The sequence below is a fragment of the Nocardia sp. NPDC058480 genome, from assembly GCF_042720495.1.
Taxonomy (GTDB): domain Bacteria; phylum Actinomycetota; class Actinomycetes; order Mycobacteriales; family Mycobacteriaceae; genus Nocardia.
The window spans coordinates 57,672-114,754 of sequence record NZ_JBHXMN010000016.1; the positions used below are offsets into that span (position 1 = coordinate 57,672).

The window sequence follows — 57,083 nt, forward strand, 5'->3', positions numbered from 1 at the left end:
AGCAGATCGGCAGCGATGCCATCGTCGATCGTCCCGTCGAGTACCGCGCGGCGATCGACGCGCGCATGTTCGGGCTCGGCGTGCAGCGCTACGACCAGCTGATCAACCTGATCCTCACGCTGCGCAGGCCCCAGCTCGCCAAGAATCTCGACCCGCGCGGCCTCTCCCAGGCTCTCACCGACGGCCTGCGCCCCCTCGACGAGCAGTTGATCCTCGACGCCGCTCGCTCGTTCAGCGATATGGAGGAGGTCGGCCGGACCCTCGACGGCCTCGTCCAAGCCGATACCGCCACCCGCCAATTCGTCGACGTGTACCGCAAATACCTCGCGGTACAGGCGAAAACCGACGTCGACCAGCTCCGCACCCGCCTCGACGCGGTCACCAACACCGCCACCGCCCTGTTCGCCGCGACAGCGCTGCGCACCCGTCGCGACACCGACCGCGCCGAAGCCGAGACCAGAGCCGAAAACGCCGATCACGCCTACGAACAGGCCATCGCCGATCGCGAGAACCTCCAACGCTCGAGTGCCTACGAGGGCAAGCAGCAACTCGACGACTTGGCCGACGCCGTGCGCCGCCTCGAAACCTCGGCCGCGGCCCACCGCGACAAGGCCGCCGAGGCCGGGCATACCCTGCAACGCCGCGCCGAAGAGGCCTCCCGTGCCACCGAAGCGGTGCGTACCGCGGCAGCCGCCCTCGTCCGCGGCGAAGACGCGGTCCGCGCCGCCGCCGAGGAAGCGGGCATCGAATGGACCCCGCCGAGCGCCGAAGGCCGCGGTGACCAGTTCACCGCCGCGGTCCGCGGCCACGCCGAGGAGCGCGACGCCGACGTCCGCGCGGTACGAAATGCACTGGGCAAGTGGGAAACCGCCGCCGCGGACCGCACCCGGTCCGAACGTCTCGCCGAACGCGCGATCGAACTGCGTGACTCCGCTGCCGCGGAAGTAGCCCACGCCGAAGCGGCGGTTGCCTTGGCGCGCAGCGAATCCGCGGCCGCTCTGCGCACCTGGTGGAGCACCAACGCCGAGATTTTCGCCGCGGTCGCCGGATCTGAAGGCATGCCCGCAGATGACACCGGTGGCATCACGGCCACCAGCGGGCCGGTCGACCCCGACGCTACGGCGGATGCGCAGATCGACGTCGCGGCCGACCGAGGTCGTTGCGCGGGTTTGTTCGAGGCGCTCGACACCGCCATCGCCGGCGCGGCAGTGGCGGATATTCCGTCCGCCGCAGAGGTTTTGGCCGAGCGATGCGAGCCGCTGCAGGAACAGATTCGCACCCGCCGCCAGGAAGCCCGGTCCCGTGCGAGGGCTGCCGCCGCCCGCCGCGACGCACTGACTGCCGAACGCGAACAGATCGCCGCGCAGCGCGACGACGCTCCCCCGCCGCACCCCGCCAGAACCGGTGTCCGAGAAGCACTTCCAGGCGCTCCGCTCTGGCAGCTGGTGCGGTTCGCCGACTCGGTGTCCGCGCGAGATGCGGCCGGTATCGAAGCGGCGCTCCAATCCGGCGGCCTGCTCGACAGCTGGATTTGCGGCCCGACCCTGCCCGCCGACATCGACTCCGACCACTTTCTGCTCCCGTTGCCGGTGGACCAGCGTCCATCCGGGCGCACGCTCGCCGAAGTCCTTGTCGTCGAAGAGGACTCCACCGCGCTCACTGTTCCCGCCGAGACGGTCGCCGCGGTGCTGGCCTCCATCGCTCTACACGACGCCGCCCAGCCGCCCAGCCCGGATCAGCAGGCCCGCGCCACGGCGACCCTCGGCACGGACCACGCTGCGCGGTCACGCTCCGACGAAGCCGTCGAAATCTCGACCACAGCAGCGATGAGCGAACACTCAGCGTCGTGCACCGGCGCCACGCTCACCGCGCTGACCACTGCCGACACACCGCACGTCGTGGTCGGCCTCGCCGGGTCCTTCCGACAGGGCGTTCTCGTCGGCCACCATCACAAGTCCGAGGCCGAGTTCATCGGGACGACCGCGCGAGCCCGCAGGCGTGCGTCCCGGCTCGCCGAGATCGAGGCGGCGATCGAGGCAGCCGCTGCCGAGCACGACGCCGCCCGAGCCGAAGACGCTTCGGCTACCGCGGAATTGGCCGCGCTGTCCGCAGCTGCCAAGGCTCTGCCGCGCCCGTCGGCGGTGACCTCCGCTGTGCGTGCGGTAGCCGAGACCGCCGGTCTGATGCGTTCGCGGGTGGAGGCCGCGACCCAGGCCGAGCGCGAACTCGACCAGGCCGTCGCCGAAGTCGCGGCCCTGGACAAGAAGGTTCGCGCCGCCGCCGCGGCACACCGAACCCCGCGTGGGGCACGCGAACTCGACGCACTGGCAGCCACCATCCGCCATTTCGAGAACACCGGCACCGGCCTGCTTCGCCTGCGCGCCGAACACGAGCGGGAACGCGAACGCGAACGCGAGGGCGCCGACCGGCACGACGAAGCGCGCGCACTCGCCGAGGCTTTCGCCGAAGAGGCCGAGGCTGCCCGACTCGGCTTCACCGAACAGCATCGCAAACTCGAAACGCTGCGCGAAGCGTTGGGCGCCAGTGCCGCCGACATCGACCGTGACCTCGACCTGGCCCGTGGCGCCATCGAGGCGGCCAAGGCCGAACAGCGGGCCGCGCGCAAGGCCGCCAATGCCGCCATCGAAGCGGTCGGCGATGCCGAGGCCGCCTATCGCACCGCGAACGAGGCCCTCGCCACCGCACTCGCCGAGGTGCTCGCCGAGGTGCGTTCGCTGGCCCCCTACGCCCGACCCGACCTGCTGAGCTTGCTCGGCGCCGCGGTCGAACACCGTTGGCCCAGTAGCGATGCCGCGTGGTCCACGCCGGAACAGCTGCAATACCGCATCGTCGCCGCAGGCCCGGAAACCGACCCGGTGGTGCTGCCCGATGAGGTAGCCGCTCTGTTCGCCGACCTCGACACCGCCACCAGCCAGGTCCGCGCCACCGAGGCCGGTCGCAAGTCCACCCGGTCCGCGGTCACCAGTGCCCTGCAGGAGTTCGACGCCGCGCTCACCGCATCCGGTCGCGACTACCGCCTGAACTGGGACGCCGCCGACGGACTCACCGTCGTCGCCGTCCACGACGAAAACGGCCAGGCCGCTCTCGCCGACTTCGCCGCCCGCATCGACGCCGCCCGCCGCGACCAGGAACTGCTGCTCACCGATGCCGAACGCCGCATCCTCGAAGACGCGCTGCTGACCGGTCTGGCCCAGCAGATCCACGAACGCACCAGCGACGCTCGCGAACTCATCTCCCGCATGGGTTCGGAGATGAAGCAGCGGCGGATGTCGTCGGGCAACACCATCGGTGTGCACTGGATCCTCGCCGACGGCCTGTCGGAGTCCGCGCGCTCGATGTGCAAACTCCTCGACCGCGACACCACCGCCCTGAGCTCCGATGACCTCGGCTCGGTGCGCGCCCATTTCGCCGCCGAAATCCGCGCCGCCCGCACCGCGCACCCGGAACGTTCCTACCCCGAAATCCTCGCCGCCACCCTCGATTACCGCACCTGGCGCGTGTTCTCCTTCACGCTCATCTCCGGCGACGGCACCGAGGACAAGCTCACCGTCGCCCGCCACAGCGCCCTCTCCGGCGGCGAACAATCCGTTTCCCTGCACCTGCCGCTGTTCGCCGCCGCCCACGTGATGCTCGACTCCGCCGACCCCCAGGCCCCCCGGCTACTGGCCCTCGACGAGGCCTTCGCCGGCGTCGACGACAACGGCCGCAGCGAATTGCTCGGCCTCAGCGTGCAATTCGACCTCGACCTGTTCATGACCGGCTACGACCTGTGGATCACCTATGCCCACGTGCCCGGCTGCGCGCACTACGACCTGGCCCACTCCACCGCCGAGAACACCGTCAGCGCAACCCTTCTCGTCTGGGACAGCGGCGAACTCCTCGCCGAACACGACGGCGGCGACCTCACCACAGCGCTGGGTTCCCCCAACCGCCGGCGCGTGCCGAACACCATCGAAGGTGGATTGACTTTGGCGGGGATGCCCGGCGAACCGGCATCGGTGGGCTGAAAGCCGACGTCGTCGCGGCAGCCGATACACGATGAGCGCACCGCGGACAGCTCGAGCAGGTCACCACGGCAGACCTCAACGACGCCGGGTGGAACGCCCGGGACCTGCGGCGTGCGACCGCGGCCAGTCCGCTCTCAGGACAATGCGTAGCGCGCGGCGATCGCGGTGGCACGCTCGTGCAGAGATCGGCGCAACCACTGCGGGGCAAGAACTTCCGCGTTCGTGCCGAGCTGCCACAGTGCCCATTCGGCGTGCCTGGGGTCTTGGAAGGTCGTCTCCAGCCGCAGCCAGCCCTCCGCGTCGGTCTCCTCGACGCCGATGGCCAGCGCGGTGCCCGCCAGTTCCTCCCGCCGAGCCGGGTGCACTCGCGCCAGGACGGTGACCTGGTCGCCGCCTGCCCGGAACCGGTTGCTGCGCTCTTGCCACGCCTGGTCCAGATCGACCCGATCCGGTCGCTGTGCGGGCTCGTCGAGTTCCTGCGCGGCCAGCACACGCGACAGGCGGTAGGTGCGATCCGCGCCGGATCTCGTGGCGAGCAGGTAACCCTGACCTCGGGCGGTGACCAGGCCGATCGGGTCAACTGTGCGCCATTGCGGACTCTGGTCCACCGCCGCGTAGTGGATGCGCAGCTTGTGTCCGGCGAGCACCGCGCGCCGGACCTCGGCGACGATCGTGTCGGACAATTCCTCGGCGACCAGCCGACGCGACAGGAGATCGGTCTCCGGGTCGATGAGCAAGCGCTCGGCCGCGTCGTTCGCGATATCCCGATAGCTTTCGGGCAGCGCGTCGACCACTTTGAGCATGGCCGACGCAAGCGCTGACCCCAAACCGAATGCCTGTGCGCCGCGCCGTGATCCGGCGATCAGCAAGGCGAGAGCCTCGTCGTGGTTCAGCCCGGTGAGCTCGGTCCGGAACCCGGGCAGCAACGCGAAACCGCCATGTCTGCCGCGTTCGGCATAGACCGGAACACCGGCCGTGGACAGCGCCTCGATATCGCGCAGCACGGTGCGGGTGGACACCTCCAGTTCGCGCGCGAGGGCGTCGGCCGACAGCCGGCCGTGCCGACGCAACAGCAGCACCAGGGAGACCAGCCGGTCAGCTCGCATAGGAAAACTATGCCAGGAATACACGACACAAGATGTCGTGTATTCCTGGCAGATTCATCGCCATGACCAACACCGAGCACGCACCCCGCACCGCCCACACCATCGTCAACCCGGACGGCCTGCACGACCCGACCCCCTTCGGTTACAGCCACACCGCCACTATCCCCGCGGGAACGGAACTGGTGCTCGTCTCAGGACAGTATGGTTCCCGACCGGACGGCTCGGTCGTCTCGCCCGATTTCACCGAGCAGGTGAACCAGACATTCCGCAATATCGGCACCGCCCTCGCCGCCCACGGCCTCACCCTCGGCGACGTCGTCCAGCTCAGGACCTATGTGGTGAACCACGACGTCAGCAAGCTCGGCCCCATCGCTGGTGCTGTACAGGCGAATTGGGGGACGACGCCACCCACCCAGACTCTCATCGGCGTTGCGAGCCTGGCTACGCCCGACGTGCTGTTCGAGGTCGAAGCCGTCGCCACCCGCCGCTGAGCCCACACCACCTGCACCGGGCAATCTCACCCGATGCAGGTGGTTCCGGAAAGCGGACAGCGACTCAGGCGAATGTCTCATCGATGGTTGCAGCGATTCGGCCGGACCAGCGGTGCGGCCGACCGGCCACTCAATCGCCCACTGCGTCTCGGAGTCGACCCGCCATGGCACGCAACGCCGCGGTCAATTCAGGCGAATCATGGACGCGGAACGGCACTCCCGAGGACGTCAGTTGTACCGCGAGCCACGCTGGGTCGTCATCGCGGGTGGCGGTGTGACGGCAGGTGGTGGCGCTGTCGGCGTGCAGGGTGTCCGGTTCTTCGCCGAGGCGGCCTGCGATCCGGGCGTGTGGGGCTTCGATGGTGATGTCGACGTGGTATTCGGGGGTGGCCCAGTCGGTTCGGCGGCCTGCGACGTAGTCGGCCGGGTCGGCGGCGGGTAGATGGCGTGGGGTGATGCGGGCGCCGGTGGGTTGGGGGCTTTCGATGCGGTCGGCTCGGTAGCTGCGCCAGGCGTCGCGGTCGAGGTCGTAGGCGACGAGGTACCAGCGGCGGCCCGCGGCGGCGACGCCGGCGGGTTCGGCGTGGCGGCGGGATTCGGTGCCGGCGGCGTCGCGGTAGGTGAAGCGCAGGCGTTCTCGGTTGGTGACGGCGGCGGCGAGGGTGGTGAGGACCTCCGGGTCGACGGTGGGGCCATCGCCCGCGCGGACCGCGACCGCCGAACCGACCACGCGCACCCGCCTGCGTAGTTTCGCGGGCAGGACTTGCTCGAGTTTGGTCAAGGCCCGCACCGACGCGTCCTCGATGCCCGCAACCGCCTGTCCCGCAGCGACTCTCAACCCGACGGCGACCGCGACGGCCTCGTCCGCGTCGAGGATCAACGGTGGCAGCGCGGAGCCCGCGGTGAGCCGGTACCCGCCGGCCGCACCCATCGCGGCGACCACCGGATAGCCCAGCTCGCGCAGCCGGTCGACGTCGCGGCGCACGGTCCGATCGGTGACGCCGAGCCGGTCGGCCAGTTCGCTGCCCGGCCACTCCCGTGGCATTTGCAGCAGGGAGAGCAAACGGAGCAGCCGGGCGGCGGTGTCGGTCATGTTCTCGATTCTGCCGCACATCTAGGACCGTATCTGTCCTAGATGGCCGATAGCGTCGGAATCACACCGACAACGAGGAGTCCCGATGAGCACCATTCGCCCGTTCCGCATCGACATCCCCCAGGCCGATATCGACGACCTGCACGACCGGCTGACCAGGGCGCGCTGGGCGGATCAACTGCCGGGCGAGGGTTGGGAACGCGGCGTGCCGACCGAGTACCTGCGCGAGCTCGCCCGCTACTGGGTGAACGAATTCGATTGGCGCGCACAAGAAGCCGCGCTGAACACCTTCCCCCAGTTCATCACCGAAATCGACGGCCTCGACGTCCATTTCGTGCACGTACGTTCCGCCGAGCCCGACGCGGTGCCGCTGCTGCTCACCCATGGCTGGCCCAACTCGTTCGTCGAATTCACCCGCACCATCGACCCGCTCACCGACCCGCGCGCGCACGGACTCGATCCCGCGCTCGCCTTCGACGTGGTGATCCCGTCCGTCCCCGGATTCGCCTTCTCGGCGGCGCCGCGCGAAACCGGAATGACCACGGCACGGGTCGCGCAGATGTGGGCCACCCTCATGGCCCGCCTCGGCTATGCCCGCTACGGCACCCAGGGCGGCGACCTCGGCGCCTATATCGCACCGGAGATGGCGCTGGCCGCCCCGGAACACGTGATCGGCGTGCACCTCGACGGTGGGATCGGCATGCCGACGGAGGCTGAGGTGCCCGCGATGGCGGCCGAGGACCGCGCGCAATGGGCGGAAATGCAGCAGTGGATGACCGGCGGCGTCGACCACCACGCGCTGTTGCGGGCGGCGCCACAAACGTTCGCACTCGGCTGGAACGATTCACCGGTCGCGCTGCTCGCGTGGATGATGCAGAAGTTCCAGGAGTTCACGCCCATGGCCGACCTCGCCGAAGACGTGATCGACCGCGACCACCTGCTCACCAATATCGCCGTGTACTGGTTCACCCAGACCACCGGCACCTCGTCCTGGCCGATGTACAACGGACTGCGCGACGGCGGTTTCGGTTGGCCGACCGACCAGAACCTGGTGCCGACCGGGGTCTACGGTGGCGGTTCACCGCTCATGCGCAAACTCGCCGACCGCGGCAACAAGATCACCCACTGGCCGTCGGGAAATCCGGGCAACCATTTCGTCGCGATGGAGGAGCCCGCCGCGCACGTCGCCGATATCCGGACCTTCTTCGCCGAGCTGCGCTGAACCTCTCCAGTTGGGGACCTCAGCTGCGGGATTCAGATCTAGCGCTGGCTCGCGTCCGGCACCCGGGGTGGACACGGTGTGCCGGGCGCGGTGACCAGCTCGAAATGCCACCACTCGTTGTCGAAGGTCCGGCACAGTCCCCACCGGTTGCCGTTCTCCTCGAGCCACTGCGCCCCCACCTGCGGGCCCACATCGACAGCGTGCCCGGAGACGTGCGTCGACTCCTCGGGCGGCAGCACCCAGCGGCGCGCCTCATCGGGGCTGCCGTAGGTGGCGAGGCCGTCCTGCCAGAGCCATTCCTGCTGCTCGTAGGTGCGATGGCCGGAGGTGATCGACAGTGGCACGTTCTCGGCGTGGGCCTGCTGCTCGGCGAGGGTGTAGGCGACGGCGAGGGGCGGGTCGAGGCCTTCGGTGCCCGCTGCCGATTGGAACTGTTCGCGCGGCTCGGGTTGGGCGGCGGTGGTGCCGATGCCCATAGCGGTCACGGCCGCGGCGGCCGTCATCGTCACCAGGATCCGGTCGGCCACGCGGCCGAGCACAGTTTTCATAGGCGGATTCTATCGACCGGGCTGGTCATCGAGACCACGGCGCCACTGCTCGATCGCCCGGCCGATCTCGGTCTGCGGGGGTTCGTCGTAGAGCCATTCGCGGGCCAGCTGATGCCAGTTGGCGGTGACGCGCAACTGGCCGAGGGTCGCGAAGGTGAACAGGTCGGCGCGGCGAGAGAACACGTGCTCGGGCGGCAACAGCTGTTTGTGCATGCCCTGGAAGTCCGACGCGCGCGGATCGACGGCGAGCAGCAGTGCGCCGGTGGCCAGTTCGGGGGTGATCGTGACTTCCTCGTCGAGCAGGTGCCAGCCGGTGGCGGCCCAGACGTAGGCCAGACTCTCCTCCACGGTGACCTCGGAGTCGGGGTCGATGATCCCCCGGCCCAGCCACGCGGCGAACAGATCCTCGCCCCGGCCCTCCGCGGCGGCCCGTAGGACCGAACGCTCGAACTCGACGTGCGCGGGGTCCATCTCCTTGTAGAGGCCGAAGTCGACGAAGGCGAGTTTGCCGTCGGCGGCCAGGAGCACATTGCCCGGATGCGGGTCGCCACAGAACTCGTTGTCGGCGAACAGGCCGGCGATGTAGAAGCGGTAGATCAGCTCGCCGAGCCGGTCCCGCTCGGCGGCAGGCAGCGTCTGAATGTGCGAAAAAGGGCGCCCTTCAACGAATTCCGTTACCAGCACATTGTGCGTGCAGAATTCCTCGATGCTGTCGGGCACGGTGATGAAGGGATGGCCACGATAGCGCCGCGCGACCCGATGCTGGGTCTGGGCCTCGCGCTCGTAGTCGAGCTCACTGCGCAGATTGCTGGCGACCTCCTCCAGCACACCCGTATCGGCCATGCTCGGCAGCACCGTTCTGGCCATCTTGCCGAGGAACTCGAGATTGCTGATATCGGCGTGGACAGCACGATCCACGCCGGGGTACTTCACCTTGACCGCGACGGCGCGCCCGTCGTGCAGCCGCGCCCGGTGCACCTGGCCGATCGACGCCGCCGCGATCGATGTTTCGTCGAACTCGGCGAAGGTCTGTGCCAGTGAGCCGAGGTCGTCCTCGATCACCTGCCGCATCGTCGAGAACGGCATCGCGGGCGCCCGGTCCTGCAATGCCGCGAGCTGTGCGCGGAACTGCTCGCGGTGCGCTTCGGGAACGAAGTCGAGATCGAGCACCGAGCCCATCTGCCCGAGCTTCATCGCCGAGCCCTTCATGCTCCCCAGCACCGCGACGATCTGCTGTGCCTTCATCATCGCCGACCGCTCGGCCAGCACCTCACGCGCCTCATCGGTGCGCCCGATCATCGACAGCCGGCGCCCGACCTCCCGCACCGCCTGCCCCGCGGCGAACTGCCCCAGCTTCGCACTGCGCGTCGCCCGCCCCTTGGGAACTCCACCGCTCGCCAATCCACACCCCTGCCAGGCCCTGTACGCCATATGTCGCGCGTCACAGTACACCGAGGTGACGGCCGTTGGACCCTGGGAACAGACGAAACCCCGGCGCCCGCCGAAGCGGACACCGGGGCATCGGAGCGGGTGTCTACACGCGTTCCTTGGAACGAGAACGCACGCGCAGGGCGATGGGCTTGGAGGTTTCGGCGAAGAAGTCGTTGCCCTTGTCGTCGACGACGATGAACGCGGGGAAGTCTTCCACGTCGATCTTCCAGACGGCTTCCATGCCGAGTTCGGCGTACTCGAGGACCTCGACGTTCTTGATGCAGTCCAGGGCGAGACGGGCAGCGGGGCCGCCGATGGAGCCCAGGTAGAAACCGCCGTGTTCGTTGCAGGCCTTGGTGACCTGGGCGGAGCGGTTGCCCTTGGCCAGCATGACCATGGAGCCACCCGCGGCCTGGAACTGGTCGACGTAGGAGTCCATGCGACCCGCGGTGGTGGGACCGAAGGAGCCCGAGGCGTAACCCTCGGGGGTCTTCGCCGGACCGGCGTAGTAGACGGCCATGTCGCGCAGGTACTGCGGCATGGGCTCGCCCGCGTCGAGGCGTTCCTTGATCTTGGCGTGGGCGATGTCGCGGGCCACGACCAAGGGGCCGGTCAGCGAAAGACGGGTCTTCACCGGGTATTTCGACAACTCGGCGCGGATCTCGTCCATCGGTCGGTTCAGGTCGATCTGCACCACGTCGCCACCGAGGATGTCGGCGGTCTGCTCCGGAAGGTACTGGGCCGGTTCGGTTTCCAGCTGCTCCAGGAAGATGCCGTCCTTGGTGATCTTGGCCAGCGCCTGGCGATCGGCCGAGCAGGAGACGGCGATCGCGACGGGGCAGGACGCACCGTGGCGGGGCAGGCGGACCACGCGCACGTCGTGGCAGAAGTACTTGCCGCCGAACTGCGCGCCGATGCCGAACTCACGGGTGAGCTGGAAGACCTCTTCCTCGAGCTCGACGTCACGGAACGCGTGACCAGTGATCGAGCCCTCGGTGGGCAGGTTGTCGAGGTAGTGCGCGGACGCGTACTTCGCTGTCTTCAAGGCGAATTCGGCACTGGTGCCACCGATGACCACGGCGAGGTGATACGGCGGGCAGGCCGCGGTGCCGAGCGAGCGGATCTTCTCGTCGAGGAACTCGAGCATGCGCTCGGGGTTCAGGACGGCCTTGGTCTCCTGGTACAGGAACGACTTGTTAGCCGAACCGCCGCCCTTGGCCATGAACAGGAACTTGTACACCGGGTTGTCGGCGTCACCCTCGGTCGAATACAGCTCGATCTGGGCGGGCAGGTTGGTGCCGGTGTTCTTCTCGTCCCACATGGTGATCGGGGCGAGCTGGGAGTAGCGCAGGTTCAGCTTGGTGTAGGCGTCGAAGATGCCGCGGCTGAGCCATTCGGCGTCGTCCACACCGGTGAGCACGCCCTCGCTCTTCTTGCCCATCACGATCGCCGTGCCGGTGTCCTGGCACATCGGCAGCACGCCACCGGCGGAGATGTTGAGGTTCTTGAGCAGGTCGAGCGCGACGAAGCGGTCGTTGCCCGAGGACTCGGGGTCGTCGATGATCTTGCGCAGCTGCCGCAGGTGCGCGGGGCGCAGGTAGTGGCTGATGTCGTGGATCGCCGTCTCGGTCAGCAGCCGCAGCGCCTCGGGCTCGACCTGCAAGAAGGTGCGCCCGTTGTGCTCGACGGTGCTGACCCCCTCGGTGGTGAGCAGGCGGTAAGGCGTCTCGTCGGCGCCGATGGGCAGCAGATCGGAATAGCGGAACTCCGGCGCGGTCACGGATCGCACTCCTTCGGGCAGGGCGGGCACCGCAACACTGCGGAGCACCAGGCAGGGCTGGTCACAAAGCAATCCGCAGCCTATCGACCACCCACACCCGCACGGTGGTTAGGCAACCCTATGTGAGGTTATCGGCCGACCATAACTAATATCGAGGTTGCACGTTCAACCCAAACGGTGCTACCCATTCTCCGGGCGGTGGCGGGCGTGCGCCGTTCAATCCGAAGCCTGCACCTTCAGAATCTGGAGCTCGATCGTGACCGATCCACAGTGGCTCGATGATGTCGAAATGCGTGCCTGGCTGGGCTATGTCCGGACCCGCGACCTGATCGCCGCGGCGATCGGGCGTGACGCGGGCAAGGCAGCCAACCTGAGCTATGTCGAATATTCCGTGATGGTCTACCTAGCCGACGCACCAGGCCAGCGGCTCACCTTCGCCGATCTGGCCTGCGCGCTCGAATGGTCGCAGAGCAGGCTCTCGCACCAGATCACCCGCATGCAGAAGCGCGGTTTGGTCTCACGCGAGACGATGCCGCACGACCAGCGCCGCACCGTGGCCAAGCTGACCACGACCGGCGGGCAACTGCTCACCACAGCCGCGCCCGCGCATGTCCGCAGCGTGCGCAAACACATGATCGACGTGCTGGATCGCGACCAGCTCGCCACCCTCGCGGAGATCTACGACGTGCTCGTGGACCATCACCGCGGCGCGAACGCGGCCGAACCGGTCGGCCGGCTGCAGACCGCCGCGCCCGGCGAGGACTAGGACCCGCCGCTGCCGCCCCCACCGGAGGAGTCGGGGCGGGCCTTGCCCAAACCACCGCGCGCGACGGTGCCACCCTTGGCCGGTGCGCCGCGGTCGAAGACCTCGCCGCTGGTCGGGCGCAGGAAACTGCCCGCGGCGAGAGCGACGGCGACGCCGATCGCCGGGTACACGAAGGTGTCGGTGTGCTGATACCAGAACCGCTTGTACTGGGTGTCGGCGGTGTCGCACTGTTCGTCTGCCGCACGGACATTGGTCGTCTTGTCCACACAGACACCGACAGCCGCCGGTGTGGCGGCGGCCGAGGTGGTCGTGGGCGCCCGGGATGTGGTCGTCGGGGGTTTCGAGGTGGTCGTGAGGGTGGTCGACGCCGCGCGCGGTGCCGGTTTCGGTGTGGCGGTGCCACATCCGGCCGAGACCAATGCCACCGCCACCACGGCGGGTAGCGTGTAGGACACGCTGCGCGACATCATGATCCGCCTTCGCGAACCCTCGATATCCGAAACCACACTCACGGAATTCCCCCTCAGACGGTCGAGCCAACCGCCGATACTATCCAGCCGCTGCGCCGCTGACGACTGTTCCGTTGGACGCGAAATCCCGGTTGCCGGAATCCTTGTGCCCCGCACCGACCCCCAGCGCACGTTCGAAGCCGGCGGGAACGATGATGTCGTCGCGGGTCAGGTCGGAGATCGAGGTCTTGCGCAGACCCAGCAACGCGGAATCGATTCCGCCGCGCAGGATATCGAGAACGTTCTCGACGCCGGCCTGACCGTTGGCCGCCAGACCCCACAGGGAGGCGCGCCCGATCAGCACCGCGCGCGCACCGAGCGCCACCGCCTTCACGACATCGCTGCCGCGCCGGATGCCGCCGTCGAGGAGTACCTCGATCTGGTCGCCGACCGCATCGGCGAGCACCGGCAGTGCCCGGATGGCGGCGGGGGTGCCGTCGAGATTGTTGCCGCCGTGGTTGGACACCGAGATGCCCGCGACGCCCGCGTCGACGGCGCGCAGGGCGTCGTCGACCCGCATCACGCCCTTGAGCAGGACCGGTCCGTCCCACTGCTCGCAGATCCAGGCGACATCGTCCCAATCGGGTGCCGGTGTCTGCATCCATTCGCCGTAGGCGCCGAAGAATCCGGGCGCCGCGCCGCCGTCGACCGCCATATTGGGTGCGGTGAGGTCGGGAATGCTGCCCGAGCGCAGGTAGGTCGCCAGCCAGCGCGGGCGCGCGAGGGTCTGCGGCGCGAATTTCATCATCGTGCGCAGGTTCAGCGATTCCGGGATCACGGGGCTACCCCAGTCGCGGCCGTGCGAGAACGACCAGTCCAGGGTGAGGATCAGGCCGACCGCACCTGCCTTCTTCGCCCGGTCCATCCGCTCGAGGATCTGGTCCTTGTTGCCGCACCAGTACAGCTGGAACAGGGTCGCCGGGTTGGCGGCGATGACCTCCTCGACGGGCTTGCTCGCGAAAGAGCTGAGCCCCATCGCGATTCCGCGTGCGGCCGCGGCGCGCGCGACGGCGACCTCACCGTCGGGGTGTACCGCCTGCACGCCGGTCGGCGAGATCAGCACCGGCATGGACACCTGCTGACCGAGCACTGTGGTCGATTGGTCGCGGTCGCCGATCGGGCCCGCGCAGTGCGGGGCGAAACCGAGTTCGGTGAACGCGGTCTGGTTGTCTTCGATGGTCTGTCCGCGTTCCGAACCAGCGATCAGCGCGCCGTACACCGCCTTCGGCAGACGCTTGCGGGCGCGCCGTTGCGCCTCGGCAACGGTCTCGAACCAGGGATTCATCGGGGTCCTTCCTCATGATCCTGCGGCCACCATCGGCGCAGGTCTTCCAGCAATGCGGTAGTGGCGACCCCCAGCAGGCCGGTGCCTTCGACGGCACTCGACCCGGTGGGGTCGCCGAGGATTCCATTGGGGCTGACCGCCCGCACGCCACCGGCGCGCAGCAGCGGCAGCAGTTCGGCCAGCGGGCGGCAGTCCCCCGGCTCGGCCAGTTCGGTGCGCACCAGGTCAGGGCTCAGCGCGAGCTGGATCGAGGTTTCGGTGCGCCCGGCGTGCGGGTCGCCGCCGTAGCCGGGCGAGAACACCCGCACGTCGCGCGACTCCGAACGCAACAAGGCGACGGCTCGGCGTAGTGCTTCCACATTGCCGCCGTGGCCGTTGACCAGCACGATCCGCGAGAACGTGTCCGTCGCGGAGCGACACAGTTCGACGACGAGAAGTTCCAGCGCCGCCTGTCCGATCGACAAGGTGCCGGCGAACCCCGCGTGCTCGCCACTGGCCCCGTAGGCGAGGGCAGGCGCGATGAGCAGGTCACCACGCTCGGCCGCGGCCCGGCGGCACACCGCCGACGCGATATCGCTGTCGGTCGACAGCGGCAGATGCGGGCCGTGCTGCTCGGTCGCACCGAGCGGAATGACCAGGATCACCCCCGCGGCGGCGCGCACACCTGCCTCGGGCGATGTGAGGTGCGCCACGAACATGGCGCCTACATTAACGTCAGTCACTGACATAATCAATAGCTCGCGCAGGTCGAAAGCCCATCCCTATCCTGTATCCATGTCCGCCCCGCCTTCGCGCGCACCGATGTCGACTCCGAAGCAACCGGGGCACCGCGGGCGTCCGCCACGCACCACGCGTCGCGAACTCGAGGTGATCGCGATGAAACTGTTCGCCGAACACGGGTTCGACGACGTCACCGTCGAACGCATCGCCGCCGAGGCAGGGGTGAGCGAGCGCACCTTCTTCCGCTACTTCCCCACCAAGGCCGAGGTGCTGTGGCACCAGTTCGACAACGAGGTCGAGGACCTTCGCGCAGCGTTCGCCGCCGTCCCTCCCGAGGAGCCGATGATGGCAGCGGTGCGTCGAATCGTGGTGGCGGCCAATAGGTATCGCGCCGAAGACATCCCCGAATTGCACACCAGAATGCGGCTGGTCTCCGGGGTACCGGCGCTGTCGGCGGGCGCGGGGGCGCACTACGACGCGTGGGAACACGCCGTCGGCGAGTTCGCCGCGAGCCGCCTCGGCGCGGGCGCGGGCGACCTGATTCCCCTCGCCATCGGGCGCACCACGCTGGCCGCCGCGCGCGCCGCTTTCGATGCCTGGCTCGAGCGCGGCGATACCGATCTGACCGTCTATCTGGACCAGGCACTGCGGGCGCTGGAACGCGGGTTCGCCCCGGAATAGCCGACGGCACTACGTTTGGGCAGCACCACGGAAGGGGTATGAGTAGGCTTCAGGCTCAAAGCGCATTGTGCGCTTCGAGAACGTCCGTCGTCGAAAGGGGCAGGGGTTTCCATGTCCGAGGTGTCCACGAGTCTTTCGGCGGATTCGCTGCCGGTGCAGCCGCTCGACAACCTGCTCCCGCAGCTGGTCGAGCACCTGCGGCAGAACCGCACCGGGCTGCGGGAAGAGTGGGCACGGCGTATCACCGAGGCCGAACTGCTGACCGCGATGACCCCGGAGGAAATCTTCTCCGAGGCGACGTCGATGTACGACAACTACGTCGAGGTGCTCGTCACCGGTAGCGTCGAGGCACTGCAGGCCTACGCCCGCGACCTGTCCGAGCGCATCATTCCGCGAGGGGTCGAGACCGACGAGGTCATCGGCATCGTCCTGCTGCTGCGCGACGTGCTGGCCCGCAGCCTCTTCGAGAAGTACCAGTCCAATTTCGAGCTGCTCAACCGGGTGCTCGACGCCTACGAACCGGCCGCCAACCGGATCGCCAACACCGTGGCCGTGTCCTTCGTGCAGGAGCGCGAGCGCGTCATCAGCCGCCAGCAAGAGGCCATCCGCGAGCTGTCCACCCCGGTGCTGCAGGTCCGCGAGCAGCTGCTCATCCTGCCGATCATCGGTGTGCTCGACTCCCAGCGCGCCCGCCAGCTCACCGAGCAGCTGCTGCGCGCCATCCGCGCCAATCGCGCCAAGGTGGTCGTCATCGACATCACCGGTGTGCCGGCGATCGACTCCGTGGTGGCCAACCACCTCGTGCAGACCGTCGACGCGTCCGGCCTGATGGGCGCCAGCGTGATCATCACCGGCCTGTCCTCGGAGATCGCGCTGACCCTGGTGACCATCGGCCTGGATCTGTCCAAGATGAACGCGGTCGGCGACCTGCAGGGCGGTATCGAAGAGGCCGAGCGTCTGCTCGGGTACGAGGTCTCCCGAGTCACCGAACGCTTGAGCGAGCGGGACGGGCGCTGACCAAGCCACCATGCCGGTACCTATTCTCAAACAGGGCACGTACCTGATCGCGTCGGTGCAGTCGGCGTTGACCGATGCCGACACCGAACGGTTACAGGACGACCTGATGAAGCAGGTCAGTCGCTACCGCGCGACCGGCATCATCGTCGACGTCACCGCCATCGACGTGATGGACTCCTTCGCCGCGCGCTCGTTGCGCACCATCGCGCACATGACCCAGTTGCGCGGCGCGGAAACCGTCATCGTCGGGCTGCAACCCGAGGTCGCCTTCGCCATGGTCCAGCTGGGCCTTACCTTCGAAGACATGCACACCGCGCTGGATCTCGAGGAAGGCCTCTCCTGGCTGAATCGGCACCCGCGGCGACGAGACGGTCGCGACAGTGGCCGCTGAGCAGGTGGCGATCGCGGTCAAGGTGTCCGAGGACATCGTCACCGCCCGGCAGGCCGGCAGCGAGTTGGCAGGTGACCTCGGTTTCACCCTCACCGACCGCACCATGATCTCCACCGCCATCTCCGAAATCGCCCGCAACATCACCAGTTACGCGGGCAGCGGCGAGATCAGGCTGCTCATCGATGTGCGCGAGGGTCGCCGCGCGCTCGTCATCCAAGCCGAGGACCAGGGCCCCGGCATCCGTGACATTCCCCGCGCGCTCGAAGACGGCTATTCCACCGGCCGCGGACTCGGACTCGGCCTGCCCGGCGCGCGCAGGCTGATGGACCGCCTCACCATCGATTCCGCCCCGGGCCGTGGGACGTTGATCGAGATGTGGAAGTGGGTACCCGACGTTGCATGAGGACGGGATCATCGGGCGCATGGAGTGGTCGACGGCCGGCCGGGCACTGCCCGGTCAGGACGTCTCCGGTGACCGCGCGCTCGTTCTCGACACCGGCGCAGGCGTGCTGTTCGCGGTGCTCGACGGGCTCGGGCACGGTGCGCCCGCGGCCGAGGCGGCCGATCGCGCGACGCACATTCTCACCGAGAACTGCGGCGAACCGCTGGACGTGCTGATGGTGCTCTGCCATCGCGCGATGGTCGAAACCCGCGGTGCCGCAGTGTCTTTGGCGCTGATCGAGCCGGGAGAAACGCTGCAATGGCTCGGCGTCGGCAACGTCGATTCGCGACTGCTCACCCTCGGTCCGGCCGGTGCGGAACTGCGGGCCACGATGCTGCTCACCGGCGGCATCGTCGGGTACCGGTTGCCTTCGCATCTGCAGCCGCAGACGCTGCCGATCCGCCCCGGCGATCTGCTGCTGATGGCGACCGACGGGATCGTCGCGGTCGGCCCGGAATCCCTTGACCTGGCCAAACCCGCCACTGCCATCGCGGGCGATCTCCTCGCGCGCGACGCGAAGGACACCGACGACGCACTGGTGCTCGCGGCGCGTTTCCGTGGGCCCTGCCCGTGAGGCCGCGACATCGCGGCCTGTTCCCCCCGACCTGGCCGATAAGAGGTTGCCGATGAGCGCTGTCCTGGTCGCATTTCTCGACGACTATTCGGTGGCCATGCGCCGCCACGTCGCCGCGCCGGGCCAGGCCGGTCTCTCGGAGGGATATGACCTCGGGCGGCGGGCCCTCGTCGAGGGCATCAGCCTGCTCGATCTCACCGAGCATCACTTCCGGACCGTTGCCGGGGACGCCGAAACGCAGGCCGATCCGCGCCGCGCCGAGGTAGCACTGGAGTTCTTGCTGCAGACCATGGCGGCCCTCGATATCGCCACCCGCGGCTATCTCGACGGCACCCGCCGCTACGAACAACAGCGTTCCCGCGCCGAGGATCTCGAAGGCCGCGACGCGTTTCGCACCGCGCTGGTCGAGTCGTTGCAGGACGGGTTCTTCGTCGCCGACGACCACGGCACCATCGTCGAGGTGAATTCCGCGTTCGGGGTGCTCACCGGATACGGCGCGGGCGAGGTGCCGTTCGGGCTACCGCATCCGTGGGCACTGACCGATCGCGCCGGATATCCGCAGATCGGCTCGGAGGCATCGCGATTCGTGATGCCGATACGTCATCGCGACGGCCGGGAACGTTGGCTGGCGGTGAGCGCGAGCTCGCTGGTGAAGCAGGAGAACGACGAACGGATCTTCGTCGGTACCGTGCGCGATGTGACCGCCGAGCACGACGCGCAGGCCCGCGACCAAGCCGCCTCACGCCTGGCCACCGCCGTCGGCGCGGCGACGAGCATGGTGGAGGTCCTCGCGGTCGGACTCGACGAACTGCGCCGGACCATGGGCGCCGAGACCGCTCTTGTCGCGATCTGGCCGAGCCGCACCGGACGCCCCGACGTCTACTCCTGCGGGGTGACGCCGACGAGTAGAGAAGCCGATCCGGAACCCGAAAACAACGGCATCGCACCACAATTCACCGCAGCGCCGATGCGGCAGAGCGGCCCACGCGCGGACGGCCCGGTCGTGCTCGACGACGACACCCAGGCCCTGCTCGACCGCTCGCGCAGACAATCCGCCCGTGGGCTCTCGGCCATCACCGGTGACGAGGGCGGGGTCGACGCGGTCGTCGCACCGCTCGGCGAGACCGGTGACGCGGCGCTGTGGGTGCGCTTCGGTGCGCCACGCGCGGTGAACGCCGCGGACTGGGCCCTGTATTCACTGCTCGTCGGCCATCTCAGCGTCGCACTGCAGCGCGCCCGCAACTTCGATCAGGCTCGCGCCACCTCGCTCACCCTGCAGCGGGCGATGCTCGGGCCGATCGAACTGCCGCCCCGGTTCTCGGTGCACTACGAACCCGCCCTGCCACCCTTGGAGATCGGCGGCGACTGGTACGACGTGGTGCCGTTGCGCGACGGCACGATCGGCGTCGTCGTCGGCGACTGTGTCGGTCGTGGTCTGTCCGCCGCCGTGGTGATGGGCCAATTGCGCACCGCGGCAAGGGCTCTGCTGTTGCGTGGCGCCGGACCGGCACAGTTGCTCGCCGAACTGGACGCGGTGGCCTCCCGGATCCCGGGCGCCATGTGTACGACGGTGTGCGCGGCCGTGCTCGACCCCGAGCGCGGGATGGTGCGGTATTCGAACGCGGGCCACATGCCGCCGGTGCTCGCACCGCCCGGCGGGCCGGGCCGGATCCTCGAAGGCGGACGCGCGGTCCCCCTGGCCACCTTCGACACCCCGCGCAGACCCGAAGCCACCACGGCGCTGCCGCCGGGCGCCACCCTGGTGCTGTTCACCGACGGCCTCGTCGAGCAGCGCGGGTACGACATCGCCGAGGGCTTCGTCAAGATCGCCGAAGTGCTCAGCGAGACCGGTGCCGCGCTCCCCCGCGATGTCGCCGACGCGGTGCTGTCGCGGCTGTGCCCGCCCGCGGGCTACGACGACGACGTGGCCATGGTCGTCTACCGCCAGCCCCCGGAGCCGCTGAGCCTCGACATTCCCGCTGCCGCAGCCGAATTGGCCGGTGTGCGCCGGGGCCTCTACCGCTGGTTCGCCACTGCCGCGGTCCCGCACGACCTGGCCGCCGACCTCGTCGCCGCGGCCAACGAGGCCTGCAGCAATAGTGTCGAACACGCCTACCGCGACACCGAACCCGGCCGCGTCAGCCTCACGGCCCGCTGCGACGGCGATCGGGTGGTGCTCGAGATCGCCGACAACGGCCATTGGATCCCCACTCCCACCGACCCGGGCTATCGCGGTCGCGGCGTGGAGATGATGCGGGTGCTCACCGAGGATCTCACCTTCGACCACGACGAGAACGGCACCCGGGTTCGCATGTGGGTGACCCTGCCCTCGATCACCTTCCCCACCGCGAACCCGCTGCGCGCCTCCTCGCGGCCGCCGGCCGTCAGCTCCCGGCAGAATTCATTCTGACCGGGTCGTCTCGTAGGCGTCGACGTCGAAGGTCTGCAGCATCCGCCGGAACCGGAAGCTGAAATCCGGCCACAGGGTGGCGTTGTGGCCGTTCTCGTCGACGAACCAGCTGGTGCAGTCGCCCGCGTTCCAGACGGTGCCGTCGAAATTCTCCTGCAGGTCCCGGTTGTAGGCGGTCTGCGCGTCCTCGCGGACCTCGACCGTTCGCAGGCCACTGGCAGCCATCGTCGTGATCGCGTCGATGATGTAGTCGATCTGCGCTTCGATGGTGAAGATCGCCGAGGTGTAGCTCAGTGCGGAGTTCGGGCCGATCATCAGGAACATATTCGGGAAGTTCGCGATGGTGGTGCCCTTGTACACGCTCAGTCCCCCGGCCCCGAAAACCTCCGACAGGGTGCGCCCGTCCCGCCCGCTGATCAGGTCGTAGGTCGGCGAGTCGGCGATCCGGAACCCCGTCGCCAGTACGACGGCATCGACTTCGCGCTCGGTGCCGTCGTTGGCGACGATCGACTGTTCGCGGATCTCGGCGATGCCGTCGGCGACGACCTCGACATTGTCGCGGGCCAGTGCGGGGTAGTACACATTCGAGATCAGCATCCGCTTGCATCCGAGGCGGTAGCCGGGGGTGAGGGTGCGGCGCAGCTCCCGATCCCGGATCACCCACCACATCTTCATACGCGCACCACGCGCGAAGAAGTCGGCGAACGGCGGGTACTTGGACTGCCAGAGCACGAAAGACTCACGCACCCAGTACACGCCGATCCGCGCCAGCCGCTGCGCACCCGGAACTCGCCGGTAGTACAGGCGTTCCAGCCGGCTGTACTTGCGTCCCATCCGTGGCAACACCCACGGTACGCTGCGCTGGTACAGGTCGAGCCGGGCAACCTCACCCGCGATGGACGGCACGATCTGGATCGCGGACGCGCCGGTACCGACGACCGCCACCCGCTTGCCCGCGAGCTCGAACTCGTGGTCCCAGCGCGCGGAATGGAAGATCGGGCCACGAAATGTGGTGATGCCCTTGATATCAGGAAGGTTCGGAGCGCTCAGCGGACCGGCTGCCGACACCGTGATGTCGGCGGTATAGGCGCCGTGGCTGGTCCGGATCTCCCACCGCGCGGTGTCGTTGTTCCACCGCGCGTCGGTGACCTCACAATCGAGGACGATCGAATCGCGGACGCCTTCCCGGTCCACCACATCCTGGACGTACTGCTGAATCTGCGGCTGCGTCGAGAACGAATGCGTCCAGTCCGGATTGGGGGCGAACGAATACGAATACAGCTGCGACGGTACATCGCACCCGGCACCGGGATAGGTGTTGTCGCGCCAGGTTCCGCCGACATCGCTCGCACGCTCGAAGACGACGAAGTCGGTGATCCCCAACTGGCGCAGTCGAATAGCCACACCCAGCCCGGCGAAACCGGCGCCGATGATCGCGACGCGGGTGTGGCGCGCCGACGTTGCGGTCATCGTGTCTTCGTCGTGGTGTCGTAGGCGTCGATGTCGAACTTCCGCACCATGCGCCGATATTTGAAGCTGAAGTCGGGCCACAGCGCGGAGTTGTTGCCGTGCTTGTCGAGGAACCAGCTGGTGCAGCCGCCGTTGACCCACACGGTGCGGGCCATCTTCGGCTGTAGCTGCTGGTTGTATTCGACCTGCGCGTCCAGGCGGACCTCGAACGACTGCAGGTTGCGCTGCTCCATGGTGGTGATGGCGTCGACGATGTAATTGATCTGGGATTCGATGATGTAGATCAGCGAGGTGTAGTTCAACCCGGAGTTGGCGCCGAGCATGAAGAAGATGTTCGGGAAATTCGCGACGGTCGTGCCCTTGTACATCTGGTAGCCCTCGGCATCGGCCGCCTCGGATACCGTCCGGCCGTCGCGACCGGTGTAGAGGTTGAACGTCGGCGAATCGGCGACATGGAAGCCGGTGGCCAGCACGATGGCGTCCACCTCTCGCTCCGTGCCGTCCTCGGACACGATCGAACCGGCGCGAACCTCGGCGATGCCGTCGGTGACGACGTCGACGTTGTCACGATCGAGCGCACCGTAGAACTTGTTCGACACGAGCATGCGCTTGCAGCCGATGCGGTGCTTGGGCAACACTTTTCGCCGCAGCTCCGGGTCACGGATCTCGAAGCGCATCTTGAACCGCCCGACCGTTTCCAGAACGATGCCGGTCCACGGGTATTTCACCTGCGTGATCACGAACAGCTCGCGCGTGGTGTAGATCAGCGCGCGCATCAACCGTTGCAGACCCGGAATGTGCTTGAAGGCGAAGCGTTCCAGCCCCAGGTACGGCCGCGAGATCTGCGGCATCACCCAGGTGGCGGTGCGCTGGTAGACGTCGAGGTGCTCCACCTCGGGCGCGATCGACGGGACGATCTGCACCGCCGAGGACCCGGTGCCGATGACGGCGACCTTCTTGCCGGTCAAGGTGGCGTCGTGGTTCCAGCGCGCGGAGTGGAAGATCTCGCCCTCGAAGCTCGAAATGCCCTTGATATCAGGAAGATTCGGCTCGGCGAGCACACCCGCCGCCGACACGACGAAGTCGGCGGTGAAGGTGCCCTTGCTGGTCTCGATATCCCACCGGCCCTCGGCATCGTTCCAGCGGGCCGCGGTCATCGCACAGTCGAAGATGTGCTTGTCGCGAACGCCGTAGCGTTCGGACACGGTACGCAAGTACTGCTCGATCTCCGGCTGCGGCGAGAACGACCGAGACCAGTCGGGATTGAGCGCGAACGAGTACGAGTACAGGTGCGAGGGAACATCGCAGCCCGCACCCGGGTAGGTGTTGTCGCGCCAGGTACCGCCGACATCGGGGCCACGTTCGATGACCACGAAGTCGGACAGGCCACGCTGGCTCAGCCGGATGGCGGTGCCGAGGCCGGAGAGCCCGCTGCCCACGATCATGACCTGGACGTGGCGGGTGTCGTTACTGCTCATGGGGCGACCTCAGCGGGATTCGTAGATGCGTTTGTGACCGGAGACGGCGGCCAGCCGGTACGGGCGCCGCGTTTCCTCGACCATGGCGTGGTACGCGCCGTCACTGGGCGAGACAGCCTCGTGCAGTTCCCGGTAGCGCTCGTAGTCGAGCAGCTCACGCGAGCCGATGGCCGCCTGGTTCGCCTGAGTCCGCAGGTGTTCGCGGTAGCCGGCCTGCACTGTGCCGCTGAAGAATTCGGCGACACTGCCCGACCCGTAGCTGATCATGGCGAGCGCCTTGCCGGTGAGGTCCCCCGAATGATCGAGCAGCGAGGCCAGGCCGAGGTAGAGCGAGGCGGTGTAGCTGTTGCCGACCGTGCGGTTGTAGGTGGTCGTGTTGCCGATCACGGCCTCGATCGCCTCCGCGTCGGCGGTGTGGCCCTGGCTTTCGAGCAGATGGCGGTGCGCCTTGTAGGCCATCTTGGTGAAGGGCTGGTGGTAGCAGAACGCGGCGAACTCACCGAGTTCGCGGCCACCCTGGCGGCGGTAATCGGTCCACGCCTCCTGAGCGGCCTTCTGGTAGGCATTGACCGAGGTCTTGCCGTCGACAATGGCCTCGGTGCGGTAGTTCGGGCGCCAGAAGTCCATGATGTCGGCGCTGTAGAGGCCCGACACCGGGTCCAGCGCCAGGATCGCCGGGTCCGCGGTGACGAGCATCGCGACGGCGGCGGCGCCCTGGGTCGGCTCACCCGGGGTGTCGAGTTCGTACTTCGCGATGTCGGCGGCGATCACCAGCACGCGCTGCGACGGGTCGCGGGCGATCAGACCCGCCGCGAACTGCAGCCCGGCGGTACCGCCGTAGCAGGCCTGCTTGAGCTCGACGACACGCGCGGCATTGGGCAGCCCGATCAGCGAATGCAAGTACAGCGCAGCGGCTTTGGACTGGTCGACACCGGTTTCGGTGGCCAGCAGCACGGTGCGGATATTGTCAGTGCCGTGCCGTTCCAGGATCGGCTTGGCGGCGGCCGCGGCGATGGTGACGATGTCCTCGTCGGCGGCGGCGACGCTCATCTTCTCCTGGCCGATGCCGAGGTAGAACTTGTCACGATCCACCCCGAGTCGCTCGGCGAGGACAGCGTGATCGAGAGCGTAGTGGGTGGTGGCGAACGAAAGGTCGTGGATACCGACCGGCGTCATTGTCATCGTGGGCTTCCGTTGCTCGTGGTGGACCGCTCGAATTGGGTATGGGCACGCATCAATTCACCGCGATTGGTCTGTGCGGCCATCAGCGACAGCTCCCCGCACAACACGGTGGCCGCCCCGATCACCGCGAGGCGTCGGGCGTTCTCGCCGGGCTGCCGGTCTTCGCGGCAACCGAGGCGTTCCAGGTTCTCGTCGACGAAACTCGCGTGCTTGCCGTTGCCGACCGTGCCCACGATCAGGTTGGGCAGGGTGCACGAGAAGTAGAGGTCACCGTCGCGATCCTCGGCATGGGTGATGCCCTGGGATCCTTCGACGATATTGGCGGCGTCCTGACCGGTCGCCAGGTAGTACGCGAGCAGCATGTTGGCGTAATGCGCGTTGGCGGAACGGATTCCACCCGCCAGCAGGGTGCCGATCAGGTTCTTGCGGATATTGAGCTGCACCACCTGCGCCGCGGTGGTGTGCAGCCGCTGCTCGACCACCTCGCGCGGAATGAGCAGTTCGGTGATCACGTTCTTACCGCGACCGAGAATGCCGTTGACCGCGGTGGCCTTCTTGTCGGTGCAGTAATTGCCCGAGATCGAGCCGTAGCGCACACCGGGCATGGTCGACAGGATGTGATCCATCAGGTGATCGCTGGCCAGGGTCGCCATGTTGTGGCCCGAGGCGTCACCGGTGGTGAATTCGAAGCGCAGGAACAGCAGGTTGCCCGCGATCTGGTGGTGCAGGTCGATGAGCCGGGCGAAACGGCTACTGCCCGCGACCACCTCCTGGAGCTCGGCCATGCGGCCTTCTAACTGCTGGACCGTGGTGTAGGCGGTGTAGGCGTCGTCGGCTTCCAGGAGGATCGAGCGGGTCATCCGCTCGTCGATCAGGGTCGCGACGATGCCCTTCTCGGCCAGGGTGCTGATCCGCGCGCCGCGCCCGACCGAGGGCCACAGCGGGGTTTCGTAGGTGGCGAGGGGAACGTCGACGGCATCGTCGACGACATTTCCGGTAATGCGCACAGGCCCCACCCATTGCAGCGGCACCGCCGCGTACGACATGTCATTCATGGGTGACTCCTTCTCGATTTTCGGATTCACGCCACCAGGGGCTCCGGTGGGCAAGTGCTGCGGCATCGATACCGCGAAGCAGGCAAAAGCTCGCGACATCGCCGGTGATGAGCAGGTCGGCGCCGACCAGATCCGCAGGGGTGCGGGCGCCGAGCACGGTGAGGATGGTCCGGAGTTGGTCGAGCCAGGTCCCGATCTTGTCCACCAGGGCGGCGGTGTCCTGGCTCACCAGGGTTTCCAGGAACGCGCCGGCGACACCGGTCGCGTCGGCGCCCAGCGCGAGTGCGCGCGCGATGTCCAGTGGTGAGCGGATGCCGCCGGAGGCGGCGATATCGATGCCGGGGATCCCCGAACAGTCGAGCAGGCAGTTCGGGGTGGACTGGCCCCAGCTCTCGATGAACCCGAAGTCGCCGCCTGCCCGCCGATCGTTCTCGATACGAGCGAAATTGGTACCGCCGCGTCCACCCACGTCGGCCACCGAGACGCCCGCGTCCCGCAACCAGGTGACGGTTTGCCTGCTCAGTCCGAACCCGACTTCTTTGACGAAGACGGGGACGGCGGTAGCTGCGACGATTTCCTCGATCCGGCGCGGCCATGCCCCGAAGGAACGATCGCCCTCGGGCATGACCACTTCCTGCACGGCATTGAGGTGGATCTGCAGTGCGTCGGCCTCGAGGAGGTCGATGGCGCTGCGCACCTGATCGACGGTCGCGTTCGCGTTGACATTGGCCATCACGAATCCGTGCGGATTCTCCTGCCGCAGCACGCGATAGGTGCCCGCGACCGACGGATCACGGAAGTAGGCGCTCATCGATCCGGAGGCGATGGGGATGCCGGTCTCGCGGGCGGCGATGGCGAGTTGGCGGTTGATCTCGCCGGTCTTGGCGCTGCCACCGGTCATCGCGTTGACGAACAGTGGTGTGTCCCATTGCTTTCCGGCGACATTCACCGCGAGGGAGACCTCGCCTGCGTCGATGCCCGCGAGGGCGTGATGAACGAAAGTGACGGAGTCGAAGTCACTGCTACCGGTGGCCTGGCGTTGGTGATTCACCGCGTGGCGGACGTGGTCGTCCTTGCGATCGGCGATCATCGGTGGCCCCCTTCGACTGGGTGGGTCCGCAGGGGCAGCGGGCGGATTCCCGCGCTGATCCAGCGGCCGGTGAGTTCGGCGATCGCGGCGGGACGGGTGCGTTCGATGAGCGCGATCCCGCAGTCACCACCACCGGCGCCCGACGGCTTGGCCGCAGCGCCGACCGCGGCGCCCGCGTCGCACAGCGCGTGCAGACGCGGCGTCATGATGCCGAGACCGGACATCGCATCGAGATCGACGAGTAGTGCTCGCGCGCTGTCGATTTCGACTCGCATGGCCTGGGAGTTGTCGGCCTCGATGGCGGCGACGAGCCGTTCGACGCAGTCGTTGCTGTGCGCCAGGAAGGTGGTGCGGTCACCGTCGAGTCCGGCGACCAGTGCCGGCGTGGAGGCCGGGTTCCCGGTCCAGCCGACCTGCACGGTGAGCTCGGTCGGGGTGGGCAGCGGACGGACCGACAGGCCCGGCCACGGTGAACGCAGGGTTGCCTCGACGCCGTCGCGGGCGAGCGAGGCAGCCACCTGCGCGCGGTCCGGGGAACGGTAGGCGAGCCAGCCGCCCCAGGTACTCACGGCGACATCGCCGCCCGAGGCGCGCGGGTTGACCGCGATCGTGGCGAGCATGGCCAGCCGGTACCGGTCCATGGGATCGAGCCCGAGGGCGAAGTACTGCCCGAGGGCGGCGACGGTCGCCACCGTGACGGCCGCGCTGGACCCCAAGCCGAACTTGCGGCCGTCGGCGTCACCGAGGTCGGCGGTGACGCTCAGACGGAAGGCGGACAGGGGGATCGCCCGTTCCAGGAGCAGCCGGTGAACCACCGAAACTGCCGCGAATACGTAGGAAAAGGCCGCTGGCACAACAGCATCGGAGGTGGGCGACAATTCGTCACCGTGACGCTCGCAGGACAATGTGATGCCGCCGTCCAGATCCGAATACAGGATGACGTCCTCGCCCGGATCCGCCGCTGTCACCGTGGCGGTCGCGTAGCGGTCGACCGCGGTGAGCACCGCGAGGTGTCCCGGCTCCACTACGGCGTACTCACCGGCGATGAAGAGCTTGCCCGGGGCGCGACAACTGATCATCGATCGCCACCCGCCGCAGGAGCCGCCGTCGCTGCGGCGGGCGTCGTCAGGGACACGCCGGGACCGATGTGCGCGGTTCTGGTGGTGACGAAGTCGCCGAGGCCGTCGAGTACGGCGTTGACCTGCGGTGCGTCGGCGCGGGTGCACAGCACTTTGACATTCGGGCCTGCATCGATCGTGGCGTACGCCATGATCCCGTCGGCCCGCAGCGCGAGTACCGCGTCGAGGATGGCGATCGAATGCGGTGACAGGTACCGGATTCCGGGGCGCGCGGTGAGCATGGTGGCGTGCATGCCGAGGGCATTGCGCTCGGCGATCTCCCCGATCGCGGGCAGGTCTTGCCGCGCCACGGCTTTGCGCATCTCCGCGAGATCGAGCACCGATGATTCCGCCCACGGACGATAGAACGGTGACGTGGCGGTGGTCTGGCGCATGGCGACACGGCTCGAGACTGCCTTCGCGCCCTGGTTCACCACGGCGACTACCAGGGCGGGGTCCAGTTCGTCGCCGCCGATCGGCTCCGCGTACGAACTCAGGTCCCCCGCTTCACCTTCCCCGTCACCGGCATGCCAGACGACGAATCCACCGAAGATGGAGCGCGAGGCGGAGCCGGAGCCGCGCCGGGCCAGCCGCGACAACGCGCGAGGGTCGACGTCGAGCGCATAGGCGGCCGCGGCAGCCGCGGCCAGGGCAGCGAAGCCGCTCGCCGAGGAGGCCAGACCGGCGCCGGTCGGCCCGGCATTGGACGTCACCACCATCGCCCGGTCGCCGCGACCTGCCTTGGCGCGCACCAGATCCAGGAACGTTTCGATGCGGGCGCGGGCGGCACCGGTCGCCGCGACACCGTTGAACTCCACGACATCGGCCGGTCCCTCGATCAGCCGCACCGACGTGGTGGTCGGGAAGATATCGAGGGTCATCGACAGACTGCCCGTGACGGGCAGGAACAGTTCTTCGTCCCGCTTACCCCAGTACTTCACCAGGGCGATGTTCGGATACGCGACCGCGACCGCCCCGGCGGTCGGCCCGGTCACGGCGCCACGTTCGGTGGCCGCGGGTGATGCGGGAGTGAAAGTCATTGGTTGGCACCGTATTCCGATGTCGAGACGGATAGGGACTGCGCGCCCGAACGCAAGCTGCGGGTGGGGACCGTCCAGGTCTGTACCGCACCGGCGCGGCGCAATGCGGCGCTCACCGTACGCGCGTCGCCGGTTTCGGTGAGCGCGAGGACGCAGCCGCCGAGGCCGGCGCCGGTGAGCTTGGCGCCGTAGGCGCCCGCGTCCAGCGCCGTGGCGACCAGGGTGTCGATGTGGGGGGTGCTCACGCCGAGCTCGGTCAGCAAGCTCTGGAAGTCGAGCATCGCCCGGCCCAGCGAGGCCGCGTGCCCGGCCGAGAGATCCGCCGCGGCACCGCTGATCAGCTCACCCGCCCTGGCCAGTAGCGCCCGCGCGGACCGCGGATCACGCTCGAGGGTGCGGCGCACCCCGGCGACCGCGTGTTGCGTGGACCCGGGCACCCCGGTATCGGCGATCACCAAGGCGGCGTCGACACCGATATCCAGTGCGGTGGCGGTTCCTTCGTGGAACAGGACCGGGCCGTCGGCGAGCACCGCGCTCGCATCGATACCGCTGGCCCTGCCGTGGGCGACCTGTTCACCGCACTGCACGAGTTCGTAGAGCGTGGCGGGATCGACGGTCCGGCCGTGCAGATCGGCGGCCGCGCGCACCGCCGCACCCGCGCAGGCCGCACTCGATCCGAGCCCACGAGCGAGCGGAATATCGCACTCCACCACCACATCGGCGATATGCCCGGTCAGTCCCCAGCGCCGCAACGCCTCCTCGACCGCGACGCGCGGCCCGGACAACGTGTGCTCCGCGGCATTCGGGTTGCCCGCGACGAACCCGAACTGTCCTTCGGGAACATCGATGACCGCACCCGGCGTACCGGGACGCGCGATCGCCCGCACCGACAAGGTCGGCAGCGGGAAAGCGATGGCGGGCGTCCCGTGTACCACGGTGTGCTCACCCAGCAGGATCGCCTTGGCGTGGGCCCGACCCACGCCACGGACCGGGCCGGTCGCTGCGGAGCTGTGTTCAGTGCGTTCTCGAACGGGACTGTTCACGACGATTCCTCTCCAGACTCGGCCCGGCCGTACCGGTTACCGAGTCGATCGACCGAAAATGGCCCGCACGGACGGGAAGAACGCGGGCACCTGCGCAGCATAGGCGCGATAGGACGCACCGAACCGAGCGATGAGATCGCGCTCCTCCAGGTAGGTTCCGAGCAGGATGTACCCGGTCAGCCCGAGCGCCCACACCACATGCCCGACGGTGAACTCGCTCGCGAACCAGAACGACACCAGCAGGCCGGTCATCAACGGATGACGAACCAGCTTGTAGACGCCGTTGACCTGCAGACGGTCGACCGTCGCGTCCGGTACCTGGATCACGTACTGGCGGTAGGCCTGACTGATGCCGAGCAGGTGGAAGTGGTTCAGCAGCAAGGTAGCCGCGTAGACCAGCACGAAGCCGATCCAGAACCCGGTGTCGAGTATCACTCCGAGCGCACCGTCGGCCGACCACAGCACGTGCGGCACCGGCTGCCACGCCAGCATGATCACCCACATCACCAGGCACACGCCGATGATGTAGACGGTCCGCTCGAGTGCCTCGGGCACCCAGCGGGTGATGAATGCCTTGAACGAGGGCCGGGCCATCCCCGAGTGCTGCAGCGCGAACAGCGCGAGCAGCACGAGGTCGATCGCGATCGCGGGGACCGCGGACAGGTGCGGTCCCTTGTCGACGGTCTTGGGCAACCACCAGCCGCCCGCGAACAGCAGCATCAGCGGCACCGTGATGCCCGCGAAACCGTAGACGGCGAAGGAGAACAGGAACGGGACGAGCCGCGAGGGGGTTTTCACCACACCCCGAACCTGCTGGGGTGTCATCAGATCCATGCGAACCACGGCAGGAAACGCGAACGAACGGTGCCCGCTGCCAAACGCGTCTCCAGACGCGCCTTCCACTTGTTGCCGTAACCCTCGTTGAGGAAGCCGCCGGGCACGACCAGCCGCCAACCCGACTGCGCCACCATCCAATACGGCACGATGACGCCGGGGTTCACGTCGCGCATGTAGTCGAGCTTGTCGGGGATCTGGCTCCAGTGGATGCCGGGGTAGCGGTGGTGCACGCTGTGGTAGCCCTGGTTGAAGATCAAGAAGTTGAGGATGTTGCCCGCGTTGTTCAGCGAGGTACTCGGCTCATCGGTGAACCCGCGTGCGGGGGCGTGGCTCAGCCAGGCGAAGTAGCCGGCGTTGACCTGGGTGATCAGGAACGGGACCCAGTAGAAGAGCACGAACTTCTCGAAGCCGGCGACGTACCAGACCGAGCCGATCACGACCGCGTACACGGCCAGGTCGAAGATGAACTGGTGGCGCGTCTTGCGGCGGCGCGGCGCCGGGTTCGCGGCGAAAACCGTGCGCACCGTGTGGATCTTGACGACCATGCCGTAGCGGACCCAGTACCAGAGGGCACCGATGCCCTTGTCCATGCCGGTGGTCGCGGTGACGTCACCCGGGCCGTCGTTGAACCGGTGATGGTTGAGGACGTGCACCTCGCGCATCTCGGCCGCGGTCAGGTTGCCGGGCAGGCAGCACAGGATGTCGACGACACGGTTGGGCAGCTTGGACACGAACAGCGGGCGATGGGTGTGCATGTGCATCACGCCGATGGTCAGCGAGAGGTTGAGCAGCGAGAGCACGATGATCAGCGGCACCGCGAGGTACCAGGTCGAGGTGCCCGGCACGAACAGCGCGGCCGAGGTCATGCCGATCCACAACACGATGTGGAGCAGCGGGCCGACATTGGATGCGTGCTCGAGTTTGAACACGCGCCGACTGAACGGCGGTTTCTCTGTGGGCGCGACGGGCGTTCCGGTGCTCATGGGAGAGCTCCTTCGCTAGTAGTGACGATCATCGAGGAGGTGTTCCCCGACTACTGGTGGCTGCTGTTGTCGAGAGCGGCGAGCTGCAGCCGTGTGGCCAAGGCCCGGATCGCGTCGGGTTCGTGGCTCGGCACCCGTTCCATGGCACCGAAGGCCAGGTGATCGGCGATCATCATGGTGCGGATCGCCGAATCGGAGAGTTCGCCGGTCAAGCGGCCTTCGGGCAGCGTGTGCACCAGCGCGAAGGTGGTGTCGACGATCAGCGGCATCAGCGAGGTCTCCGTCGAGGCGAGATCGCCCGCAGCGAGCACCTGCGACGCCGAGGCCGAGCCGGTGGTGAAATCCGGTGAGGCGTCGAGCATTTGATGGATCGCGGCATCGCCACTACGGCGCACACGCTCGAGCATCTTGGTCCAGTAGGCCGGCGAGGCGGCGGCCAGCGTGGCCGCGGCGACCGGGCGCCGGAAGGGCGCGGGCGCGTCGACGGCACCACACAGGAACGCCGAGGTCGTGATCGTCATGTACGCCATCGCCGCCCGCGCGCCCAGGCTCGGCGTGCCGGGGCCGAGTTTGGCCAGCAGCGCGAAGCCGCCGAGCGCGGGGGTGAGCTGGCGCAGCATCACCATGCGCGTGAGTTCCTCACGGTCGGCGGCGCCGTAGATCGCGAGTTCGTTGTCGCGCAGGTCGTTGGCCGATTGGGCGATCACGGCGACACAGGCGGTCAGTTCGCGCAGATCCGCTTCGGGCAGAACATCTTCGGCGACCAGGGCGCACGCGTAGTGGGTGATCCGGCCGAGCACGCCCTCGCTGTAGGCGACGCGGGTCAGTGGCGCGTCGATATTGCGGGCCATGACCCGGCCGACATCGGTGAGCACGTGGCCGACGCGCTCGCGGCCCTGTGCGGACAACGCCGTGAGCAGTGCCCTGATGTCGGCGATGCGCTCGGCGAGCACCCGGTCGACCGCTTCGCTGTCGCGGATCTTGCCCTCGAGCGCGGGCAGCGGCGGCGGGAGGGTGTCGCTGGTGCCGTTGAGGTAGTCCACTGCCGCCAGCACCGCACTGCTCGCTACCGCGCGATCACTGAGATCTTCGAATGCGTCGAGCACGCGACAGGCGAGCAACGCGGCCGTGGCTTCGGCGCGCAAGGTCGCGGGCAGCAGGCCGACGGCGATACCCAGGTTGCGGCCCGCGGGGATCAGGGCGAGCGCGGCCAGTTCCCGCGGCGAGCGCGCGGCCCGCAGCGCGGCCAGATCCGGTGCGCGGCGCAGGTTGCGCAGTCCGCGGATCAGGAGGGGAAGTCGTGCTGTGCTCATCGGGATATCACCTGCTGGAGGAGTTCGCGCAGGTCGTCGCGCGCGAGGGAAGGTGGGAAGACATCCAGGGCGCGGGTGGCCTTCTCGGTGGCGTCCATCGCGACCAGGCGGGCGGCTTTGGTCGCGCCGCTGTCGACCAGGTCTGCTTGCAGTGTCGCGCTGGAAATCTCCGCGTCGAGCCACATTTCACGGGCGCCGGGGCGCGCACCGAGCCATTCGATGACCGGCCAGGTCGGCACACGGCGTTCGAGGTCACCGCCCGCGTCCTTGCCGAGGCCGGGGCCGCCTTCGATGTCGCGCACGTCGTCCATGATCTGGAAGGCGAGCGCGAGCTGGTCGGCGTACTCCATCAGGGCGTAGAGCCGATCGAGATCGACGCCGCCCGCGGTGCCGCCGTAGGCACACGACAGGCGGAACAGGGTGCCGGTCTTGGCCCCGGCCACGAGTTCGTAGTGGCGGCGCAGCGCCACCTCGTCGATCGAGGGTGGCAGTGTCTCGATGAGCTGACCGTAGGACAGGTCGGAGAGCCGATCCGCGTAGGTGATGCCGGGTGCCTCACCGACCCGCGCGAAGATCTCGGGATTGTCGGTCAGCACCCGGGCGACCACCTGCATCGAGGCGCCTGCCAGGTGAAACCCGGCGCGGGCGCTGGTGCGCACGCCGAACGCGGCGGGCACCGACGGTGCGTCGCGGCGTAGCAGTGAGCCGTCACAGATGTCGTCGTGGACCAGCGATGATTCGTGCAGCATCTCCATCGCACAGGCCAGGTCGACGGCGTCGGGCAGCGGGACCGCGGTGTCGGCGGCATCGGGGAGCAGGCCGGCGCAGGCCAGGACGAGCCGTGCCCGCACGCGTTTGCCGGGAGCGGCCAGGATGTGGGTGTAGATCGCGTCGAAGTCTTCACCGGTGATGAGCAGTTCCCGCAGCCGTTCGGTGACCAGCGCCAGTTGTTCGACCGGTCCGGCCGGTCTGGGCATGACCACCACTCGGTCGCCCGAGTGCTGGTCACCCGAGTGCTGTGCTGCGGGTAGCGCGGGATTATCCATAGCGCTGAGCTCCTTTGGTGTGGTCACGATGCGGAGAGGGTCACCGGCGACGGCCGGACACGGGTTGACGGAGATTCCGGCGGGGCAGTCGTAGGGAGTCACCTCTCGCAGCCGACGGGGTCGAGCGTCCCGTTCGCTGGCTACCGACGGGTAGTTTTCTGTAGGAAGCTCGAGATGTCAAGCATTCCAACATGTTCCAAGTTTTGGTCGCGCAATTGTGCTGTATCACAACGGTTTACGGAGTTTGTGAGCGGGGAACACAGTGGCTGCGGACAGGATTCCGATTCCATTGCGCGGCGTAATCACCTGCACCACAACGGCTTCCGCGTCATCGCGGGACATCTGGGCATGAACTCATAGATCGCCGGGAAACGACCTCAGGGTCGTCCGACGATGCGCGGGGTCGACAGGCACGCGGTCGCGCAGCGACCACACCACGTCAATGTTGTTGGCACACACGGGATCAGGACCAGAGTGACATGGTCTGCCAGATCGCCAACAGCTTCGGTGACGGTGCAGCTCCGTCAGAACCATACAATCCGGAGCGCCTTCTCGCGAGCCGAGGCGCGATCGGGAACCGACCCGGAGGTCCCACGACGATCCGATATCGCGTTCGGTCTGGCGTTCAAATATGTTGCAGCACTGTTAGTTTCGCTAGCAACACATCGCGGCACAGCAGTGCGAAGTGAAAAGGTGCGAAATCGCGGCAGTCCGTCGTCGACCGCGCATAGAATCGGGCATCCCCCCGCTCGCGCCGCGCTGACCGGAGGGGTCAGCGGGCGGCGGTGCTGCCGAGGCTGCCGAGGACCAGTAGGTCCGGGGTCGGGTGGTCGACGAGTGGAGCCGAGGAACGGGTCGGCGGGTGCATGATCGTGCAGCGGCGGGCTAGCAAGGTGCCGCAGGCGTGGATGGTGGTGGTGATCAAGTCTTCGGCCAGTGGGAGGTCGTCTTCGCGGTAGGCGTACACCGAGAAGCGCACCGTGCGTTGGTCGTTGAGCGGGTCGGCCTGCTGGACCGCGTCGGCCGGGCAGCTCGACAGGAGCATGACGGCGGCGGCCAGGTCGGCGCAGGGATCTCCGCCGACCAGCGAACCCGAGGCGAAGGCAGCGAAAAGCGTGCGCAGGCAGGGCTGCTCGGGCCGCTGCTGGGAGTCCTGGATCTGCGACCAGCGGCGCAACGCCGGGTGATCGGCGATATCACGTCTGCCCTGCCAGCGCCGACGCGCGCAGTCGAGCAAGCGGGCGGCGGTCGAGTCCCACAGGTGGGGCGACTCGATCCGGGCGACGATCCGCAGGCGGCGGCATTCGTCGGCAGCGGTGGCCGCGGGCGGTTCGATGAGCGGCGCCGCCGGGTGTCGGTGCGTCTGCATTGGTCGACCTCCTACCGCAAGCGAGAAGAACCGAACGGGTGCTGCGTGGTGGCGCAGCCGCGCCGCCATGCCAGGCGGAATGCCCACGCCGAGGCGAGCACCGACATCACGACGCAGGCCGCGATCGCCCCGAAAACCACCCCGCCGGACCACCCGACACCGTTATTTCGCGCGATCAACGCCAACGCGAAGATCGGCCCCGCCGTGATGAACACGGGGATCAGCAAGATCAACCCGAGAGTCACCAGACTCGCCGGAGCCATCGCCGGTTTCGCTGCGGAGAAACTACGTCGGGAGATCATGGTGTGCGGCCCCGACGGCTGCGTGACTGTAGCCATTTCCGCCCTCTCCGTTACCTGAATGGAACCCAGCGAAACTCTCGAGCCCCAAACGTACAGCCCCGATCCGGCATAGCGCGTACTTCGTCACGAAACAGTGATAACCCGAAACTGAACTCGATCCACCTATCAGACGTATACCCAGTTCAGACACTATTTTTTGGGTAGCTATGAATTTGCTATGCCTGGATTCCATTTAGATCGGATAACAATTTCAGGGGTCGGCCGCACTCGCCTATCGTTCTCATTGTGCGGGTCACAGGCCATCGTGAATGAACTCGACAACGGCTGACGTTTCGGCGAGATCATTGCCGCCGACAAGTAGCCGGTAATGCAACGGCGCACGGATCAGTTCGACTATCTCCCTGATCGGATTGCCATCGCGCAATTGTCCCGCGGCTACGGCGATTTCGAGTCGACGGCGCACTGTTGCTGCGAGCCACCGACACTCGACGCGAAATCAGCTCGGTTCGCTACCGAAGCTGCCCTCCAAACGATTTCGCGAACCGGGATGCACGAGCCGTGCCACGCTGACCAGCCCACCCGACGACCAGGTGCGGCGCCGGATCAGCAGGCACGGCTCGTCGGCGTCGATGCCGAGCAGCGCGCACTCCTCGCGAGCCGCCCGCACCGCCTCGACGACATGCTCGCCGCGCAGCAGCGGCGCGACCTCGCTGAGGTAGCTGTTCGGGGTGACGGCGGTGAAGTCCTGGGTCAGGTAGTCGGGTGCCTGCGCCGGATTGACGTAGCGGTCCTCGAGCTGGATCGGCACACCGTCCTCGAAGTGCACCAGCAGGGAGTGGAATACCTTGCCGCCCATCGCACTGGCGAGTTCCTCCTCGCCCGGCACCTCCGAGCGCACGAACACCACTTCGGTGCGATGCCGGTGTCCGCGCCCGGTGATCTCGTCGGCGATATTGCGGACCTCGAACAGCGGCGAGGTGGCCTTGCTCGCCGCGACGAACGTGCCGACGCCCATCACCCGGGTGAGCGCACCGTCGGCGGTGAGGTCACGCAGTGCGCGATTGATCGTCATCCGGGACAGGCCGAGGGCGGCGACGAACTGGTTCTCCGACGGGATCTGCTCCCCCGCGTTCCACCGTCGCGACTTGATCTGCGCCATGATCAGCTGCTTCACCCGCTCATACGCCGCGAATTCGTTGCCGAGCTCGCCGTACAACGCGGCGAGCTCCGCATCGATTACCTCGATCGCCACCACCGAATATCTCCTTGCCTCGCCCAGCGAATACGTCGCGCCCGAATCTCGGTATCGCTTGTATATACAGGACTATACTGGCTGCATGAACGACGTGACACAGCCTGTCTCCGGCCCACGTCCCGTGTCCGCTCCACGCGGCACCGAGCTGCGGACTCTCGGCTGGCAGCAGGAGGGCGCGCTGCGGATGCTGATGAACAACCTCGACCCCGAGGTCGCCGAACGCCCCGATGACCTGGTCGTCTACGGCGGCACCGGGCGGGCGGTGCGCAGTTGGGCAGCGTTCGACGCGATCGTGCGAACGCTGCGGACCCTCGCCGCGGATGAGACCTTGCTGGTGCAGTCGGGCAAGCCGGTCGGAGTGTTCCGCACCAACGAGTGGGCACCGCGAGTGCTGCTGGCGAATTCGAATCTCGTCGGCGACTGGGCCAATTGGGAAGAGTTCCGCAAGCTGGAGCAGCTGGGGCTGATGATGTACGGGCAGATGACGGCCGGGTCGTGGATCTACATCGGCAGCCAGGGCATCCTGCAGGGCACCTATGAGACCTTCGGCGCGGTGGCGCGCAAGCGGTTCGGTGGTTCCCTCGCCGGCACGATCACGCTCACGGCGGGCGTCGGCGGGATGGGCGGTGCGCAGCCACTCGCGGTGACGATGAACAACGGTGTCGCATTGTGCGTGGACTGCGATCCCGCGCGGATCGATCGGCGGATCGCTCACGGCTACCTCGACACGAAGGCCGAAACCTTGCGGGAGGCACTGGATCTCGCCATCACCGCGCGGGACGAGCGCAAGCCGCTCTCGGTCGGCCTGGTCGGCAATGCCGCCGAGGTGTTCCCCGAGCTGCTGGCCATGGGCGCGCCGATGGATATCGTCACCGACCAGACCTCCGCCCATGATCCGTTGTGCTACTTGCCGATCGGGGTCGCACTCGAAGACTGGCACACCCTCGCCGAGAAGGACCCGGCCTGGTTCACCACCGAGGCGCAGGCGTCGATGGCCGCCCATGTCGCGGCGATGGTCGGATTCATGGACGCCGGGGCCGAGGTGTTCGACTACGGGAACTCGATTCGCGACGAGGCCCGAAAGGGCGGCTACGACCGGGCTTTCGCGTTTCCCGGTTTCGTTCCCGCCTACATCCGCCCGCTCTTCGAAGAGGGCCTCGGTCCGTTCCGCTGGGCCGCGCTCTCGGGCGACCCGGCCGATATCGCCGCCACCGACCGCGCGATCCTGGAACTGTTCCCCGGCAACGAGCACCTGCGCCGCTGGATCACCCTGGCGGGCGAGAAGGTGAAGTTCGAGGGTCTGCCGGCCCGGATCTGCTGGCTCGGCTACGGCGAACGCCACCGCGCCGGCCTGAAATTCAACGAGATGGTGGCCTCGGGCGAGCTGTGCGCTCCCCTGGCCATCGGCCGCGACCACCTCGACGCAGGCTCGGTGGCCTCCCCCTACCGCGAAACCGAGTCAATGGCCGACGGTTCCGACGCGGTCGCGGACTGGCCCCTGCTCAACGCACTGCTCAACACCGCGTCCGGGGCGAGCTGGGTGTCGATCCATCACGGTGGCGGGGTCGGGATGGGACGTTCGATCCACGCGGGTCAGGTGTGTATCGCCGACGGCACCGAGCTGGCCGCCCAGAAGCTGGAGCGTGTACTGACCAACGACCCGGGCACCGGTGTGATGCGCCACGTCGACGCGGGTTACGAACACGCGGCCGAGGTGGCGCGCGAGCGTGGGGTGCGCATTCCGATGCGAGAAGGCTGACCGGCCCGGAAATGACGAGAGCCCCGGCATAGCCGGGGCTCTTTCCACTTTCAATATATAGCGCATGTGGGGACTTGCGGCAAGGCCCCGTTGGTGCTGCACAATCATCCGGTCGTAGCGGAAAAGTACAGTTAGGGGCCTATGTCAGCGCACGGGTACGAAGAGGAACGCCGGTCCGAGCAAGGCTATGTCGCCGGGTTGTACGCGCGGCTCGATGCCGAGCGGGCACGGGTGAAGGGCCGCTACGGCGCGGCCCTGCGCTCCAAGGGCGACTCCCCGATGGAGCGCGACAACGAGGTGCGGGCGCTGGGCAAAGAGGTACAGCGCCTCGACGTGGCCGACAACGGACTGTGTTTCGGCCGGCTCGACGCGGCGTCGGGCGAGCGGTCCTATATCGGCCGGATCGGGTTGTTCGACGAGTCGAACGACTTGGAACAGCTGCTCCTGGACTGGCGGGCACCCGCGGCGCGCGCGTTCTATGTCGCCACCGCGGCCAACCCGGAGGGCATGCGCAGGCGTCGCCAGTTCCATACCCGGGGACGTCAGGTGGTCGATTTCACCGACGAGGTGCTCGGCCGCCCGGACGGCAGCGAAGGTGGGACCGACGCCGCGCTGCTCGCCGCGGTCGACGCGCCACGCGGGGACGGGATGCGTGACATCGTCGCGACGATCCAGGCCGAACAGGACGAGATCATCCGTCTGGAGCACCCCGGCGTGACCGTGATCGAGGGCGGTCCGGGCACCGGGAAGACCGTGGTGGCGCTGCACCGCGTCGCGTACCTGCTCTACACCCAGCGCAGGCGGATGGAGCGGCAGGGCGTGCTCGTGGTCGGCCCCAACCCGGCCTTCCTCGATCACATCGCCCATGTGCTGCCCTCGCTCGGCGAGACCAATGTCGTGTTCGCCACCACCGCCGATCTCGTCCCCGGGCTGCACGCGACCGCGGAGGACGCCCCCGCGGCAGCCCGGCTCAAGGGCTCGCTGCGGATCCTGGATGTCCTGGCAGCGACGATCGCGGATCGACAGCGACTGCCCGAGGAGCCCCTGGCGATCGCGCTGACCGACGTGACGGTACGGATCGACGCCGCGACCGCGGAGTGGGCCAGGCAGGAGGCGCGGGAGAGCGGCCGGCCGCACAACGAGGCACGCGCGGTGTTCGCCGAGATCATCACCTATGTCCTCACCGAACGCGCGATCGCCCGGATCGGTGAGGGCTGGCTGACTCGTGACGACACCGAGGCGTGGGAACAACTGCGCGCCGACCTGGTCGGCGAGCTCGCCGGCAATGCCGAGTTCACCGCGGCGCTGGATCAGTGCTGGCCGATTCTGCAGCCGGAAACCCTGCTGTCCCAGCTGTATTCGTCCCACGATCGGCTGCGGGCGGCGGGCGCGGACGAGGCGCTGTGGCGGGCCGACGGTGGTGCGTGGACGGTGTCGGACGTGCCGCTGCTCGATGAACTGGCCGACCTGCTCGGCCGCGACAAGGCCGCCGACGACTCCGCCGAGCGAGAACGCAAGGCCGAGGCCGAGTACGCGGCGGGTGTGCTCGACACCCTGATCAGCCGCGAAGACCTGATGGACGACGAGGACCATCTGCTGGCCCAGGACATGCTCTACGGCGAAGACCTGGCCGAACGCTTCCTCGAGCGCGACACCCGCGAACTCGCCGAACGTGCTGCGGCGGACCGCGATTGGACCTACGGGCACGTGGTGGTCGACGAAGCCCAGGAACTGTCGGAGCTGGACTGGCGGGTGCTGATGCGCCGCTGCCCGAGCCGCTCGTTCACCATCGTGGGCGATCTCGCGCAGCGGCGGTCCGCGGCGGGCGCGACCTCATGGGCCACGATGATGGAGCCCTACGTCCCCGGCCGCTGGATCTACCGTTCCCTCACGGTGAACTACCGCACCCCCGCGGAGATCATGGCCGTGGCCGCCGACGTGCTCGCCGAGTTCGCGCCGGATGTGCGGCCCCCGGATTCGGTCCGCTCCTGCGGTGTCGCACCCTGGTCCCGTCTGCTCACTGCCGACGAACTGCCCGCTGCGATCGAGGAATTCGTCCGGGACGAGGCGGGCCGCGAGGGGACGAGCATTGTGATCGGTCCGCCGGGCGTGCCGGGCACGGTGCCCGCGTCGGAGACCAAGGGCCTCGAGTTCGACGCGGTACTCGTCGTGGATCCGCAGCGAATTCTCGCCGATGGACCTCGCGGCGCCGCCGAACTCTACGTCGCGCTGACCCGCGCCACCCAACGTCTCGGCGTCCTGCATCAGAGCCCGTTGCCGGAGTCGCTGCGCGGACTCACCGCGGTCCAACCGGCAGAACAGCTGCACGCGTAGCGATCTCACGTCCGCGCTGCTGGTCGCCGCGCGGCGATCGGCGCGATGCGCATCGGCCCGCACGGGGTCAGCACGCTCCGGCAATCAGCCGAGGGGACCGGTCACGGCCTCAGCGGCGGCCAGCAGCGCACCGGAGCCGGCCAACCGCACCGCCGCTTCGATCTCGGGGGCAAGGTAGCGATCCGGGCCGGGGCCAGGCACCTCGGCGCGCAGCGTCGCGAGCACGGCCGCGGTGGCGGGTGCCGGGACGAGCGGTGCGCGCAGGTCGAGGCCGCGGGCCGCGGTGAGGGCTTCGATGGCCAGGACTCGGGTGAGGCCGTCGAGGGCTCGGCGGAGTTTGCGGGCGGCGGACCAGCCCATCGAGACGTGGTCTTCCTGCATGGCCGAGGACGGGATCGAATCGACCGAGGCAGGCGCGGCCAGCCGTGTGAGGTCGGAGACGATGGCGGCCTGGGTGTACTGGGCGATCATGTGGCCGCTGTCGACACCGGGATCGTCGGCCAGGAACGGGGGCAGGCCGTGGTTGCGGGCCTTGTCGAGGAAGCGATCGGTGCGGCGTTCGCTCATCGAGGCGACGTCGGCGATCACGATGGCGAGGAAGTCCAGGACATAGGCGACGGGGGCGCCGTGGAAGTTGCCGTTGGATTCGACGCGGCCGTCGAGGGTGACGACGGGATTGTCGACGGCACTGGCCAATTCGTAGGCGGCGACGCGTTCGGCGTGGTCGAGGGTGTCGCGGGCCGCGCCGGCGACCTGGGGTGCGCAGCGCAACGAGTAGGCGTCTTGCACGACAGCGCAGTCCGGGGTGGCGTGACTGGCGACGATCGGCGAATCAGCCAGCAGGCGCACCATATTGGCGGCCGCGATCGCCTGGCCCGGTTGCGGGCGCAACGCCTGCAGGTCGGCGGCGAAGACCTTGTCGGTGCCGAGCAGACCCTCCACGCTCATCGACGCGGTCACATCGGCCAGCCGCAGCAGGGCGCGCAGGTCGTGGCAGGCCAGCACCAGCATGCCGAGCATGCCGTCGGTGCCGTTGATCAGCGCGAGGCCTTCCTTCTCCGCGAGTTCGACGGGGGCGATCCCGGCGACGGCCATGGCTGCGGCGGCAGGCCCGAGGACACCGTTCGCATCCCGCACGGTGCCCTCCCCGATCGCGGCCAGCGCGACATGCGCCAGCGGCGCGAGATCCCCGGAGCAGCCGAGACTGCCGTACTCGTAGACCACCGGAGTGATGCCCGCCGACAGCATCGCGGCATAGGTCTGCGCGACCACCGGGCGCACGCCGGTCCGGCCGGTGGCCAGCGTAGACAGGCGCAGCACCATCAACGCGCGCACCACCTCCCGCTCCACCTCGGCACCCGAACCGGCCGCATGCGAACGGATCAGACTGCGCTGCAATTGCTTACGCGACTCCTGCGGAATATGCCGGACGGCGAGCGCACCGAACCCGGTCGACACGCCATACACCGGGTTCGGATCCGCGGCCAGCGCCTCGATCAGCGCACGACTCGCCGCGATGGCGGCAACAGCCTCATCCGAGACCACCACCTCGGCACCATCCCTGGCCACCCGCACCACGTCCGGTGGCGATACCGGACCCGTGCCGACGACGACCGGTACGGACCGATCCGAGTCGATGCTCACGATGCTTCTCCCTTCACTGCCGCCGCTTGACGTTCTTGTCTATACAGGTCTATACCTATCCTACGTGACCTGGCGCACATTCGCCCGGCCGCGCTCCACGGCGTCACCGCAGAAAGAGGCCGTAATGACACGCACCGGCACATCCGAGGACCGATCGCGCGACGCACCAGCAATCCGCCCGTGCACATGATCTACCCCGCGCGCACCGCCATGCTCGATACCCGCAGCTAGGAGGACTCACCCGTGCCAACCACCGTGCTGAGCGATATCGGCACCCTCGTCACCAACGACCCGGCGCTGGGCGACGGCCCGCTGGGGATCCGGCGCGAGGCCGCGCTCGTCATCGACGACGGGCGGGTGGCGTGGGTCGGTGACAGTGCCGACGCACCCGCCGCCGACACCGGATTCGATCTCGCCGGACGCGCGGTGCTGCCGGGATTCGTCGAATCGCATTCGCACCTGGTTTTCGCGGGTGATCGCGCCGAGGAGTTCGCGGCCCGGATGGCGGGTCGCCCCTACGCGGCGGGTGGCATCCGCACCACCATCGAGGCGACCCGGGCCGCCAGCGACGAGCAGCTCGCGGCGACCGTGCGCGGGCTGCTGGACGAGTCGCTGCGGGCGGGCAGCACCACGGTCGAATGCAAGAGCGGCTACGGGCAGACCGTCGCGGACGAACTGCGCAGCGTACAGATCGCGGCCCGCTTCACCGACGAGGTGACCCTGCTCGCCGCCCATGTACCGCCACCCGAATATGCCGGTCGTGCCGACGAATACGTGACGATGGTGTGCGAGGAGATGATTCCGCGGTGCGCGCCGTACGCCCGGTGGATCGATGTGTTCTGCGAGCAGGGCGCTTTCGACCGCGATCAGGCGCATGCCGTGCTCACTGCCGGGATCGCGCACGGGCTGGTGCCGCGGGTACACGGCAATCAGCTGCATCAGGGACCGGGCGTGCGGCTGGCCGTCGAGCTCGGTGCCGCGTCGGTGGATCATGTGTCGCATGTGAACGGTGCCGATATCGCCGCACTCGCCGACAGCGAGACGGTGGCCACGCTGCTGCCCGGCGCCGACTTCTGTACGCGCAACAGCTATCCCGATGCCAGGGCGCTGCTGGACGCGGGGGTCACCGTCGCGCTCGGCGCGGACTGCAATCCGGGCACCAGCTACACGACGAACTTGCCCTTCTGTATCGCGCTGGCCGTCCGGGAGATGCACATGACGCCCGATGAAGCGGTCTGGGCCGCGACGGCGGGTGGCGCGAAGGCGTTGCGGCGCACCGATATCGGTGCCCTCTCCCCCGGTTTCCGGGCCGATGCCATCGCGCTGGACGCCCCGTCGCACCTGCATCTCGCCTACCGCCCCGGCGTTCCCATAGTCAGTCAGGTGTGGCGTGACGGCCTGCTCGTGGTGTCGAATCGAGGTGTGGCGCAGTGAGTTCCGATTCCGCCTGGACCGGTCGCGTGGACGGCACGACGCCCGAGCATCTGCGCTGGCATCAGATCGTCACGCCGTACGAGCCGGGAAACGACCCCGGGGCATGCGTGTTCGTCGGTTTCGCCTGCGAGGAAGGGGTGCGCCGGAACAAGGGCCGCCTCGGAGCAGCGCAGGGGCCGGACGCGCTGCGGCGCGCGCTGGCACCGATGGCGCTCGCCACGGAACTGCGAGCCTTCGACGCGGGCACGATCGCCGTCACCGACGACCGGTTGGAGGACGGTCAGCGCCGACTGGGCGAGACGGTGTCCGCACTACTGGACGACGGCGCGTTCCCGGTCGTGCTCGGCGGCGGTCACGAGGTCGCCTACGGCACCTACCTCGGGCTGGCCGGTGCTGCCCGCCGCACTCCGGGCAGCACCGTCGGAATCCTCAATCTCGACGCGCATTTCGACCTGCGTCCCGATCCCGCGCCCAGCTCCGGCACCCCGTTCCGGCAGATAGTCGAGACCGACACCGACGTCCGGTACGCGGTGATCGGGATCAGCCAGCCGAGCAACACCAGGATCCTGTTCGACACCGCGGACAGCTTCGGGGTGCGCTATCTGCTCGACGACGACTGCGAGCCGAACCGGGTCGCCACCTTCGTCGACGACTTCCTGGTCGGGATCGACCTGCTGTATCTGACCATCGACCTCGACGTCCTCCCCGCGTCCGTCGCTCCCGGCGTGAGTGCCCCCGCGGCATACGGTGTTGCGTTGGCCACGATCCAGTCCGCCTGCGACCGCGTCACCGCCAGTGGCAAACTCGCGATTGTCGATGTCGCCGAACTCAACCCCCGCCTCGACATCGACAACCGCACCGCCCGCAGCGCCGCCCGCCTCATCCATCGCATCGTCACCGGGCACGTCGAATGAGAACCGTCGCGGGACTCAGAAGTAGCGGATCCAGACGTAGATCCAGGCGATGACACTGCTGAGCAGCGTGACCAGCATGCCGTACTTCGTGAACTGCCAGAAGGTGATCCGCTGCCCCGCGCGGGCGGCGATCCCGAGGGCGACCACATTGGCACTGGCCGCCACCGCCGTGCCGTTGCCACCGAAGTCGGCGCCCAAAGCGAATGCCCACCACAGTGACTGCCCGGTAGCCGGATCCGGTGCGCCCGCGACGAGGTCTTCGACCACCGGCGCCATGGTCGCGGTGTAGGGGATGTTGTCGACGAACGCGCCCAGGATCGCCGAACCGAAGACCAGCGCGGTCGCGGCGAGGAAGTAGTTGTCGCCGACCCACCCGGTCGCGGCGTCCCCGATCGTGGCGATCACCCCGGTGTGTACCAGGCCCGCGACCATCACGAACAAGCCCATGAAGAACACCAGCGTCGGCCACTCCACCTCCTGCAGGATGTCGCCGATATCGAGACCGGAAACCAGCACCATGATGCCCGCGCCGACCAGCGCGATCACCGACGGCGCGACATGCAGCACGCTGTGCAGGCAGAAGCCGATCACCACACCGGTCAGCACGATCATCGAGCGCACCAGCAGTTTCGGATCGCGGATCGCGCGGCGTTCCTGCAGCGACATCACCGCGTCGACCGAGGTGGGATCGGTGCGCAGCGCCGAGCGGAACAACACCCGGGTCAGCGCGACGAACAACACGAAGGTGATCACCACGATCGGTGCCATGTGCACGAGGAAGTCGTTGAAGCTCAACCCGGCCCGGCTGGCGATGATGATGTTGGGCGGGTCGCCGATCAGCGTGGCGGCACCACCGATATTGGACGCGAGAACCTCGGCGATGATGAACGGTTGCGCGGCGATACCGAGCCTGCGGCACACCACCAATGTCACCGGTGCCACCAGCATGATGATGGTGACGTTGTCGAGGAACGGTGAGGCGACCGCGGTGATCAGCATGAGCATCACCATCAGGCGGTACGGATTGCCCCGAGACCGCTTGGCCGACCAGATCGCCAGGTAGTCGAACAACCCGGTCTGCTTGATGACACCGACGATGATCATCATCCCGAGCAACAGGAAGATGACATTCCAGTCGATGCCCTCGTGGGCGGAATAGAAGACTTCATCGCCAGGAATCAGGCCGAGCAAGGCCATTGCCCCCGCGGCGATCAGGACGGTTTTGACCTTGTCGGCTTTCTCCGTGGCGATGAAGAAGAAGGCGACCACGAAGATGATGACGGCAAGAGTTGCGGCCATGCGCGGTGTGGCGTTCAGTCGCCGGGGCCGACGACAGCGAGGCTGGTCAGCAACCGTTCCAGGGTGATCGCGCCGCGCAATGTGCGCGAGCGGTCGACCACGGCGATGAGCGGACTGTGCTTGCGCGCCATCAGGATCGCGATTTCCAGCAGGGTCGCGTCGGGGGTGACGGTGACCGGCTTGCTCGCGCCGTCGGGCAGACAGTCGCCGACGGTGAGACTGCCGGGTTCCTGCCAGAACAGGTCGGCGTGCACCTCGTCGATCGTGCGGACCAGCGTGGGGTCGTCGTGATAGGAGGCGGGAATCGCCAGGCGCAGCACCTGGGTTCCCGGCAGGACCGCCACCGGCCGGTCCATCTCGTCGACGACGATCAGACCGGGCAACCGGTTGACCACCATCAGCCGGACCGCGCGGGCGACGGGGTCGCTGGTGCGGACGGTCGGCAGGTTCATCGCGATATCGCGTGCACGCATGGCATGGCTCCGGGGGGATTCGACTGTGCTCACGGGTGGGCCTTTCGTCCGGTCAGCAGGTCAAGGCGTTGTTCGAGGCGAGCCAGCCGGTCCACGAAGGGCCGCGAATGCATCAGCTCGGCGACCTGGTCGGCTTCGTCGGGCTCCAGTTCGATGTCGACCGTGGGTTCATCGCCGCCACCGGCGTAGGCGAGCAGGCGACGCGCGCCCGTCGATTCCGTCAGCAGGGCGAATCGGGTGCCGTGGCGAGTGCGGAAGCTGTACAGCACACCTGCTCCCGGGATCGTCGTCCGGTCGATATCCATGGCCGGCGGTCCTTCCTCGGCTCGTCGAAAGCGTCTGATCCGAGTCTGGTTCGCGCAGGTGGCGGGCACTATCGGCCGTGACACCCATTTCGTGGGCCGGGCTGGGCCGGTAAACGGGTGCGGGATGGGTGCCGGACACCATGGACAGAACACAAGGGCGCCAGCATGCTGGTGTCATGAACCGTCTCGCAGCGCTGCGAGCAGGACGCTCGCGGCGAATCCGAACACCGGTGACGGCGTTGTTCTGGCGGATCTGCTTGCTCAACGGCGTGATCTTCACCCTCGGCACGCTGATCCTGGCCTTCTCCCCGGCCACGGTGTCGGCCCGGCTGCGCCTGACCGAGGTGCCGGTGCTGGTGATCGGACTCGCGGTGATCCTCACGGCGAACGCGGTGGCATTGCGCACCTCGCTGGCTCCGCTCGACGAGCTGGTCGCCTCCATGCGCCGCGTCGATCCGCCCCGGCGCGCGGTCCGCCTCGATCACGGCGCCAGCGGGGATTTCCACCAGCTGATCGAGACCTTCAACGCGATGCTCGACCGGCTCGAAGCCGAACGTTCGGTGGCCGGCGGTACCGCGCTGGCCGCGCAGGAGGGCGAGCGGCGGCGCATCGCCCGCGAACTGCACGACGAGATCGGCCAGAGCCTGACGGTGGCACTGTTGCGGCTCAAACGAGTCGTCGATCGGGCGCCCACCGATCTGCGCGAGGAGGTAGAGGCCGCGCAGGAGACGGTGCGTGGCTGTCTCGACGAGGTCCGCGGGATCGCCGCACGGCTGCGGCCCGATGTGCTCGAGGACCTCGGCCTGCACAGCGCGATCACCGCGCTGTGCCACGAATTCACCCGTTCGGCAGGTATTTCCGTGCGCCGCGAGGTCGACCCGGCGATCAGCCGCCTCGACCCCGACATCGAACTCGTCTGCTACCGGGTCGCCCAGGAGAGCCTGACGAACGTGTTGCGGCACGCCGACGCCGACGAGGTGACCTTGCTGATCACCTCCCGAGCCGACACCGTGATGCTGCGGGTCACCGACAACGGTCGCGGCGGCGTGGTCGAGGACGGGGCGGGAATCCGCGGAATGCGCGAGCGCGCCATGTTGATCGACGCGACGCTGACCATCACGTCCCCGGACTCGGGAGGCACCGCAGTCGACCTGATCGTCCCGGTCACCGCGCGCGAAGGAGTTCCGGCATGAGCGCGCCGACCCGGATTCTGCTGGCCGACGACCACGCGCTGGTGCGCAGCGGATTGCGGATGATCCTGGACAACGAACCGGACCTGCTCGTGGTCGCCGAGGCCGCCAACGGGCTCGACGCGGTGACCGCCCTCGCCGACGACAGCATCGACCTGGTGATCCTCGACATCGCCATGCCGCGGATGACCGGCATCCAGGCCGCCCGCGAGATCACCAGGAACAACCATCCGGTGCGCATCCTGATGCTGTCGATGTACGACAACGAGCAGTACTTCTTCGAGTCGCTGAAGGCGGGCGCCTCCGGCTACGTGCTGAAGTCGGTGGCCGATCGCGACCTCATCGAGGCGTGCCGGGCGACGATGCGCGGTGAATCGTTCCTCTACCCGGGCGCGGTCACCGCTCTCGTGCGCGACTACCTGCAACTCGCCCGGCAGGGCTCCGCGCTACCGGAAACGATCCTCACCCCGCGCGAGGAGGAAGTGCTCAAGCTGATCGCCGAGGGGTACTCAGCGCGTGAGATCGCCGCCGAGCTGGTGATCAGTGCCAAGACCGTCGACCGGCATCGCGCCAACATCCTGCAGAAACTGGGCCTGCGCGACCGGCTCGACCTGACCAGGTACGCCATTCGCGCCGGATTGATCGAACCGTGAGAACGCCGAAGGCCCCCGGACCGAAGGATCGCGGGGGCCTCGACAAGGGTCGTCATTCGGCGAGCGGGTCGACCTTCACACGCTGCTTGCGACCGGCCACCAGGCGCATGACCGGTTCCACGATGCGCGCCCCGATCGGGCCGATGATGGCCATCAGGAGCACGTAGGTGGTGGCCAGCGCCGCGAATTCGTCGGGCACCGCACCCGCGGCCACCGCGAGACCCGCGATGACGATCGAGAACTCGCCGCGCGCGATCAGGGCCGTACCGGCGCGGGCTCGGCCCAGCTGTGACGCCCCCGCACGTTTGGCCGCCCACCAGCCCGTGGCGATCTTGGTGGCGGTGGTGACCACGGCCAGCAGGATCGCCCACCCGAGGACCGGCGGGATGGTCGTCGGATCGGTGCTCAAACCGAACAGCACGAAGAACATCGCCGCGAACAGATCGCGCAGCGGTTCGAGGATCTTGGTGGCATCGTGCGCGGTCGAATCCGAGATCGCGATACCGAGCAGGAAGGCGCCGACCGCCGCCGACACCTGCACCGCCGAGGCGATGCCCGCCACCAGCAGTGCCGAACCGAGCAGCTTGAGCAGGAAGATCTCCCGATCCTCACTGGCCACGATCGCCGAGACGTACTTGCCATACCGCAGCGCGACGACGAGCACCAGGGTCACCGCGACCAGCGCGATACCCACGGTGGTCATCCCGGCCACGAACCCGACACCGGCCAGCACCGCGGTGAGCACCGGCAGATACACCGCCATCGCCAGGTCCTCGAACACCAGGATCGACAGGATCGTCGGCGTCTCCCGGTTACCCAGCCGGCCCAGGTCGTTGAGCACCTTGGCGACGATGCCGGAGGAGGAGATGTAGGTGACACCGGCCATCGCGATCGCCCCGGTCGGCCCGAGGCCGAGCATCAGCGCCACGATCACCCCGGGTGTCGCGTTGAGCACCAGGTCGAGCAGACCCGCCGGCCACGATTTACGCATGCCCGTGACCAATTCACCGGCGGTGTATTCCAACCCGAGCAACAACAGCAGCAGCACGACGCCGATCTCACTGGCGATGTGGATGAAGTCCTCCACCTCGTGCAGCTCGATCAGCCCGCCGGTACCGAAGACCAAACCACCGAGCAGGTAGAGCGGGATCGGCGAGAGACCGATGCGTCCCGCGATCCGCCCGAGCACACCCAACCCGAAGAACACAGCCCCCAGCTGGATCAAAGCCAGCGCGGTTCCACTGATCTGCACCGGCTCAGCCGTCGGACAGAATCGAAGCGGCGGCGTCGAGCCCGGCATTCGTGCCGACCACGACGACCATATCGCCACTGGCGAACACGAACTCCGGTCCCGGCGATGCCAGGACCTGCCCCGCGCGCAGGACCGCCACGATCGAGGCGCGGGTCTTGGTCCGCATCTCGGTATCGCCCAACCGCCGTGACGCGTACGGCGAATTCGGTGGCACCGGCATCGACCGCGTGCTCACTCCGTCGAGTTCGCGATGTTCCTCGCGCAGTTGCGCGACCAACTGCGGTGCGCCGAGCAGACTCGCCAGCGTGCGGGCCTCGACAGCGGACAGTGGAATCTGGACGGTCGAATCAGGGTCGCCGACCTTGGTGAAAATCAGGTCGGTACCACCGTCGCGGTGGTCGACGATGCCGATGCGGCGGTCCACCTTCGACAGCGAAAATTGTTTGCGGACACCGATTCCCGGCAGGGATGTCACTTCTACATTCATGGGATCACCTAACCTCAGCTAGGGATACCTTACCTGCTCTTTACTATCAGCATGGATTTGTCAGCCGATGTCCAGCAGCCGCCCCGCCGCGTCGAGGCCCTCATCCGTGCCGACCACAACGACCAGATCGCCGGGAATGAAGGTGAAATCGGTGCCCGGCGACGGGGTCACCTCGCCCGCACGGACCACCGCGACGACCGAAGCCTTGGTGCGGGTGCGCATCTCGGTGTCGCGCAACGGGCGACCGTCGAAGGGACTGCCACGGTCGATCGCGAACTGCCTGGTCGACAGCTCGCCCGCGCTGTGGGTCTCGCGCGTCTTCTGCACCACCTGCGGCGCGCCGAGTAATCCGGCCAGCACGCCGATCTCGGTGTCCGACAAGGGAATCGAGGTCGTCGAGTCGTAATCACCCGCGCGCGAGACGACCAGGTCGACCGAGCCGTCGCGGTGCTCGATCACGCCGATCCGGCGACGCGCCTCCGCCAGCGGAAAGTCCTTGCACACGCCGATTCCCGGTAAAGGCGTCACATCGATGTTCACGCCCTCACAGTACGACCAGATAGGAATAACACCACCCCCTACCCTGCGCACCCGTCCTTCGAAGCTCGCCACGTTCGCCTGTCCGGCCTCGACGCCGACAAGAACGGAGAACTTCGCTCGCTGTTACCGCGCGAATCGCCAGCGGGTGGCGCCGTGCGGATCGGTCAGCGCGACGCCGACCGCAGGGCCGCGCCGATCCCGACCGAGAGTGGTCGACCGTCCGGCGCACCGGCGCCGACATGGCGATCGAGCGGCGGTACCGGCTGTGGCTTGCGTATTCGGGCGAAGTCGGGTGTTGTTGAACAGTGACCAACTCTTCCGGAGACGCGTATCCACTCACGGACACGATGACCACCACGACGGCGGTACACGACGGCGTCACGGTGCTGACGGTGACCGGCGAGGTCGACCTGGCGACCGCACCCGCGCTCGAGGCCACCATCGAGGCCATCCTGGCCGAGAAACCGGCGGCGCTGGTGATCGACCTGACCGCGGTCGGGTTCCTGGCGTCGGCGGGCATGGCGACGCTGGTGGCCGCGCATCAGCGGGCAGGCGAGACCACCTCGATCGCCGTCGTCGCCGACGGGCCTGCCACCAGCCGTCAGCTGAAGATGACGAGCCTGGACCAGGTGTTCGCCATGCACACCACCCTGGCTGCCGCCTTGGCGTCGTTCACGTCCTGACACAGCGAAACGCGCCGCCGGCCGGGAAACCTCCCCGGACGGCGGCGCGTTTGCCGTCGGTCGGTGTCAGCAGAGGGTGCGCAGCTGCTCGATCAGCTTGACGCGACCGGCGGCGTCCTCGGCGATCGGCGTGACGTTGAGCGTGGTGACGCCCGCCTCGGCCATCGCGGCGACGCGCTCCTTCACGAAGCTCTCCGGGCCGATCAGCGACACGTCGCGCACCAGCTCGTCGGGCACCGCCTGGGTGGCGGCCTGCTTGTCACCGGCCAGGTACAGCTCCTGGATGCGGTCGGCGGCCTCGCCGTAGCCGTACTTGGTGGCGAGGGTGTGATAGAAGTTCTTGCCCTTGGCGCCCATGCCGCCGATGTAGAGCGCCAAGTGCGGCTTGACGAACTCGAGCAGCGGGGTCACGTTCTCACCGATCGCCAGTGCGGGACCGGCGAAGATGTCGAGCTCACCCAGCGCGGGATCACGCTTGGCCTTGCCCGCGGCGAGCGCGTCGCCCCACACATCCTTCGCCTTCTCCGGCAGGAAGAAGATCGGCTGCCAGCCGTTGGCGACCTCGGCGGCCAGCTCGACGTTCTTCGGTCCGAGCGCGGCCAGCAGCACCGGAATGTCTTCGCGCACCGGGTGATTGATCAGCTTGAGCTCTTTACCAAGGCCGGTGCCGCGGTCGGCGGGCAGCGGGATCTGGTAGTACTTGCCCTGGTAGTTGAGCTTCTCGCGACGCCACACCTTGCGGCAGATCTCCACCAGTTCGCGGGTGCGCCCGATCGGAGCGTCGTAGGGCACGCCGTGGAAGCCCTCGATGACCTGAGGGCCGGAGGCGCCGATGCCGAGGATGAAGCGACCGTCGGAGACGAAGTCGAGGCCCGCCGCGGTCATCGCGGTGAGGCTGGGGGTCCGGGTGTAGAGCTGCAGGATGCCCGAGGCCAGCTGCACCCGCTCGGTGCGGGCGGCCAGGAAGCCCAGCGCGCTCACCGCGTCGAACGAGTACGCCTCCGGCACGAAGACGATGTCGAGGCCGGCGCGCTCCAGGTCGGCGACCTCGGCCGCCGTCTCCTTGAAACCGCCCGAATAGTTGATGCTCAATCCGATCCGCATGCACTCAACATAGCCCCGGGCAATGCACACACCCCGACCGGTCGGTCTGTCGGCACAGGTGCTGGTCGCGCGGGGTGCGTGGGCGGGCACGCGGTAGCGTTGAGGCAAGATTCCACGCAATTCTCGCCGCATCGAAAGGCCACCCCGTCGTGTCGCAGCCCACCGTGTCGCCGCAGCAGATCGCCCCCTCCTTCGGTTCGGTGACCTTGGAGCACTATCTGTCGGAGCTGGCCGCGAAGGTGCCCGCCCCCGGTGGCGGGGCCGTGGCCGCGCTGCACGCCGCGCAGGCCGCCGCGCTGGTGGCGATGGTGGCGCGCTACACCACCCGCGCCAAGGACGCGGAGAACCGGCCGGTGATCGACCAGATCATCGTGGCCGCCGATGCCGCGCTGGCCAGGTCACTCGAACTCGCCGATGCCGACGCGGCCGCGTTCACTGCCGTCGGTGCCGCCTACAAGCTGCCGAAGGACACCGACGCCGAGGTCGCCGCCCGCACCGCGGCGATCAACGCGGCGCTGGTCGAAGCCGCCCGCGTGCCCGCCGCCGTGGTCGACCAGGCCGACGAAATCCTCTCGCTGGCCGCCGAACTGCTGCCGATCGGCAATCCGAACGTGGTCACCGATATCGGCGCCGCCGCCGACGCCGCCCGCGCCGCGGCGATGAGCTCGCAGCTCAATATCGAGATCAATGTCGGCTCCCTGCCCGCCGACCTCGGTGACCCGTTCGCCGCCGCCCTGCTGCGCGTCGACACCATCGCCGCGCGCGCCGACGCCCTGCACGGTGACGTGCTGCACGCGGTCCGCGGCTGAGTTACCGCCCCGCGCGGCAACTGCTGCCGGTCCCCGATCTCGAAGTGAGAACGTTTTTTCGGGGTCCCGACCTGCGCTGACGCAAGACGACACACCGGTACACCCGTTGGCTGTTACCACTTCGATAGGTCGAGTTGATCATGGCGGCCTAGACTTGGATTCCGCCTACGAGTGAGTGAAGGGGTGGCGTTTATGAGGAACGCAGTTCGATTCCTGTTCGTCGCGATCATGGCGGCAATACTGGCCGCATCCTGGTCGGGAGCCGCGTCCGCGGACTTGATCGGAGGCCAGCGCACCCAATACGGCGGTGGCACATACGCCGAGGCGAACCTGTCGACGCACACCTTCACCGTGAGCCAGGGCGGACAGGTCGTGCGGGTGATGCCCGCGTCGATGGGCAAGCCCGGTTTCGAAACGCCCACCGGCACATTCAGCGTTCTGGAGAAGGACCGCTCGGTGGTGTTCGACTCGCGGACCATCGGCATCCCGCTCGACGATCCGGAGGGCTACATCATCGACGGTGAATACGCCGTGCGCCTCACCTGGGGTGGCGTGATGGTGCACTCGGCCCCCTGGTCGGTGGACTCGCAGGGCAACGCCAATGTGAGCCACGGCTGCATCAACCTCGCACCCGACGACGCCGCCTGGTACTTCGAGAATGTCGGCATCGGCGATCAGGTCTATATCCACTGGTAAACATTTTCCCTCGTGGCATTCGGCGAACGCGCCGTCAGGGCAGTATCGTGCCCGTAACGAAATCGTTGCGGGACATACCCTGACGGCGACGAGCCTGATGAAGGTGGGGCGATGGATCGACCGGATGCGCACAGACCGATCGGGGCTCGACAGCATGACCCGGGATCGGCCGGTGCTCCGCTCGCGGCTGTCACCCCGATTCGACGGTCGCGCGACCTCAGCGCGCCGCGGCCTCGCCGGCTGAGCGAGCAGCCGGTCAGCGGTGCACGTCATCGCATCGAAGGTGGACCGACGACACCGGCCGGTATTCCGGTCGTTCCGGTCGCCGGCGTACGAGACACCGAGTACGGCAGGGCTGTTCCGGCGGACGCCACCGTCACCGATCGGCTGCCCGTGGTCGGCGGAAAGTTCGATCCCGGTGCGCGCCACAGCATTCCGGACACGGCGTTCTCGATCGACGACAACGGGCCCGACACCGACGAACTTCCGATCATCACCTCCCCCGCCCCCACCTGGGCGCCCATCGAGTGGCCTACCGGCAGCGACACTGCGGTGACCCAGCATTCGCGTCGCGCACCCGAGGACCACGGTGCGGACACCTTCCCACCGCGCCCGGCAGCGAACTATGGCGGTGCGGATACCTTCCCACCGCGCCCCGCGGCGAACTATGGCGATACGGACACCTTTCCGCCGCGCCCCGCGGCGAACTATGGCGATACGGACACCTTTCCGCCGCGCCCCGCGGCGAACTATGGCGGTGCGGACACGTTCCCACCGCGCCCCGCGTCCGAGTACCGCGACGCGGACAACTTTTCGCCACATGCGTCAACCGACTCCCGTGGTGTGGACAGCGAGCCCTCCCGTCCCGCACCCGATTACAACGGTGATGACGAAGTCTTCGCGCGAATGATCGACCGCTCCAAACGACGGCGCGTGCCCCGCTGGGTCGCACCGCTGGTCGCCTCGGTGGCCGGTGCCATCCTGCTCGGCGGCACCTACGTCCAACTGCGCGGGCCCGCACCGGCATCCACGGCGGCGAGCACTCCGCTGGCGCCGAGTTCGGCGAGCCCGGTGACGGCCGAGTGCCCCACCGAACAGATCGGCGCCATGGTGCGGGGCAACGGCTCCGGCGGCACCGAGTCCGGCATCGCGGCGATCCTGGCCTTCCAACACGCCTATTACGTCGCGCGGTCCGGCGATCAGGCCCGAACCCTCGTCGCCGCCGGTGCCGTGGCACCCTCCGCGGCCGCCATCCAGGCCGGAATCGACTCCACTCCGGTGGGAACCACACACTGTGTGGAGATCACCCCGGGTGCCTTCGCCGATCAGTACCTCGTCAAGATCACCGCGTTCCGGCCGGATTCGGCGCCGAGCACCTACACACCGCAGCTGGTGGAGACCGCCACGGTCGGCAACAAGACGCTGATCACCTCGTTCGGGGCGGCACCGCGCTAGACCCGAAACTAGGGCCCGCTCTCCACTACCGCGGCCTCGGCACCGACAAGGTCCTCCGCGCCGACCTGCAAGCGACCGGTGGTCGACCGCAGTCGGTGGCCGAGCCGAATTCCGTGCGCGGTCGCATCGAGACGAACGGCATCGGCCTCATCAGCGGCCGGACGATCCCGCAGCTTGATCGCGAAAGCGTTCAGGCGCGGGCGTTTTCGGCCGCGACAACCACGTGGCGCATGAGCAGCGCGGTGGTGACCGGGCCGACACCACCGGGGACGGGGCTCAGCGCCGTCGCCTTGCCGGTGACCGACGCCGCGTCGACATCGCCGACGATGCCGCCGTCTTCGGCTTCATTGGTGCCCACGTCGATCACCACGGCGCCGTCGCCGATGTGCTTGCCGGTGACCAGACCGATCCGGCCCGCCGCGGCGACCACGATATCGGCGGGGGTGGTGACCGCGGCCAGGTCCGCGGTGCGTGAGTGCGCGACGGTGACGGTCGCGTTCTCCGCGAGCAGCAGCTGGGCCAGTGGCTTGCCGACGATGTTGGAGCGGCCGACCACGGTGACGAGGCGGCCCTGCAGCGCGATGCCGTGATGCTTCAGCAACTCGACGACAGCCTCAGAGGTGGCGGGGACGAAACCGTCGAGGCCGGAGGCGAGCAGGCCCAGCGACAGCGGGCTGACGCCGTCGACGTCCTTGGTCGCGGCGATCGCCGAACTCACGTCGTCGAGGTTCACGCCTGCGGGCAGCGGGGTCTGCAGCATGATCGCGTCGGTGGCCGGGTCGGCGCTGCGCGCGCTCAGTTCGGCGCGGATCGTCTCGACGCTCGCGTCGGCACCGAGATCGATGCGCTCGCAGGCGATTCCGAGCCGATCGGCGGCCTTGCGCAGCGAGTTCACGTACCAGGCGCTCGCCGGGTCGTCGTTGGCGACGATCAGCGCCAGCGTCGGCGCGGTGCCCGCGGCGGTGAGCGCGGCCGCG

General features: G+C 68.1%; 52 protein-coding genes and 1 pseudogene (2 of these 53 cut by a window edge). 21 read left to right on the forward strand and 32 right to left on the reverse strand.

Annotation, left to right across the window (positions count from 1 at the left end; genetic code table 11):
• Window positions 1-4,028, forward strand: the 3' portion of a protein-coding gene (locus ACFWO8_RS27665; protein WP_378965934.1) for an SbcC/MukB-like Walker B domain-containing protein. It extends 460 nt beyond the left edge of the window; only the last 4,028 of its 4,488 coding nucleotides appear in the window; its start codon lies off the left edge, out of view; the stop codon is at window positions 4,026-4,028.
• 134 nt (window positions 4,029-4,162) lie between these two features.
• Here ACFWO8_RS27665 and ACFWO8_RS27670 read toward each other — a convergent pair whose 3' ends face one another.
• Window positions 4,163-5,134, reverse strand: a complete 972-nt coding sequence (locus ACFWO8_RS27670) for a helix-turn-helix transcriptional regulator (RefSeq protein WP_378965941.1) — start codon at window positions 5,132-5,134, stop codon at window positions 4,163-4,165.
• 62 nt (window positions 5,135-5,196) lie between these two features.
• On the opposite strand from ACFWO8_RS27670, the gene ACFWO8_RS27675 reads away from it, so the two are divergent.
• Entirely contained in the window at window positions 5,197-5,625 is a 429-nt protein-coding gene (locus ACFWO8_RS27675) for a RidA family protein (protein ID WP_378965948.1), read from the forward strand.
• 130 nt (window positions 5,626-5,755) lie between these two features.
• Here ACFWO8_RS27675 and ACFWO8_RS27680 read toward each other — a convergent pair whose 3' ends face one another.
• Window positions 5,756-6,718, reverse strand: a complete 963-nt coding sequence (locus ACFWO8_RS27680; protein WP_378965956.1) for a helix-turn-helix transcriptional regulator — start codon at window positions 6,716-6,718, stop codon at window positions 5,756-5,758.
• An 85-nt stretch (window positions 6,719-6,803) separates the two neighbouring features.
• On the opposite strand from ACFWO8_RS27680, the gene ACFWO8_RS27685 reads away from it, so the two are divergent.
• Entirely contained in the window at window positions 6,804-7,940 is a 1,137-nt protein-coding gene (locus ACFWO8_RS27685) for an epoxide hydrolase family protein (protein WP_378965970.1), read from the forward strand.
• 38 nt (window positions 7,941-7,978) lie between these two features.
• On the opposite strand, the gene ACFWO8_RS27690 is transcribed toward ACFWO8_RS27685, so the two are convergent.
• The 3 genes from ACFWO8_RS27690 to ACFWO8_RS27700 form a co-directional block, all read right to left on the reverse strand.
• Entirely contained in the window at window positions 7,979-8,488 is a 510-nt protein-coding gene (locus ACFWO8_RS27690; RefSeq protein ID WP_378965977.1) for a M15 family metallopeptidase, read from the reverse strand.
• A gap of 9 nt (window positions 8,489-8,497) precedes the next feature.
• Window positions 8,498-9,919, reverse strand: a complete 1,422-nt coding sequence (locus ACFWO8_RS27695) for an ABC1 kinase family protein (RefSeq protein WP_378965982.1) — start codon at window positions 9,917-9,919, stop codon at window positions 8,498-8,500.
• A 103-nt stretch (window positions 9,920-10,022) separates the two neighbouring features.
• On the reverse strand, window positions 10,023-11,699 hold the full coding sequence (locus ACFWO8_RS27700) for a fumarate hydratase (protein WP_378965993.1): 1,677 nt from the start codon (window positions 11,697-11,699) through the stop codon (window positions 10,023-10,025).
• 256 nt (window positions 11,700-11,955) lie between these two features.
• Between ACFWO8_RS27700 and ACFWO8_RS27705 the strand changes: the two genes are divergently transcribed.
• Complete coding sequence (locus ACFWO8_RS27705; protein ID WP_378966007.1) at window positions 11,956-12,465, forward strand: MarR family winged helix-turn-helix transcriptional regulator; 510 nt, start codon at window positions 11,956-11,958, stop codon at window positions 12,463-12,465.
• On the opposite strand, the gene ACFWO8_RS27710 is transcribed toward ACFWO8_RS27705, so the two are convergent.
• The 3 genes from ACFWO8_RS27710 to mftE are packed head-to-tail and all read right to left on the reverse strand — an operon-like array spanning window position 12,462 to window position 14,957.
• Window positions 12,462-12,977, reverse strand: coding sequence for a hypothetical protein (locus ACFWO8_RS27710; RefSeq protein ID WP_378966012.1), 516 nt, complete (start codon window positions 12,975-12,977; stop codon window positions 12,462-12,464). The two genes, ACFWO8_RS27705 and ACFWO8_RS27710, sit on opposite strands and share 4 nt — an antisense overlap.
• Before the next feature lie 37 nt (window positions 12,978-13,014).
• Window positions 13,015-14,259 (reverse strand): pre-mycofactocin synthase MftD, encoded by a 1,245-nt coding sequence (gene mftD / locus ACFWO8_RS27715; RefSeq protein WP_378966027.1) that lies wholly within the window; start codon window positions 14,257-14,259, stop codon window positions 13,015-13,017.
• Window positions 14,256-14,957, reverse strand: a complete 702-nt coding sequence (gene mftE, locus ACFWO8_RS27720; RefSeq protein ID WP_378966041.1) for a mycofactocin biosynthesis peptidyl-dipeptidase MftE — start codon at window positions 14,955-14,957, stop codon at window positions 14,256-14,258. Before mftE ends, mftD begins: the two co-directional genes overlap by 4 nt.
• Before the next feature lie 76 nt (window positions 14,958-15,033).
• Between mftE and mftR the strand changes: the two genes are divergently transcribed.
• The 6 genes from mftR to ACFWO8_RS27750 all read left to right on the forward strand — a co-directional run bounded on the left by mftR (window position 15,034) and on the right by ACFWO8_RS27750 (window position 20,494).
• Window positions 15,034-15,660 carry a mycofactocin system transcriptional regulator gene (gene mftR / locus ACFWO8_RS27725; RefSeq protein WP_378966059.1) on the forward strand — a complete coding sequence of 209 codons (627 nt, stop codon included), beginning with the start codon at window positions 15,034-15,036 and terminating at the stop codon, window positions 15,658-15,660.
• Between the two features lie 111 nt (window positions 15,661-15,771).
• Window positions 15,772-16,677 (forward strand): STAS domain-containing protein, encoded by a 906-nt coding sequence (locus tag ACFWO8_RS27730; protein WP_378912777.1) that lies wholly within the window; start codon window positions 15,772-15,774, stop codon window positions 16,675-16,677.
• Between the two features lie 10 nt (window positions 16,678-16,687).
• On the forward strand, window positions 16,688-17,068 hold the full coding sequence (locus ACFWO8_RS27735) for an STAS domain-containing protein (protein ID WP_056809990.1): 381 nt from the start codon (window positions 16,688-16,690) through the stop codon (window positions 17,066-17,068).
• Entirely contained in the window at window positions 17,058-17,471 is a 414-nt protein-coding gene (locus tag ACFWO8_RS27740) for an ATP-binding protein (protein WP_378966074.1), read from the forward strand. The genes ACFWO8_RS27735 and ACFWO8_RS27740 overlap by 11 nt, the downstream gene beginning before the upstream one ends.
• A 19-nt stretch (window positions 17,472-17,490) precedes the next feature.
• Complete coding sequence (locus ACFWO8_RS27745) at window positions 17,491-18,084, forward strand: SpoIIE family protein phosphatase (RefSeq protein WP_378966081.1); 594 nt, start codon at window positions 17,491-17,493, stop codon at window positions 18,082-18,084.
• Window positions 18,085-18,136: 52 nt separating this feature from the next.
• The gene (locus ACFWO8_RS27750) at window positions 18,137-20,494 is read left to right on the forward strand and encodes a SpoIIE family protein phosphatase (RefSeq protein ID WP_378966092.1); all 2,358 of its coding nucleotides are present in this window, start codon (window positions 18,137-18,139) and stop codon (window positions 20,492-20,494) included.
• Here ACFWO8_RS27750 and ACFWO8_RS27755 read toward each other — a convergent pair.
• From ACFWO8_RS27755 to ACFWO8_RS27815, 13 genes are all read right to left on the reverse strand, one after another.
• Entirely contained in the window at window positions 20,486-21,964 is a 1,479-nt protein-coding gene (locus ACFWO8_RS27755) for a flavin-containing monooxygenase (RefSeq protein WP_378966102.1), read from the reverse strand. The two genes, ACFWO8_RS27750 and ACFWO8_RS27755, sit on opposite strands and share 9 nt — an antisense overlap.
• Window positions 21,961-23,442, reverse strand: a complete 1,482-nt coding sequence (locus ACFWO8_RS27760) for a flavin-containing monooxygenase (RefSeq protein ID WP_378966108.1) — start codon at window positions 23,440-23,442, stop codon at window positions 21,961-21,963. The genes ACFWO8_RS27755 and ACFWO8_RS27760 overlap by 4 nt, the downstream gene beginning before the upstream one ends.
• Window positions 23,443-23,451: 9 nt before the next feature.
• A complete protein-coding gene (locus ACFWO8_RS27765; RefSeq protein WP_378966616.1) occupies window positions 23,452-24,618 on the reverse strand; it encodes a hydroxymethylglutaryl-CoA synthase in 1,167 nt (388 codons plus the stop codon).
• A 2-nt stretch (window positions 24,619-24,620) separates the two neighbouring features.
• Window positions 24,621-25,679 (reverse strand): hydroxymethylglutaryl-CoA reductase, encoded by a 1,059-nt coding sequence (locus tag ACFWO8_RS27770; protein ID WP_378966113.1) that lies wholly within the window; start codon window positions 25,677-25,679, stop codon window positions 24,621-24,623.
• Window positions 25,672-26,769 (reverse strand): type 2 isopentenyl-diphosphate Delta-isomerase, encoded by a 1,098-nt coding sequence (gene fni / locus ACFWO8_RS27775; protein WP_378966126.1) that lies wholly within the window; start codon window positions 26,767-26,769, stop codon window positions 25,672-25,674. The genes ACFWO8_RS27770 and fni overlap by 8 nt, the downstream gene beginning before the upstream one ends.
• The gene (locus ACFWO8_RS27780) at window positions 26,766-27,848 is read right to left on the reverse strand and encodes a phosphomevalonate kinase (protein WP_378966132.1); all 1,083 of its coding nucleotides are present in this window, start codon (window positions 27,846-27,848) and stop codon (window positions 26,766-26,768) included. Before ACFWO8_RS27780 ends, fni begins: the two co-directional genes overlap by 4 nt.
• Window positions 27,845-28,927 (reverse strand): diphosphomevalonate decarboxylase, encoded by a 1,083-nt coding sequence (gene mvaD, locus ACFWO8_RS27785; protein WP_378966141.1) that lies wholly within the window; start codon window positions 28,925-28,927, stop codon window positions 27,845-27,847. Before mvaD ends, ACFWO8_RS27780 begins: the two co-directional genes overlap by 4 nt.
• Entirely contained in the window at window positions 28,924-29,970 is a 1,047-nt protein-coding gene (mvk, locus tag ACFWO8_RS27790) for a mevalonate kinase (RefSeq protein WP_378966148.1), read from the reverse strand. Before mvk ends, mvaD begins: the two co-directional genes overlap by 4 nt.
• Before the next feature lie 36 nt (window positions 29,971-30,006).
• On the reverse strand, window positions 30,007-30,804 hold the full coding sequence (locus ACFWO8_RS27795; RefSeq protein WP_378966151.1) for a methyltransferase family protein: 798 nt from the start codon (window positions 30,802-30,804) through the stop codon (window positions 30,007-30,009).
• Window positions 30,795-31,790 carry a fatty acid desaturase gene (locus tag ACFWO8_RS27800; RefSeq protein WP_378966158.1) on the reverse strand — a complete coding sequence of 332 codons (996 nt, stop codon included), beginning with the start codon at window positions 31,788-31,790 and terminating at the stop codon, window positions 30,795-30,797. The genes ACFWO8_RS27795 and ACFWO8_RS27800 overlap by 10 nt, the downstream gene beginning before the upstream one ends.
• Window positions 31,791-31,840: 50 nt before the next feature.
• Window positions 31,841-33,103, reverse strand: coding sequence for a hypothetical protein (locus ACFWO8_RS27805; RefSeq protein WP_378966161.1), 1,263 nt, complete (start codon window positions 33,101-33,103; stop codon window positions 31,841-31,843).
• Window positions 33,100-34,149 (reverse strand): polyprenyl synthetase family protein, encoded by a 1,050-nt coding sequence (locus ACFWO8_RS27810; RefSeq protein WP_378966172.1) that lies wholly within the window; start codon window positions 34,147-34,149, stop codon window positions 33,100-33,102. The genes ACFWO8_RS27805 and ACFWO8_RS27810 overlap by 4 nt, the downstream gene beginning before the upstream one ends.
• Window positions 34,150-34,921: 772 nt before the next feature.
• Entirely contained in the window at window positions 34,922-35,518 is a 597-nt protein-coding gene (locus ACFWO8_RS27815) for a hypothetical protein (protein ID WP_378966178.1), read from the reverse strand.
• Between the two features lie 48 nt (window positions 35,519-35,566).
• On the opposite strand from ACFWO8_RS27815, the gene ACFWO8_RS27820 reads away from it, so the two are divergent.
• Window positions 35,567-35,878 carry a hypothetical protein gene (locus ACFWO8_RS27820; protein WP_378966188.1) on the forward strand — a complete coding sequence of 104 codons (312 nt, stop codon included), beginning with the start codon at window positions 35,567-35,569 and terminating at the stop codon, window positions 35,876-35,878.
• 234 nt (window positions 35,879-36,112) lie between these two features.
• Here the strand turns inward: ACFWO8_RS27820 and ACFWO8_RS27825 are convergent, their stop codons facing one another.
• Window positions 36,113-36,283, reverse strand: a complete 171-nt coding sequence (locus ACFWO8_RS27825) for a hypothetical protein (RefSeq protein ID WP_378966196.1) — start codon at window positions 36,281-36,283, stop codon at window positions 36,113-36,115.
• 33 nt (window positions 36,284-36,316) lie between these two features.
• Window positions 36,317-37,072, reverse strand: a complete 756-nt coding sequence (gene hutC / locus ACFWO8_RS27830) for a histidine utilization repressor (RefSeq protein ID WP_378966207.1) — start codon at window positions 37,070-37,072, stop codon at window positions 36,317-36,319.
• An 85-nt stretch (window positions 37,073-37,157) separates the two neighbouring features.
• Here hutC and hutU point away from each other — a divergent pair, with 85 nt between their 5' ends.
• Together hutU and helR are read left to right on the forward strand one after the other, a co-directional pair.
• Complete coding sequence (hutU, locus tag ACFWO8_RS27835) at window positions 37,158-38,834, forward strand: urocanate hydratase (protein WP_378966212.1); 1,677 nt, start codon at window positions 37,158-37,160, stop codon at window positions 38,832-38,834.
• 141 nt (window positions 38,835-38,975) lie between these two features.
• Complete coding sequence (gene helR / locus ACFWO8_RS27840; protein WP_378966226.1) at window positions 38,976-41,168, forward strand: RNA polymerase recycling motor ATPase HelR; 2,193 nt, start codon at window positions 38,976-38,978, stop codon at window positions 41,166-41,168.
• Between the two features lie 84 nt (window positions 41,169-41,252).
• Here helR and hutH read toward each other — a convergent pair whose 3' ends face one another.
• A complete protein-coding gene (hutH, locus tag ACFWO8_RS27845) occupies window positions 41,253-42,812 on the reverse strand; it encodes a histidine ammonia-lyase (RefSeq protein WP_378966234.1) in 1,560 nt (519 codons plus the stop codon).
• A 243-nt stretch (window positions 42,813-43,055) separates the two neighbouring features.
• Between hutH and hutI the strand changes: the two genes are divergently transcribed.
• Both hutI and hutG read left to right on the forward strand, forming a co-directional pair.
• The gene (gene hutI, locus ACFWO8_RS27850) at window positions 43,056-44,246 is read left to right on the forward strand and encodes an imidazolonepropionase (RefSeq protein ID WP_378966248.1); all 1,191 of its coding nucleotides are present in this window, start codon (window positions 43,056-43,058) and stop codon (window positions 44,244-44,246) included.
• On the forward strand, window positions 44,243-45,160 hold the full coding sequence (gene hutG / locus ACFWO8_RS27855) for a formimidoylglutamase (RefSeq protein WP_378966257.1): 918 nt from the start codon (window positions 44,243-44,245) through the stop codon (window positions 45,158-45,160). The genes hutI and hutG overlap by 4 nt, the downstream gene beginning before the upstream one ends.
• Window positions 45,161-45,175: 15 nt before the next feature.
• Here the strand turns inward: hutG and ACFWO8_RS27860 are convergent, their stop codons facing one another.
• From ACFWO8_RS27860 to ACFWO8_RS27870, 3 genes are read right to left on the reverse strand one after another with little or no spacing between them, the layout of a single operon-like run.
• A complete protein-coding gene (locus tag ACFWO8_RS27860; RefSeq protein ID WP_378966262.1) occupies window positions 45,176-46,459 on the reverse strand; it encodes an ArsB/NhaD family transporter in 1,284 nt (427 codons plus the stop codon).
• Window positions 46,460-46,473: 14 nt separating this feature from the next.
• A complete protein-coding gene (locus ACFWO8_RS27865; RefSeq protein ID WP_378966269.1) occupies window positions 46,474-46,932 on the reverse strand; it encodes a CBS domain-containing protein in 459 nt (152 codons plus the stop codon).
• Window positions 46,933-46,961: 29 nt separating this feature from the next.
• Window positions 46,962-47,237: a hypothetical protein gene (locus tag ACFWO8_RS27870; RefSeq protein WP_378966276.1), complete on the reverse strand. Its 276-nt coding sequence runs from the start codon at window positions 47,235-47,237 to the stop codon at window positions 46,962-46,964.
• 176 nt (window positions 47,238-47,413) lie between these two features.
• Here ACFWO8_RS27870 and ACFWO8_RS27875 point away from each other — a divergent pair, with 176 nt between their 5' ends.
• Window positions 47,414-48,430, forward strand: coding sequence for a histidine kinase (locus ACFWO8_RS27875; protein WP_378966292.1), 1,017 nt, complete (start codon window positions 47,414-47,416; stop codon window positions 48,428-48,430).
• Entirely contained in the window at window positions 48,427-49,080 is a 654-nt protein-coding gene (locus tag ACFWO8_RS27880; protein ID WP_301901138.1) for a response regulator transcription factor, read from the forward strand. Before ACFWO8_RS27875 ends, ACFWO8_RS27880 begins: the two co-directional genes overlap by 4 nt.
• Before the next feature lie 52 nt (window positions 49,081-49,132).
• On the opposite strand, the gene ACFWO8_RS27885 is transcribed toward ACFWO8_RS27880, so the two are convergent.
• The 3 genes from ACFWO8_RS27885 to ACFWO8_RS27895 are packed head-to-tail and all read right to left on the reverse strand — an operon-like array spanning window position 49,133 to window position 51,359.
• Window positions 49,133-50,326: a cation:proton antiporter gene (locus ACFWO8_RS27885; RefSeq protein ID WP_378966637.1), complete on the reverse strand. Its 1,194-nt coding sequence runs from the start codon at window positions 50,324-50,326 to the stop codon at window positions 49,133-49,135.
• 10 nt (window positions 50,327-50,336) lie between these two features.
• On the reverse strand, window positions 50,337-50,819 hold the full coding sequence (locus ACFWO8_RS27890) for a cation:proton antiporter regulatory subunit (RefSeq protein WP_378966304.1): 483 nt from the start codon (window positions 50,817-50,819) through the stop codon (window positions 50,337-50,339).
• Window positions 50,820-50,879: 60 nt separating this feature from the next.
• Window positions 50,880-51,359 carry a cation:proton antiporter regulatory subunit gene (locus ACFWO8_RS27895; RefSeq protein ID WP_378966308.1) on the reverse strand — a complete coding sequence of 160 codons (480 nt, stop codon included), beginning with the start codon at window positions 51,357-51,359 and terminating at the stop codon, window positions 50,880-50,882.
• A gap of 347 nt (window positions 51,360-51,706) precedes the next feature.
• Between ACFWO8_RS27895 and ACFWO8_RS27900 the strand changes: the two genes are divergently transcribed.
• A complete protein-coding gene (locus ACFWO8_RS27900; RefSeq protein WP_378966313.1) occupies window positions 51,707-52,042 on the forward strand; it encodes an STAS domain-containing protein in 336 nt (111 codons plus the stop codon).
• A gap of 66 nt (window positions 52,043-52,108) precedes the next feature.
• Here the strand turns inward: ACFWO8_RS27900 and ACFWO8_RS27905 are convergent, their stop codons facing one another.
• Entirely contained in the window at window positions 52,109-53,146 is a 1,038-nt protein-coding gene (locus ACFWO8_RS27905; protein ID WP_378966318.1) for an LLM class F420-dependent oxidoreductase, read from the reverse strand.
• Between the two features lie 149 nt (window positions 53,147-53,295).
• Here ACFWO8_RS27905 and ACFWO8_RS27910 point away from each other — a divergent pair, with 149 nt between their 5' ends.
• The 3 genes and pseudogenes from ACFWO8_RS27910 (at window position 53,296) to ACFWO8_RS27920 (ending at window position 56,106) form a co-directional block, all read left to right on the forward strand.
• Window positions 53,296-53,955 (forward strand): cyclodeaminase/cyclohydrolase family protein, encoded by a 660-nt coding sequence (locus ACFWO8_RS27910; protein ID WP_378966325.1) that lies wholly within the window; start codon window positions 53,296-53,298, stop codon window positions 53,953-53,955.
• 324 nt (window positions 53,956-54,279) lie between these two features.
• Window positions 54,280-54,651 (forward strand): annotated as a pseudogene (locus ACFWO8_RS27915) (L,D-transpeptidase); the annotation flags it as partial.
• Between the two features lie 111 nt (window positions 54,652-54,762).
• Entirely contained in the window at window positions 54,763-56,106 is a 1,344-nt protein-coding gene (locus ACFWO8_RS27920) for a hypothetical protein (RefSeq protein ID WP_378966332.1), read from the forward strand.
• 190 nt (window positions 56,107-56,296) lie between these two features.
• Here ACFWO8_RS27920 and ACFWO8_RS27925 read toward each other — a convergent pair whose 3' ends face one another.
• Window positions 56,297-57,083: the 3' portion of a bifunctional 5,10-methylenetetrahydrofolate dehydrogenase/5,10-methenyltetrahydrofolate cyclohydrolase gene (locus ACFWO8_RS27925; RefSeq protein WP_378966343.1), read on the reverse strand. 65 nt of this gene lie beyond the right edge of the window; the window shows 787 of its 852 coding nt (coding positions 66-852); the start codon falls outside the window, past its right edge — the gene reads right to left on this strand; its stop codon occupies window positions 56,297-56,299.

Excerpts from the sequence above, each read along its gene's own strand:
- ACFWO8_RS27750 (WP_378966092.1), top strand. The coding sequence starts at position 18,137 with ATGAGCGCTGTCCTGGTCGCATTTCTCGACGACTATTCGGTGGCCATG.
- ACFWO8_RS27730 (WP_378912777.1), top strand. The coding sequence starts at position 15,772 with ATGTCCGAGGTGTCCACGAGTCTTTCGGCGGATTCGCTGCCGGTGCAG.
- mftR (WP_378966059.1), top strand. The coding sequence starts at position 15,034 with ATGTCCGCCCCGCCTTCGCGCGCACCGATGTCGACTCCGAAGCAACCG.
- ACFWO8_RS27675 (WP_378965948.1), top strand. The coding sequence starts at position 5,197 with ATGACCAACACCGAGCACGCACCCCGCACCGCCCACACCATCGTCAAC.
- ACFWO8_RS27760 (WP_378966108.1), bottom strand. The coding sequence starts at position 23,442 with ATGAGCAGTAACGACACCCGCCACGTCCAGGTCATGATCGTGGGCAGC.
- ACFWO8_RS27815 (WP_378966178.1), bottom strand. The coding sequence starts at position 35,518 with ATGCAGACGCACCGACACCCGGCGGCGCCGCTCATCGAACCGCCCGCG.
- ACFWO8_RS27805 (WP_378966161.1), bottom strand. The coding sequence starts at position 33,103 with ATGAGCACAGCACGACTTCCCCTCCTGATCCGCGGACTGCGCAACCTG.
- ACFWO8_RS27770 (WP_378966113.1), bottom strand. The coding sequence starts at position 25,679 with ATGAATGACATGTCGTACGCGGCGGTGCCGCTGCAATGGGTGGGGCCT.
- ACFWO8_RS27870 (WP_378966276.1), bottom strand. The coding sequence starts at position 47,237 with ATGGATATCGACCGGACGACGATCCCGGGAGCAGGTGTGCTGTACAGC.
- ACFWO8_RS27880 (WP_301901138.1), top strand. The coding sequence starts at position 48,427 with ATGAGCGCGCCGACCCGGATTCTGCTGGCCGACGACCACGCGCTGGTG.
- ACFWO8_RS27795 (WP_378966151.1), bottom strand. The coding sequence starts at position 30,804 with ATGGATCTGATGACACCCCAGCAGGTTCGGGGTGTGGTGAAAACCCCC.
- ACFWO8_RS27695 (WP_378965982.1), bottom strand. The coding sequence starts at position 9,919 with ATGGCGTACAGGGCCTGGCAGGGGTGTGGATTGGCGAGCGGTGGAGTT.
- ACFWO8_RS27735 (WP_056809990.1), top strand. The coding sequence starts at position 16,688 with ATGCCGGTACCTATTCTCAAACAGGGCACGTACCTGATCGCGTCGGTG.
- ACFWO8_RS27890 (WP_378966304.1), bottom strand. The coding sequence starts at position 50,819 with ATGAATGTAGAAGTGACATCCCTGCCGGGAATCGGTGTCCGCAAACAA.
- ACFWO8_RS27865 (WP_378966269.1), bottom strand. The coding sequence starts at position 46,932 with ATGCGTGCACGCGATATCGCGATGAACCTGCCGACCGTCCGCACCAGC.
- ACFWO8_RS27905 (WP_378966318.1), bottom strand. The coding sequence starts at position 53,146 with ATGCGGATCGGATTGAGCATCAACTATTCGGGCGGTTTCAAGGAGACG.
- ACFWO8_RS27900 (WP_378966313.1), top strand. The coding sequence starts at position 51,707 with ATGACCACCACGACGGCGGTACACGACGGCGTCACGGTGCTGACGGTG.
- ACFWO8_RS27685 (WP_378965970.1), top strand. The coding sequence starts at position 6,804 with ATGAGCACCATTCGCCCGTTCCGCATCGACATCCCCCAGGCCGATATC.
- ACFWO8_RS27800 (WP_378966158.1), bottom strand. The coding sequence starts at position 31,790 with ATGAGCACCGGAACGCCCGTCGCGCCCACAGAGAAACCGCCGTTCAGT.
- ACFWO8_RS27755 (WP_378966102.1), bottom strand. The coding sequence starts at position 21,964 with ATGACCGCAACGTCGGCGCGCCACACCCGCGTCGCGATCATCGGCGCC.
- mvaD (WP_378966141.1), bottom strand. The coding sequence starts at position 28,927 with ATGACTTTCACTCCCGCATCACCCGCGGCCACCGAACGTGGCGCCGTG.
- ACFWO8_RS27810 (WP_378966172.1), bottom strand. The coding sequence starts at position 34,149 with ATGGATAATCCCGCGCTACCCGCAGCACAGCACTCGGGTGACCAGCAC.
- mftE (WP_378966041.1), bottom strand. The coding sequence starts at position 14,957 with ATGTTCGTGGCGCACCTCACATCGCCCGAGGCAGGTGTGCGCGCCGCC.
- ACFWO8_RS27745 (WP_378966081.1), top strand. The coding sequence starts at position 17,491 with ATGGAGTGGTCGACGGCCGGCCGGGCACTGCCCGGTCAGGACGTCTCC.
- fni (WP_378966126.1), bottom strand. The coding sequence starts at position 26,769 with ATGATCGCCGATCGCAAGGACGACCACGTCCGCCACGCGGTGAATCAC.
- hutU (WP_378966212.1), top strand. The coding sequence starts at position 37,158 with ATGAACGACGTGACACAGCCTGTCTCCGGCCCACGTCCCGTGTCCGCT.
- ACFWO8_RS27875 (WP_378966292.1), top strand. The coding sequence starts at position 47,414 with ATGAACCGTCTCGCAGCGCTGCGAGCAGGACGCTCGCGGCGAATCCGA.
- ACFWO8_RS27765 (WP_378966616.1), bottom strand. The coding sequence starts at position 24,618 with ATGACGCCGGTCGGTATCCACGACCTTTCGTTCGCCACCACCCACTAC.
- ACFWO8_RS27680 (WP_378965956.1), bottom strand. The coding sequence starts at position 6,718 with ATGACCGACACCGCCGCCCGGCTGCTCCGTTTGCTCTCCCTGCTGCAA.
- ACFWO8_RS27690 (WP_378965977.1), bottom strand. The coding sequence starts at position 8,488 with ATGAAAACTGTGCTCGGCCGCGTGGCCGACCGGATCCTGGTGACGATG.
- helR (WP_378966226.1), top strand. The coding sequence starts at position 38,976 with ATGTCAGCGCACGGGTACGAAGAGGAACGCCGGTCCGAGCAAGGCTAT.
- ACFWO8_RS27670 (WP_378965941.1), bottom strand. The coding sequence starts at position 5,134 with ATGCGAGCTGACCGGCTGGTCTCCCTGGTGCTGCTGTTGCGTCGGCAC.
- mftD (WP_378966027.1), bottom strand. The coding sequence starts at position 14,259 with ATGAATCCCTGGTTCGAGACCGTTGCCGAGGCGCAACGGCGCGCCCGC.
- ACFWO8_RS27860 (WP_378966262.1), bottom strand. The coding sequence starts at position 46,459 with ATGGCCGCAACTCTTGCCGTCATCATCTTCGTGGTCGCCTTCTTCTTC.
- ACFWO8_RS27780 (WP_378966132.1), bottom strand. The coding sequence starts at position 27,848 with ATGATCAGTTGTCGCGCCCCGGGCAAGCTCTTCATCGCCGGTGAGTAC.
- ACFWO8_RS27920 (WP_378966332.1), top strand. The coding sequence starts at position 54,763 with ATGGATCGACCGGATGCGCACAGACCGATCGGGGCTCGACAGCATGAC.